Origin of the sequence: Domibacillus mangrovi (assembly GCF_001906925.1) — a bacterium.
GTDB lineage: Bacteria > Bacillota > Bacilli > Bacillales > Domibacillaceae > Domibacillus > Domibacillus mangrovi.
The window spans coordinates 173,014-229,895 of sequence record NZ_MRWQ01000001.1 but is presented as its reverse complement, the minus strand read 5'-3'; the positions used below and the strand labels follow the sequence as shown (position 1 = coordinate 229,895).

Annotated in this window: 61 protein-coding genes and 1 riboswitch (2 of these 62 only partly in view); of the genes, 53 read left to right on the top strand and 8 right to left on the bottom strand. The window is 42.9% G+C overall.

Annotated elements, in window-relative coordinates; translation table 11 throughout:
• From meaB to BLL40_RS01110, 3 genes are all read left to right on the top strand, one after another.
• A protein-coding gene (gene meaB, locus BLL40_RS01120; RefSeq protein WP_073710067.1) for a methylmalonyl Co-A mutase-associated GTPase MeaB crosses the window boundary here: on the top strand, positions 1–1,039 show its 3' portion. The gene continues 47 nt to the left of window position 1, outside the view; the window shows 1,039 of its 1,086 coding nt (coding positions 48–1,086); its start codon lies beyond the left edge, outside the window; its stop codon occupies positions 1,037–1,039.
• A 283-nt stretch (positions 1,040–1,322) separates the two neighbouring features.
• The gene (locus BLL40_RS01115; RefSeq protein ID WP_073710066.1) at positions 1,323–1,760 is read left to right on the top strand and encodes a BrxA/BrxB family bacilliredoxin; all 438 of its coding nucleotides are present in this window, start codon (positions 1,323–1,325) and stop codon (positions 1,758–1,760) included.
• Between the two features lie 54 nt (positions 1,761–1,814).
• Positions 1,815–2,804: an aromatic acid exporter family protein gene (locus tag BLL40_RS01110; RefSeq protein WP_073710065.1), complete on the top strand. Its 990-nt coding sequence runs from the start codon at positions 1,815–1,817 to the stop codon at positions 2,802–2,804.
• On the opposite strand, the gene prli42 is transcribed toward BLL40_RS01110, so the two are convergent.
• A complete protein-coding gene (gene prli42, locus BLL40_RS17280; RefSeq protein ID WP_159434169.1) occupies positions 2,797–2,892 on the bottom strand; it encodes a stressosome-associated protein Prli42 in 96 nt (31 codons plus the stop codon). The two genes, BLL40_RS01110 and prli42, sit on opposite strands and share 8 nt — an antisense overlap.
• A 277-nt stretch (positions 2,893–3,169) precedes the next feature.
• Between prli42 and tnpA the strand changes: the two genes are divergently transcribed.
• From tnpA to BLL40_RS01075, 7 genes are all read left to right on the top strand, one after another.
• Entirely contained in the window at positions 3,170–3,568 is a 399-nt protein-coding gene (gene tnpA / locus BLL40_RS01105; protein WP_073710064.1) for an IS200/IS605 family transposase, read from the top strand.
• Between the two features lie 15 nt (positions 3,569–3,583).
• A complete protein-coding gene (locus tag BLL40_RS01100; RefSeq protein ID WP_073710063.1) occupies positions 3,584–4,699 on the top strand; it encodes an RNA-guided endonuclease InsQ/TnpB family protein in 1,116 nt (371 codons plus the stop codon).
• A gap of 188 nt (positions 4,700–4,887) precedes the next feature.
• Complete coding sequence (gene mce / locus BLL40_RS01095) at positions 4,888–5,301, top strand: methylmalonyl-CoA epimerase (RefSeq protein WP_073710062.1); 414 nt, start codon at positions 4,888–4,890, stop codon at positions 5,299–5,301.
• Entirely contained in the window at positions 5,301–6,854 is a 1,554-nt protein-coding gene (locus tag BLL40_RS01090; RefSeq protein WP_073710061.1) for an acyl-CoA carboxylase subunit beta, read from the top strand. The genes mce and BLL40_RS01090 overlap by 1 nt, the downstream gene beginning before the upstream one ends.
• A gap of 91 nt (positions 6,855–6,945) precedes the next feature.
• Positions 6,946–8,064: a M20/M25/M40 family metallo-hydrolase gene (locus tag BLL40_RS01085; protein ID WP_073710060.1), complete on the top strand. Its 1,119-nt coding sequence runs from the start codon at positions 6,946–6,948 to the stop codon at positions 8,062–8,064.
• A gap of 32 nt (positions 8,065–8,096) precedes the next feature.
• Entirely contained in the window at positions 8,097–9,506 is a 1,410-nt protein-coding gene (gene gndA, locus BLL40_RS01080; protein ID WP_073710059.1) for an NADP-dependent phosphogluconate dehydrogenase, read from the top strand.
• Positions 9,507–10,271: 765 nt separating this feature from the next.
• Positions 10,272–11,747, top strand: a complete 1,476-nt coding sequence (locus BLL40_RS01075) for a protein adenylyltransferase SelO (RefSeq protein ID WP_073710058.1) — start codon at positions 10,272–10,274, stop codon at positions 11,745–11,747.
• Positions 11,748–12,130: 383 nt separating this feature from the next.
• Here the strand turns inward: BLL40_RS01075 and zwf are convergent, their stop codons facing one another.
• The gene (gene zwf / locus BLL40_RS01070; RefSeq protein ID WP_095532807.1) at positions 12,131–13,630 is read right to left on the bottom strand and encodes a glucose-6-phosphate dehydrogenase; all 1,500 of its coding nucleotides are present in this window, start codon (positions 13,628–13,630) and stop codon (positions 12,131–12,133) included.
• Between the two features lie 136 nt (positions 13,631–13,766).
• Here zwf and rnz point away from each other — a divergent pair, with 136 nt between their 5' ends.
• Positions 13,767–14,684 (top strand): ribonuclease Z, encoded by a 918-nt coding sequence (rnz, locus tag BLL40_RS01065; protein ID WP_073710056.1) that lies wholly within the window; start codon positions 13,767–13,769, stop codon positions 14,682–14,684.
• On the opposite strand, the gene proC is transcribed toward rnz, so the two are convergent.
• The gene (gene proC / locus BLL40_RS01060) at positions 14,681–15,502 is read right to left on the bottom strand and encodes a pyrroline-5-carboxylate reductase (RefSeq protein WP_073710055.1); all 822 of its coding nucleotides are present in this window, start codon (positions 15,500–15,502) and stop codon (positions 14,681–14,683) included. The two genes, rnz and proC, sit on opposite strands and share 4 nt — an antisense overlap.
• Before the next feature lie 157 nt (positions 15,503–15,659).
• On the opposite strand from proC, the gene BLL40_RS01055 reads away from it, so the two are divergent.
• Both BLL40_RS01055 and BLL40_RS01050 read left to right on the top strand, forming a co-directional pair.
• Entirely contained in the window at positions 15,660–16,622 is a 963-nt protein-coding gene (locus BLL40_RS01055) for an MBL fold metallo-hydrolase (RefSeq protein ID WP_073710054.1), read from the top strand.
• 5 nt (positions 16,623–16,627) lie between these two features.
• Positions 16,628–17,392 carry an SDR family NAD(P)-dependent oxidoreductase gene (locus tag BLL40_RS01050; RefSeq protein ID WP_073710053.1) on the top strand — a complete coding sequence of 255 codons (765 nt, stop codon included), beginning with the start codon at positions 16,628–16,630 and terminating at the stop codon, positions 17,390–17,392.
• A 31-nt stretch (positions 17,393–17,423) separates the two neighbouring features.
• On the opposite strand, the gene BLL40_RS01045 is transcribed toward BLL40_RS01050, so the two are convergent.
• Positions 17,424–18,392: an alpha/beta hydrolase gene (locus BLL40_RS01045; protein ID WP_245797869.1), complete on the bottom strand. Its 969-nt coding sequence runs from the start codon at positions 18,390–18,392 to the stop codon at positions 17,424–17,426.
• On the bottom strand, positions 18,341–19,264 hold the full coding sequence (locus BLL40_RS01040) for an aldo/keto reductase (RefSeq protein WP_073710052.1): 924 nt from the start codon (positions 19,262–19,264) through the stop codon (positions 18,341–18,343). Before BLL40_RS01040 ends, BLL40_RS01045 begins: the two co-directional genes overlap by 52 nt.
• Positions 19,265–19,328: 64 nt before the next feature.
• On the opposite strand from BLL40_RS01040, the gene BLL40_RS01035 reads away from it, so the two are divergent.
• The 15 genes from BLL40_RS01035 (at position 19,329) to BLL40_RS00965 (ending at position 31,632) form a co-directional block, all read left to right on the top strand.
• Entirely contained in the window at positions 19,329–19,874 is a 546-nt protein-coding gene (locus BLL40_RS01035; protein ID WP_073710051.1) for an NUDIX hydrolase, read from the top strand.
• Between the two features lie 51 nt (positions 19,875–19,925).
• Positions 19,926–20,555 (top strand): stage II sporulation protein M, encoded by a 630-nt coding sequence (gene spoIIM / locus BLL40_RS01030; protein WP_073710050.1) that lies wholly within the window; start codon positions 19,926–19,928, stop codon positions 20,553–20,555.
• Between the two features lie 55 nt (positions 20,556–20,610).
• A complete protein-coding gene (gene fur, locus BLL40_RS01025) occupies positions 20,611–21,096 on the top strand; it encodes a ferric iron uptake transcriptional regulator (protein WP_073710049.1) in 486 nt (161 codons plus the stop codon).
• A 48-nt stretch (positions 21,097–21,144) separates the two neighbouring features.
• Positions 21,145–22,035, top strand: a complete 891-nt coding sequence (gene xerD / locus BLL40_RS01020; RefSeq protein WP_073710048.1) for a site-specific tyrosine recombinase XerD — start codon at positions 21,145–21,147, stop codon at positions 22,033–22,035.
• Positions 22,036–22,162: 127 nt separating this feature from the next.
• Entirely contained in the window at positions 22,163–23,356 is a 1,194-nt protein-coding gene (deoB, locus tag BLL40_RS01015; RefSeq protein ID WP_095532806.1) for a phosphopentomutase, read from the top strand.
• Complete coding sequence (locus BLL40_RS01010) at positions 23,353–24,168, top strand: purine-nucleoside phosphorylase (RefSeq protein WP_073710047.1); 816 nt, start codon at positions 23,353–23,355, stop codon at positions 24,166–24,168. Before deoB ends, BLL40_RS01010 begins: the two co-directional genes overlap by 4 nt.
• A gap of 13 nt (positions 24,169–24,181) precedes the next feature.
• Positions 24,182–25,486, top strand: coding sequence for a pyrimidine-nucleoside phosphorylase (locus BLL40_RS01005; protein WP_073710046.1), 1,305 nt, complete (start codon positions 24,182–24,184; stop codon positions 25,484–25,486).
• Between the two features lie 122 nt (positions 25,487–25,608).
• Positions 25,609–25,971 carry an anti-sigma F factor antagonist gene (gene spoIIAA / locus BLL40_RS01000; protein ID WP_073710045.1) on the top strand — a complete coding sequence of 121 codons (363 nt, stop codon included), beginning with the start codon at positions 25,609–25,611 and terminating at the stop codon, positions 25,969–25,971.
• Complete coding sequence (gene spoIIAB / locus BLL40_RS00995; RefSeq protein WP_073710044.1) at positions 25,956–26,396, top strand: anti-sigma F factor; 441 nt, start codon at positions 25,956–25,958, stop codon at positions 26,394–26,396. Before spoIIAA ends, spoIIAB begins: the two co-directional genes overlap by 16 nt.
• Before the next feature lie 15 nt (positions 26,397–26,411).
• Positions 26,412–27,149, top strand: a complete 738-nt coding sequence (gene sigF, locus BLL40_RS00990; protein ID WP_073710043.1) for an RNA polymerase sporulation sigma factor SigF — start codon at positions 26,412–26,414, stop codon at positions 27,147–27,149.
• A 40-nt stretch (positions 27,150–27,189) separates the two neighbouring features.
• Positions 27,190–27,786, top strand: a complete 597-nt coding sequence (locus BLL40_RS17955) for a stage V sporulation protein AA (RefSeq protein ID WP_073710042.1) — start codon at positions 27,190–27,192, stop codon at positions 27,784–27,786.
• A gap of 1 nt (position 27,787) precedes the next feature.
• A complete protein-coding gene (locus tag BLL40_RS00980; RefSeq protein ID WP_073710041.1) occupies positions 27,788–28,204 on the top strand; it encodes a stage V sporulation protein AB in 417 nt (138 codons plus the stop codon).
• A 14-nt stretch (positions 28,205–28,218) separates the two neighbouring features.
• Positions 28,219–29,637, top strand: coding sequence for a spore germination protein (locus BLL40_RS00975; protein ID WP_073710040.1), 1,419 nt, complete (start codon positions 28,219–28,221; stop codon positions 29,635–29,637).
• Positions 29,638–29,747: 110 nt separating this feature from the next.
• Positions 29,748–31,067 (top strand): diaminopimelate decarboxylase, encoded by a 1,320-nt coding sequence (lysA, locus tag BLL40_RS00970; protein WP_073710039.1) that lies wholly within the window; start codon positions 29,748–29,750, stop codon positions 31,065–31,067.
• Between the two features lie 196 nt (positions 31,068–31,263).
• Complete coding sequence (locus BLL40_RS00965; RefSeq protein WP_073710038.1) at positions 31,264–31,632, top strand: GNAT family N-acetyltransferase; 369 nt, start codon at positions 31,264–31,266, stop codon at positions 31,630–31,632.
• Here the strand turns inward: BLL40_RS00965 and BLL40_RS00960 are convergent.
• Entirely contained in the window at positions 31,627–32,142 is a 516-nt protein-coding gene (locus tag BLL40_RS00960; protein WP_073710037.1) for a DUF309 domain-containing protein, read from the bottom strand. The genes BLL40_RS00965 and BLL40_RS00960 overlap by 6 nt on opposite strands.
• Positions 32,143–32,281: 139 nt before the next feature.
• Between BLL40_RS00960 and BLL40_RS00955 the strand changes: the two genes are divergently transcribed.
• From BLL40_RS00955 to BLL40_RS00900, 12 genes are all read left to right on the top strand, one after another.
• A complete protein-coding gene (locus tag BLL40_RS00955; RefSeq protein WP_073710036.1) occupies positions 32,282–33,016 on the top strand; it encodes a segregation/condensation protein A in 735 nt (244 codons plus the stop codon).
• On the top strand, positions 33,006–33,590 hold the full coding sequence (scpB, locus tag BLL40_RS00950; RefSeq protein WP_073710035.1) for an SMC-Scp complex subunit ScpB: 585 nt from the start codon (positions 33,006–33,008) through the stop codon (positions 33,588–33,590). Before BLL40_RS00955 ends, scpB begins: the two co-directional genes overlap by 11 nt.
• Positions 33,591–33,644: 54 nt before the next feature.
• Complete coding sequence (locus BLL40_RS00945; RefSeq protein ID WP_073710034.1) at positions 33,645–34,703, top strand: D-alanyl-D-alanine carboxypeptidase family protein; 1,059 nt, start codon at positions 33,645–33,647, stop codon at positions 34,701–34,703.
• Entirely contained in the window at positions 34,703–35,284 is a 582-nt protein-coding gene (locus tag BLL40_RS00940) for a nucleoside recognition domain-containing protein (RefSeq protein WP_073710033.1), read from the top strand. The genes BLL40_RS00945 and BLL40_RS00940 overlap by 1 nt, the downstream gene beginning before the upstream one ends.
• Complete coding sequence (locus BLL40_RS00935; protein WP_073710032.1) at positions 35,284–35,793, top strand: spore maturation protein; 510 nt, start codon at positions 35,284–35,286, stop codon at positions 35,791–35,793. Before BLL40_RS00940 ends, BLL40_RS00935 begins: the two co-directional genes overlap by 1 nt.
• 91 nt (positions 35,794–35,884) lie before the next feature.
• The gene (locus BLL40_RS00930) at positions 35,885–36,616 is read left to right on the top strand and encodes a pseudouridine synthase (RefSeq protein ID WP_073710031.1); all 732 of its coding nucleotides are present in this window, start codon (positions 35,885–35,887) and stop codon (positions 36,614–36,616) included.
• Positions 36,617–36,739: 123 nt separating this feature from the next.
• Positions 36,740–37,270 (top strand): thiol-disulfide oxidoreductase ResA, encoded by a 531-nt coding sequence (resA, locus tag BLL40_RS00925; protein ID WP_073710030.1) that lies wholly within the window; start codon positions 36,740–36,742, stop codon positions 37,268–37,270.
• Positions 37,271–37,289: 19 nt separating this feature from the next.
• Positions 37,290–38,906 (top strand): cytochrome c biogenesis protein ResB, encoded by a 1,617-nt coding sequence (gene resB, locus BLL40_RS00920; RefSeq protein WP_073710029.1) that lies wholly within the window; start codon positions 37,290–37,292, stop codon positions 38,904–38,906.
• Positions 38,907–38,923: 17 nt separating this feature from the next.
• On the top strand, positions 38,924–40,114 hold the full coding sequence (gene ccsB / locus BLL40_RS00915) for a c-type cytochrome biogenesis protein CcsB (protein WP_073710028.1): 1,191 nt from the start codon (positions 38,924–38,926) through the stop codon (positions 40,112–40,114).
• Between the two features lie 79 nt (positions 40,115–40,193).
• Positions 40,194–40,910, top strand: a complete 717-nt coding sequence (locus BLL40_RS00910) for a response regulator transcription factor (protein WP_073710027.1) — start codon at positions 40,194–40,196, stop codon at positions 40,908–40,910.
• Positions 40,907–42,685, top strand: coding sequence for an ATP-binding protein (locus BLL40_RS00905; RefSeq protein WP_073710026.1), 1,779 nt, complete (start codon positions 40,907–40,909; stop codon positions 42,683–42,685). Before BLL40_RS00910 ends, BLL40_RS00905 begins: the two co-directional genes overlap by 4 nt.
• A 44-nt stretch (positions 42,686–42,729) precedes the next feature.
• Positions 42,730–42,865: riboswitch (FMN riboswitch) on the top strand.
• Positions 42,866–43,009: 144 nt separating this feature from the next.
• Positions 43,010–43,582 (top strand): ECF transporter S component, encoded by a 573-nt coding sequence (locus tag BLL40_RS00900; protein WP_073710025.1) that lies wholly within the window; start codon positions 43,010–43,012, stop codon positions 43,580–43,582.
• 43 nt (positions 43,583–43,625) lie between these two features.
• Here BLL40_RS00900 and BLL40_RS00895 read toward each other — a convergent pair whose 3' ends face one another.
• Positions 43,626–43,874 carry a ferredoxin gene (locus tag BLL40_RS00895; protein WP_073710024.1) on the bottom strand — a complete coding sequence of 83 codons (249 nt, stop codon included), beginning with the start codon at positions 43,872–43,874 and terminating at the stop codon, positions 43,626–43,628.
• A 206-nt stretch (positions 43,875–44,080) separates the two neighbouring features.
• Between BLL40_RS00895 and BLL40_RS00890 the strand changes: the two genes are divergently transcribed.
• The 6 genes from BLL40_RS00890 (at position 44,081) to BLL40_RS00865 (ending at position 49,733) form a co-directional block, all read left to right on the top strand.
• Positions 44,081–45,130, top strand: a complete 1,050-nt coding sequence (locus BLL40_RS00890) for a YpbB family protein (RefSeq protein ID WP_159434168.1) — start codon at positions 44,081–44,083, stop codon at positions 45,128–45,130.
• Entirely contained in the window at positions 45,127–46,572 is a 1,446-nt protein-coding gene (locus BLL40_RS00885) for a RecQ family ATP-dependent DNA helicase (RefSeq protein ID WP_073710022.1), read from the top strand. The genes BLL40_RS00890 and BLL40_RS00885 overlap by 4 nt, the downstream gene beginning before the upstream one ends.
• Before the next feature lie 80 nt (positions 46,573–46,652).
• Positions 46,653–46,934: a hypothetical protein gene (locus BLL40_RS00880; RefSeq protein WP_073710021.1), complete on the top strand. Its 282-nt coding sequence runs from the start codon at positions 46,653–46,655 to the stop codon at positions 46,932–46,934.
• A gap of 31 nt (positions 46,935–46,965) precedes the next feature.
• Positions 46,966–47,730, top strand: coding sequence for a metallophosphoesterase (locus tag BLL40_RS00875; RefSeq protein WP_159434167.1), 765 nt, complete (start codon positions 46,966–46,968; stop codon positions 47,728–47,730).
• Positions 47,731–47,781: 51 nt separating this feature from the next.
• Entirely contained in the window at positions 47,782–48,681 is a 900-nt protein-coding gene (locus BLL40_RS00870; protein WP_073710020.1) for a MerR family transcriptional regulator, read from the top strand.
• A 74-nt stretch (positions 48,682–48,755) separates the two neighbouring features.
• A complete protein-coding gene (locus BLL40_RS00865) occupies positions 48,756–49,733 on the top strand; it encodes a YpdA family putative bacillithiol disulfide reductase (RefSeq protein ID WP_073710019.1) in 978 nt (325 codons plus the stop codon).
• A 13-nt stretch (positions 49,734–49,746) separates the two neighbouring features.
• Here the strand turns inward: BLL40_RS00865 and BLL40_RS00860 are convergent, their stop codons facing one another.
• Positions 49,747–50,700: an asparaginase gene (locus tag BLL40_RS00860; protein ID WP_073710018.1), complete on the bottom strand. Its 954-nt coding sequence runs from the start codon at positions 50,698–50,700 to the stop codon at positions 49,747–49,749.
• A 75-nt stretch (positions 50,701–50,775) separates the two neighbouring features.
• On the opposite strand from BLL40_RS00860, the gene prsW reads away from it, so the two are divergent.
• The 7 genes from prsW to rpsA form a co-directional block, all read left to right on the top strand.
• Entirely contained in the window at positions 50,776–51,444 is a 669-nt protein-coding gene (prsW, locus tag BLL40_RS00855) for a glutamic-type intramembrane protease PrsW (protein WP_073710017.1), read from the top strand.
• Between the two features lie 102 nt (positions 51,445–51,546).
• Positions 51,547–52,296 (top strand): spore cortex-lytic enzyme, encoded by a 750-nt coding sequence (gene sleB / locus BLL40_RS00850; RefSeq protein WP_095532804.1) that lies wholly within the window; start codon positions 51,547–51,549, stop codon positions 52,294–52,296.
• An 11-nt stretch (positions 52,297–52,307) separates the two neighbouring features.
• Entirely contained in the window at positions 52,308–53,639 is a 1,332-nt protein-coding gene (gene ypeB / locus BLL40_RS00845) for a germination protein YpeB (RefSeq protein WP_073710016.1), read from the top strand.
• A gap of 99 nt (positions 53,640–53,738) precedes the next feature.
• On the top strand, positions 53,739–54,407 hold the full coding sequence (locus tag BLL40_RS00840) for a flagellar brake protein (RefSeq protein WP_245797875.1): 669 nt from the start codon (positions 53,739–53,741) through the stop codon (positions 54,405–54,407).
• 80 nt (positions 54,408–54,487) lie between these two features.
• On the top strand, positions 54,488–55,162 hold the full coding sequence (cmk, locus tag BLL40_RS00835) for a (d)CMP kinase (protein ID WP_073710015.1): 675 nt from the start codon (positions 54,488–54,490) through the stop codon (positions 55,160–55,162).
• Positions 55,159–55,752, top strand: a complete 594-nt coding sequence (locus BLL40_RS00830) for a lysophospholipid acyltransferase family protein (protein WP_073710014.1) — start codon at positions 55,159–55,161, stop codon at positions 55,750–55,752. The genes cmk and BLL40_RS00830 overlap by 4 nt, the downstream gene beginning before the upstream one ends.
• Positions 55,753–55,845: 93 nt before the next feature.
• Positions 55,846–56,882: the 5' portion of a 30S ribosomal protein S1 gene (rpsA, locus tag BLL40_RS00825; protein ID WP_073710013.1), read on the top strand. The gene runs 103 nt beyond the window's last position; 1,037 of the gene's 1,140 nt are visible here — the first part of the coding sequence; its start codon is at positions 55,846–55,848; its stop codon lies off the right edge, out of view.

Sequence of the window (56,882 nt, the reverse complement as noted above, 5' to 3'; positions counted from 1 at the left end):
TGATGGTATGGCAGCGCCACAGCGGAAAACGTTCCGGAAAAAAAAATCAGTATTGCCGGATTTAAATGTGATGGTAGATGGTATCGTGAATGGTTCAGTAAAAGAATTGGCGAAAGCGATTACGTTTATTGAAAGCAATGCAGCCGATCATTATAAGTATGGGCAAGATCTGTTGCAAAAGCTATTGTCTCATACGGGAAATGCAATTCGGATCGGGATCACGGGTGTACCCGGTGCCGGGAAGAGTACATTCATCGAATCATTTGGGATGATGCTATGCGATGCGGGTTACCGCGTCGCTGTGCTCACCATTGACCCTAGTTCATCTCTTTCAGGTGGCTCTATTTTAGGAGATAAAACGAGAATGGAGCAGCTTGCCAAACACCCGAATGCCTTTATACGGCCGTCTCCATCTGGCGGCACATTGGGAGGTGTCCACCGTAAAACGAGAGAAACGCTTGCTTTATGTGAAGCGGCCGGATATGATGTGGTTTTAATTGAAACGGTCGGCGTCGGGCAAAGTGAATTCATCGTCCGCAGCATGGTCGACTTTTTTATGCTCCTTGCACTGACCGGAGCAGGAGATGAGCTTCAAGGGATGAAAAAAGGCATTATGGAGCTAGTGGATGCTGTCGTTGTTAATAAAGCAGATGGTGCAAATAAGTCCCTTGCTGAGAAAACGAAGCGGGAATACAATCAAATCTTGCATGTTCTGCAGCCGGCAACGAAAGGCTGGGAATCAAAAGCGTATACGTGCTCGGCATTGAAAAATGAAGGAATCGATATGATCTGGACGATGATCAAAGAATTTAGACAGGTGACGGAGAAGAGCGGTGTTTTGATTGAGCGCCGCCGCTTTCAGACGAAAGAATGGCTCCATACACTCATTATGGAAAAACTCAAAAATCAATTTTACCGGCATCCATACGTGAAAGAACAGATTGGCCAGTTAGAGCAGGATGCAATGAACGGCGATATTCCACCGTCGCAGGCTGCGGAACAACTATTTAAACAAGTGTATGGAACAGAGACAATCTAATAATTTTAGATGGTAGCCAAAAGTGAAATGCTCTGTTGCCGAGCTTTGAAGCAGCCAGGACAGGCACGATGAATTAAAAAAGACCACCCGGATAAATCCGGATGGTCAAATACAGGGAGTTTAAGGGTATGGATTTAGTTGCCTTACTATTTTACCCTGAGAATGAATAAGTTAAACATTTATTTTTTATGAATATATCAAGGAATACTCGGTCCATTTCATTGTAATAAACGATACTTTCACTTATGATATATCTACTAACTAAATAAAGGAGAGAATAAAGATGGGAATGGATTTTAATTTTTTTATGAACGATGTCGTCCGTCAGGCACGCGATGAAATTAAAGCGGCTGGCTATACAGAATTAACAACACCTGAAGAAGTAGATGCAACACTGAACGAAAAAGGGACGACACTTGTAATGGTCAACTCTGTATGTGGTTGTGCAGGTGGTATTGCACGTCCGGCAGCGGCACACGCCATTCATTACGATAAGCGCCCAGATCGTCTTGTGACGGTTTTTGCCGGACAGGACAAAGAGGCCACAGCACAAGCGCGTAGTTTCTTTACGGGTTATCCACCGTCTTCACCATCTTTTGCGATCGTAAAGGACGGCGAAGTGAAAGCAATGGTTGAACGTCATGAAATTGAAGGACACCATCCGATGTCAGTCGTTGAGAACCTTCAAAAACTGTTTGATCAGTATTGTGAAGAAGTATAATTATAAGATAAAGCCTTGCCGCATGTGGCAAGGCTTTATTAAGCAGGAGTGGGAATGATGATTAAAATCGGCTACCGCACTGCCAAAACGGCTATAGGAATTGTTGTATCTATTCTTTTAGCTGAATGGATAGGACTTGATAACGCGGTTTCTGCAGGCATCATTACAATACTATGTATTCAAAATACGAAGCAGCGGTCGCTCCAGGCAGCATGGACACGGCTCGTCGCTTGTTTAGTGGCATTATTTTATTCAGTTTTGTTTTTTGAGGTTTTTTCGCATCAGGCCATTGTGATTGGAATCATTATGATCTTATTTATCCCAACGACAGTCGCTCTCAAATCACAGGAAGGCATCGTGTCAAGCACAGTCGTTATATTACATTTGTATGCAGCCGATCAGCTGACAGTGGGACTCCTTATAAATGAAATCGGTCTTATTTTAATTGGCATTGGGGTAGCACTGTTATTAAACTCTTATATGCCGAGTGTCGAGCGTAAATTAGTTCAGATGCAGGAAGAAACAGAGCGGTTATTCGGACGGATATTTGAAGAAATTATCCTCTATTTGCGGACGAATGATCATTCGTGGGATGGGAAAGAATTAACTGAAACAGCTGAACTGCTCAAACAAGCAAAAACGCTTGCTTTTAAAGATGTTCAAAACCATATTTCGAGATATGACAGCCTGTTTTATCAATATTTCACGATGCGTGAAAAGCAGTTTGATATTATAGAGCGTATTTTATCGATTGTTGTGACGATTTTGCATCGGCCGGAACAGGCAGGAATGATTGCGGATTTTATGGAAGAGTTAAAAATACATATTCATCCAGGCAACACAGCTTATTTGCATCTGACCCGGCTTGATGAAATGAAACAGCTATTTGAAGAGATGCCGCTTCCAGTGACACGTGAAGAATTTGAAGCACGTGCAGCTCTTTACCAGTTTGTGCGGGAGATGGAGCAGTATTTGCTTATTAAAGCCCGCTTTCGCGGCATGAAAAAAGAGCGGCTGAAAAAGCACACCCCACAATCTACATAAACATCGTTAAGCCGAACATCACGGTTGATGCCAGCATCGCAAATAACATTAAATACACAATAATCTTTCGAACCGTTTTGTTGCGCATGTAATTCTTTCTCCTTTACATCCGTTAGTATCTACTATTGTACTTGTAAACGAATAGACATGCAACCGGAGAAAACGGTCGAAAAAGAGGATATTGATCGACATTTATCGAATTAAATTTAGCATACTCTCCGAAAGAAACCTCCCACTTCTAAGCGTTATGGGCGTAGCCCAGTGAAAGTGGGAGATGAATTTCGGCTGGCGTTAGCCAGAGGTTCTTGTCTTTTTCTTTCTCTTTGATATAATCAGTCTTATAAGAAAGAAAGGCTGATGTATCAATGAAGTTAGATAGCAATAATCATTCAGTATTCCTGATGCACTATCATTTGATCTTATCCGTAAAGTACAGAAGAAAAGTCATCCATGATGATATTTCTGACTATGCGAAAGAAATATTCATACGTATTGGAGAGAATTACAATATTACATTGATGGAATGGAATCATGACAATGACCACATCCATGTTTTGTTCAAAGCTCATCCGAATACGGAGTTATCAAAATTCATCAATGCTTACAAAAGCGCAAGTTCTCGGTTAATTAAAAGAGATTTTCCGCAAGTCAGAGAAAGATTGTGGAAAGAAATGTTTTGGTCAAAAAGCTTCTGTCTATTGACAACTGGCGGCGCTCCCATAGAAATCATTAAAAAATACATCGAAAGCCAAGGTCAGAAATAATTGGAGGTGACGGCAATGCTGCTCAATCACAAATACGAAATTTTTCCAACAAAAGAACAGAAAGACATGCTAGATCGCTGGCTGCACTATTGTCGTCAACTCTATAATTCTGCCCTCTTGGATAAACAGCGCAAATACAAACAAAAGAAAGAAAACTATGACATGTACGATATGCGAAAACAGCTAAAAATGGATCAAGAGACATATCCTTTTCTAAAGGGAGTTCCTTCTCAATCTGTGCAGGATGTCTTTTTGCGATTGAAAAAAGCATTCGATAATTTCTTTCGCAAAGATACAAAATATCCAAAAATGAAAAAGTCCAAAGAATATAAAAGTATAACTTTTCCTCAATTTGGCCTGAACAGTAAAGGGTACAGATTCGCTATGTCTTTTTCAGGTACTGGACAACTATACAATACAAAATTAGGTGAGATAGATATTCTTTTACATCGTCCACTGGAAGGAAAGATTAAGCAACTTATTGTCAAACGTCAAGGCCACAGATGGTACGCTATTTTTTGTGTCGAAAGACAAGCGCTGCCTTCATCTATTGATACAGACAATGCGGTTGGTATTGACGTTGGGATTAATAAGTACGCGGTTCTTTCTAATGGGACGGCGTATGAAAATCCAAGATTTCTCCGCAAGAAAGAGAAACAGCTAAAAAAAGCACAACGCGCACTTTCTAAGAAGAAAAAAGGCTCTGCAAACTATATCAAGCAAGTACAGCCTGTTCGGCAGCTTCATGGAAAAGTGGCGAACCAGCGCCGTGATTTCCTCCATAAACTAAGCTATAACTTGTCAAAAGACTATTCAGTGATTGCGGTGGAAAATCTGAATATCCGTAATATGGTGAAGAACAAAAAACTGTCTAAATCCATTTCTGACGCTGGATGGGGCATGTTCAGGAACATGTTGGCCTATAAGTGTGAAAACCAGGGCGGCGTGCTTGTCAAGGTGGAACCTAAGTACACCTCACAAGACTGTTCTTCCTGTGGCGAACGAGTGAAAAAATCACTTTCTGTCCGTACACATATCTGCACTTCATGCGGAACTGTACTGGATCGTGACCATAATGCCAGCCTGAACATCCTCAAAAAAGGGGTGGAACAATTGTCCGTGGCGAAGTGAGTGATCAGAACTGTAGGGCAGGGTCATGTCCAAACAGTATAATCTACGCCTGTGGAGATCGTGTAAGACGTATCAGGATAACTACTATGCGGTGATCTGTAAAACAGGAAGCTCCCACTTCAAACTGCTCGCAAAAGCGTTAAGTGGTGAGTTGTTCACGCTGTTTGAGCATGTATTTCAAAGGGGTAATGAATATGAAAAAAGTGGATCATATCGGGATTGCGGTCGCATCACTCGATGAATCGATTTCATTATATACAGAGCAGCTGGGCATGACATATGTGAAAACAGAATTAGTAAAATCGCAAGGGGTCAATGTCGCTTTTATTGATGCGGGCAACATAAAGATTGAACTGCTCGAACCGACAAGCCCTGACAGCCCGATTGCGAAATTTATTGCAAGCCGAGGCCAGGGAATTCATCATATTGCTTATAGTGTGGAACATATTGAAGCCCGCATTGCTGATATAAAAAAACGGGGAATCCAAATGATTAACGAAATACCGAAACCGGGTGCAGGCGGGGCACAAGTCGCCTTTATGCACCCAAAATCAACAGGTGGTGTATTAATGGAGCTTTGTGAAAAAGGAGAGGAATCGTAATGTCGGATATATTTGACAGCATTCACGAATTGCAGGATCGGCGTCGTGAAGTCGAGCTTGGCGGCGGTGATGAACGAATCGATAAACAGCATGAAAAAGGCAAATTAACTGCGCGTGAACGAATTGAATTATTGGTGGATGAAGGCTCATTTATAGAGTTGAACCCATTTATCGAACATCGTAATACAGACTTTGGTTTAGATGGGATAAAAGGGCCTGGTGATGGCGTTGTAACAGGATACGGAAAAGTGAACGGTCGTCCCATTTACTTGTTTTCGCAGGATTTTACTGTTTTTGGCGGCGCACTTGGTGAAATGCATGCACAAAAAATAGCCAATGTCATGGATTTGGCAGCTAAAAATGGAACCCCCTTTATCGGGTTGAATGATTCCGGAGGTGCGCGTATTCAAGAAGGAGTTTTATCACTTGATGGTTATGGACATATTTTTTACCGGAATGCCATCTATTCTGGAGTCATTCCGCAAATATCGGTTATTTTAGGACCGTGTGCAGGTGGAGCCGTTTATTCACCGGCGATAACCGATTTTGTGTTTATGGTTGACCAAACGAGTCAAATGTTTATTACCGGACCGAAAGTAATTGAAACAGTTACAGGAGAAAAAATTACGTCCGAAGATTTGGGTGGATCGAAAGTACATAATGCAGTAAGCGGCAACGCTCATTTCCGTGCGGGCACGGAAGAAGAAGTTTTGGAAATGGTGCGTGCGCTATTATCCTATTTACCGCAAAATAATGAAGAGAAGGCACCGGTTGTGAATGCAATGTCTCGTGAAAGTGATTACCGTGAGGATCTAACAGAAGTTGTGCCATTTAACGGGCTTCGTCCATATGATGTACGTAAAGTACTTGAGCATGTTGTTGATCAAGAATCATTTATGGAAGTACAAAAAGAATTTGCGAAAAATATGGTGATCGGCTTTGCTCGTGTCAAAGGGGAAACAATTGGTCTCGTCTGCAACCAGCCAAAATATATGGCAGGTGGATTAGATATAGATTCATCAGATAAAGCGGCGCGATTCATCCGTTTTTGTGATTCATTTAATATCCCGATTGTTACATTTGAAGATGTGTCGGGTTTTTTCCCAGGCGTGAAGCAAGAACATGGCGGTATTATTCGTCATGGGGCAAAAATTTTATATGCGTATTCCGAAGCAACAGTGCCGAAAATTACGGTTATTTTGCGAAAAGCATACGGTGGCGCTTATGTAGCCCTTAACTCAAAATCAATTGGTGCAGATCTTGTATTCTCATGGCCAAATGCAGAAATTGCGGTTATGGGGCCGGAAGGAGCAGCGAACATTATATTTGCTCGTGAAATAGCAGCGAGTGATCATCCAGAAGCAACGAAGACAGCAAAAATTGATGAATACCGTGAAAAATTTGCCAATCCGTATGTCGCAGCGGCACGGGGTATGGTTGATGATGTCATTGATCCGCGTGAAACACGTATTAAAATTATACAGGCATTAGACATGATGCGGACAAAAAAAGAAGAACGACCGAAGAAAAAACATGGAAATATTCCTTTATAATCGTGAATCAGCCAGAAGAACAGTTTCTTCAGGCTGATTTTTTTTAAAAAAACGTTTATAATTAAATTGGCAGAAAATTTGGAGGTGCAGCGTGGTTAATGAAGAACGTTTATTGAATGAATTTCTGGAACTCGTTCAAATCGATTCGGAAACGAAACATGAGCAACGGATAGCCGAATCGTTAAAAGCGAAATTTACTGTACTCGGCGTCGATGTATATGAAGATGATACGATGTCAAAAACAGGCCATGGAGCAGGTAATCTAATTTGTACATTGCCAGCTGTGAAAGAAGGAATCGATCCGATTTACTTCACGTCTCATATGGACACTGTTGTGCCTGGTAAAAGTGTAAAACCAATTGTAGAGGACGGCTATGTAAAAACAGATGGTACGACCATTCTTGGTGCAGATGATAAAGCGGGTTTAGCTGCAATATTCGAAATGGTTCGTCTATTGAAAGAACGAAATATTGCACACGGGATGATTCAATTTATTATTACGGTCGGTGAAGAGTCTGGTCTCGTTGGTGCAAAAGCGCTTGATCCTACGCTTATAAAAGCAAAATACGGCTTTGCACTTGACAGTGATGGTGATGTGGGCAATATTATTGTAGCAGCACCAACACAAGCGAAAGTGACGGCACGAATTTACGGAAAAACAGCACATGCTGGAGTTGCACCGGAAAAGGGTGTGTCCGCGATTACGATGGCGGCTAAATCTATTTCGCGTATGCCGCTTGGCCGCATTGACGAAGAAACGACAGCGAACATTGGCCGTTTTGAAGGTGGACAAGCGACGAATATTGTCTGCGATTATGTGCAGATTTTAGCGGAAGCCCGTTCACTTGAACCAGCAAAAATGGACGCACAGACGTTTAAAATGAAAAAGGCATTTGAAGAAGTAGCTGCTGAAATGGGTGGCCGTGCCGAAGTGGATGTGGCCGTGATGTATCCAGGCTTTAAGTTTGATGCGAACGACCATGTAGTCAAGATCGCACAAAAGGCGGCAGCAAAAATTAATCGCCCCTCTCAGCTGCTCACGAGCGGGGGCGGGAGCGATGCGAACGTTATCGCCGGATTCGGCATTCCGACTGTGAACCTAGCTGTCGGATATGAAGATATTCATACGGTCGATGAAAAAATGCCGGTGAAAGAACTCGTCAAGCTCGCTGAAATGGCAACGGCTATCGTTGAAATTGTAGCAGAATAAAAAAATTATGAGAGAAAGAAGGATTTATTTTTATGACGAAGCAGCAAATTGGTGTAATTGGACTTGCCGTAATGGGCAAAAACTTAGCATGGAACATTGAAAGCCGTGGTTATACAGTGTCTGTGTTCAATCGTTCATCTGAAAAAACAGATGAAATGCTGAAAGAAAGCGAAGGCAAAAATATTGTACCAGCTTATTCAATCGAAGAATTTGTTGCATCGCTTGAAGTACCGCGTAAAATTTTACTTATGGTAAAAGCCGGTGAAGCAACAGATAAAACAATTGATCAATTGAAGCCTCATCTTGAAAAAGGCGATATTATTATCGATGGCGGCAATACGTTCTATAAAGACACGCAGCGCCGTAATACAGAGCTTGCAGAACTTGGATTCCACTTTATTGGTACAGGCGTATCAGGCGGTGAAGAAGGTGCATTAACAGGCCCATCCATCATGCCAGGTGGTCAAAAAGAAGCATATGAGCTTGTTGCACCGATTTTGAAAGATATTTCAGCAAAAGTTGACGGCGAAGCGTGCTGTACATATATTGGGGGCGACGGAGCGGGTCACTATGTAAAAATGGTTCATAACGGTATCGAGTATGGCGACATGCAGCTGATCGCAGAAGCGTACTCATTATTGAAAGATGTACTTGGGCTATCTGCAGAAGAGCTTCACACTGTATTCTCTGAATGGAATAAAGGGGAACTTGACAGCTACTTAATCGAAATTACAGCTGATATTTTCACGAAAAAAGACGATGACACGGGTAAACCGCTTGTTGACCTTATTTTAGATGAAGCAGCACAAAAAGGAACAGGGAAATGGACGAGTCAAAGTGCCCTTGATCTTGGCGTACCGCTTCCGCTTGTTACAGAATCAGTATTTGCCCGCTTTATTTCTGCACTTAAAGAAGAACGTGTAAGAGCTTCCGACGTCTTAAATGGGCCGGAGCGTACATTTGACGGCGACCGTTCCGCATTTATTGAATCTGTCCGCCGTGCACTTTATATGGGTAAAATATGCTCGTACGCACAAGGATTTGCGCAAATGAAAGCAGCTTCTGAAGAGTACGGATGGGATTTGAAATACGGTGACATCGCAATGATTTTCCGCGGCGGCTGTATCATCCGTGCACAATTTTTGCAAAAAATTAAAGAAGCATACGATCGTGATGCTGCACTTGATAACTTGCTTCTTGATCCACATTTCAGTGCGATCACGAATGAATATCATTCGGCACTTCGTGAAACGATCTCACATGCCGTATTGAATGGCGTCCCTGTACCGACATTGTCATCGGCAATGGCCTATTATGATAGTTACCGCAGCGCTATCTTGCCGGCTAACCTTATTCAAGCGCAGCGTGACTACTTCGGTGCTCACACATATCGTCGACTGGATAAAGAAGGCACGTTCCATACGGAATGGATGGAGAAGTAATAAAGACTTATCTCTAGACCCAGATTAGAGGGGTACACCTTAACTAACGGTGAAATTTTTAGTATTGTAATTAAAAGTAAAATTGACAATTGAATAATATAAAACAGAAATAGTGGGTAATAATGCGTTTGCAAAAAGCTGAGGAATTGTGTTCCTCAGCTTTTTTAAATTTGGAAAAATGGTTATTACAGTCATTGAACGTGTAAGACCTATTAGCCAAACAAATGTTGAACTAGCAACAGAGGTTCAAGTTCGAAAGACAGCATCATCCTCACTTTTTGTGCCTAACTTATTGACTCAAATCCAACCAATCTACATTAGATGGAGAGTCGCTTTCATCATTTTAGCCCTAACATTTCTTATTTCAGTACATACCTAAAAAATATTTAAAGGGCATCATCTTTGTGTGGAAAGGTTATAATAAATTGGCAGAAGTAGACATTGAAAAGAGGCTGCCTTGTGTTGATATAGAAAGTAAATAACTAAAAATAGCATAGAATGCCTGTGATCTGTTTTATCCCGCATTAACGGGCAGTAAGACCTCCGCTTCAAGACTTCGAAAGGGGAGGATCCACTGCTGATAAAAGCCCGATTGGTCCGGGCTGGCCGAAGCCGGTCACTCAAGTATTGCCGCAGGACGCGGCGCTCTTTACCTGAGTTCCTGTTTATTCAGTGGGGGATGAGGAAAACCCTACTGAATGAAGTTTCATTTTATGCGAAAGAAGAAACTAGGATACAAAAAGACAAAAGAAAAAAGGTGATACCATGACAAATAGAAAAGAAATAATAGAAACAGGATGGAATTTGGACAACAGTTATGCCCGTCTGCCGAAATCATTTTTTACCAACCTCAATCCAATCTCTGTACGCTCACCGGGGTTGATCATTCTCAACGATTCCTTGGCAACATCTCTCGGGTTAAACGTCCAGGCGCTGCAAAGCAAAGGTGGCGTAGAGATGCTTGTTGGCAACCGGATTCCTCAAGGCTCTTTGCCGCTTGCTCAAGCTTATGCGGGGCATCAATTTGGACACTTTACGATGTTAGGGGACGGCCGGGCTATGCTAATTGGCGAACAGATTACCCCTTTAGGTGAACGGTTTGATATTCAGCTCAAAGGCTCAGGTAAAACGCCATATTCCCGAGGGGGCGATGGCCGAGCAGCACTTGGGCCGATGCTGCGCGAATATATTATCAGCGAAGCCATGCATGCGCTTGATATTCCTACCACCCGTAGTCTAGCAGTGGCGACAACCGGTGAGTCAGTAATTCGTGAAACAGACCAGCCTGGTGCAATTCTGACTCGTGTGGCCGCCAGTCATCTGCGCTTCGGTACCTTTCAATACGTTGCAAAATGGGGCACTGCCCAGGAACTGAGGGTTCTGGCTGATTATGCATTAAAGCGCCATTACCCAGACGTTGACGCTGATGAGGATCGATATCTTATCTTGCTTCAGGAAGTGATTAAACGTCAGGCTATTCTGATTGCCAAATGGCAGCTGGTTGGCTTCATCCATGGAGTTATGAATACTGACAACATGACCATTAGCGGAGAAACCATCGATTATGGTCCTTGCGCCTTCATGGATGCTTATGACCCGGCAACGGTATTCAGTTCCATTGACCTTCAAGGACGCTATGCCTACGGCAACCAGCCGCATATTGCTGGATGGAATCTCGCACGATTTGCTGAAACCCTATTGCCGCTGTTGCATGACGATCAGGTCAAGGCTGTCGAAATGGCTCAGGATGCGATTTCAGGTTTTACTGAGTTGTATCACTGGAATTGGCTTGTGGGAATGAGAGCTAAACTGGGAATATTTAACGAAGAGGCACAGGATGAATCCCTTATTGAAGACCTCCTCAGTATGATGCAGAAGCATCATGCAGACTATACAAACACCTTCCGCGCATTAACGTTTGATACGCAGGAGAATACGGCCCTGTTTGGAACTGCAGAATTTGCTCAGTGGCATGAGCTATGGCAGGCAAGACTAGGCAGGCAGCAAAAATCGAAAGCCTCTTCGCATCAGTTGATGCTGAACAGCAATCCTGCGGTAATCCCTAGGAACCATCGGGTAGAAGCCGCACTAGAAGCTGCCGTGAAACAAGGAGACTATAGCGTGATGGAGCGGCTACTTGATGTTCTTTCAAGCCCTTACGCGCATTCTCCCGAACAGGCTGATTACTCCATGCTGCCTGCGCAATCAACCCGTCCTTACCGAACCTTTTGTGGTACCTGATATAGAAACATTAGGGGTGATGTTTGTTGCTTTTCTCAATTAATTTGCCGCCTTGTCATGGTTTATATTAGCACAAGATAATGTTGCTTTATAGCTGATAGGTGTGTGTGGTGAACGCAACCATTTTACTACGTTGAAAGAAAAGTTAGAATCAAATATGAGTATTTTGCAGGTAATTCTATCAATCTGAATGGATGGAGTAGTAATAAAGTAATTGATTTGTGATCAATATTATTTTTATAAAAATATAAAAAAGCACCGTGCAAAACGGTGCTTTTTCTATATAAAACGAGTATGATACTGCTCAATTTGGCTATAAATGAATTATTATATCATAAAAAAAGACTTCAAAAAGCAGGTGCCGAATGAGCACCTGCTAAAAATTAATTACAGACATCTACGTCAAGCATATCTAATGGCCACCAGAAGAAGCCGTCTTGCTCAAGCAGTTCATCTGCAGCTTTCGGTCCTGTCGTGCTGGCCGGATAATTTGGATAAGGAGCTTTTTCATTTCTCCAAGCTTCGGCAATAACATCAACAAAGCTCCATGAAAGGGCAACTTCATCCCAATGTGTAAAGTTTGTAGAATCGCCGCGCATAGCATCGTGAATCAATTTTTCATATGCTTCAGGCGTATTCATAATATCTGTACCGCTATTTGCATAGCTAAGTTTTACAGGATTCGTTTGCAATTGATGACCGGCACGTTTCGCATTTAGATGTAGCGTGATCCCTTCCTCCGGTTGAATATGAATGACAAGTAAATTAGGTTCCAATTCCTGCTCATTTGAACGATAATATAAATTCATTGGAATGTTTTTAAATTGAACGACAATTTTTGTTGATTTGAGCGGCATTCTTTTACCGGTACGAATGTAAAAAGGGACGCCTGCCCATCGGAAATTGTCAAACATGACTTTACCGGCAACGTACGTTTCCGTATTGGATTCCGGATTGACATTTAATTCTTCACGGTAACCAAGCATGTTACCGTTTTCGCTTGGTCCGTATTGTCCGCGGACGAAGTATTCATTGACAGTTTCGAGTGTTAACGGACGCATAGATCGAAATGCGCGCACTTTTTCGCTGCGAATATCGTCATCTTGAAGACTGATTGGCGGTTCCATCGCAAGAAGAGAAACCATTTGGAGCATATGGTTTTGAACCATATCTTTCAACGCACCACTTGTTTCATAATAGCCTCCGCGTTCTTCTACGCCGAGTGTCTCGCTTGATGTAATTTGAATATTGGAAATATACCGGTTATTCCACAGCGGTTCAAACAAAGCGTTAGCGAAGCGGATTGATTCAATGTTTTGTACCATTTCTTTTCCAAGATAATGGTCGATCCGGTAAATATCTTTTTCGTCGAAAGAACGGCGAATTTGTGCATTTAATTCTTGTGCGGACGGCAAATCATGGCCAAATGGCTTTTCAATTACAAGACGGCCGAAGCCTTCTGTATCTGTTAAATTGTCATATTTTAAGTGGTCGGCAATCGTGCCAAAAAATTCGGGTGCCATCGCCAGGTAAAATAGGCGGTTGCCTCCGAGTGAATACTGGTGGTCAAGCTCATTGGCAAGCGTACGCAATTCGATATATGAATTGGAATCAGATACGTCATGCGGTAAATAATAAAAATGTGAAATGAATTCATCTATTTGGTCCTGATCTGTTGTCAATTCTATAACCGATTTTTTTACGTGCTCACGGAAAATGTCGTTATCCCATTCACGGCGAGCTGTTCCGATAACAGCAAATCCGGAAGCTAAGTGTCCTTTACGATACAAACGATAAAGAGATGGATATAACTTACGTTTTGCCAGGTCTCCTGTTGCACCGAACAGAATCGTCAGAGCAGCTGGCGTTTCAGATTTATTCACGTTAATACCCCCGCTTTTGAAAATCATATTTTATATTAGTACTATTGCATTTTTTCACAAAATAATGAAAGTGACAAGTATTTTTGTTTATTATAAGAATAAAGACAATATAAGATACATATAAGGAGTGATGACCATGGAAGTATTATTTCTTGGAACGGGTGCTGGTGTGCCCGGCAAAATACGCAATGTTACGTCCATTGCACTGAAAATGTTAAATGAACGCGGTGCTGTCTGGCTCATTGATTGCGGCGAAGCAACGCAGCACCAGATTTTGCATACAACGATAAAACCGCGCCGCATTGAAAAAATATTTATTACTCATTTACATGGTGATCATATTTTTGGGCTACCAGGCTTGCTTGGGAGCCGTTCATTTCAAGGCGGAACAGAACCGCTTACGGTATATGGTCCGACTGGTATACGCGCGTTTATTGAAACCGCGCTTCATGTCAGCAAAACGCATCTGCAATATCCTCTTTTCATTGAAGAAATTGAGGAGGGAATCGTTTTTGAAGATGGTGGAATGACTGTCACGGCAGGGAAACTGGATCATGGTATTTATTCACTCGGTTACCGGTTTGCTGAGAAAGAAAAAGCGGGCGAGCTTCTCGTGGACCGTCTGCGAGAAGACAAGATCCCACCAGGTCCTATTTATAAACAAATAAAAGAAGGACACTCCGTCACCTTGCCGGACGGGCGAATAATTGACCCTGAGCGTTACACAAATGAACCACAACAGGGGAAAATCGTTACCATTCTCGGAGATACACGGCAAAGTGATGAAGCAGTAAGGTTGGCAAAGAATGCTGATTTGCTTGTTCATGAAGCTACATTTAATGCGGAAAATGAACGGATGGCTCATGACTACTATCACTCCACAACGACACAGGCGGCCGAAACGGCATTGCGCGCAAGAGTGAAAAAATTATGCTTAACCCACATTAGTTCCCGCTACACGATAGAAGATGCGAGACAGCTATTAAACGAAGCAGAAGCTCTCTTTCAACCCGTTGTAATCGCTCAAGACTTAATGGAAGTGAACGTCGATTAACGCTTGTATGCTTCGCCAAGCCGTTTTGACTGAGAAGCTGCCTCCTTCACACCAGCGGCAATCGATTCTTTCACATGATGTTCATCAAATGTCCGGATCGCTGCTTCTGTCGTTCCGCCAGCACTTGTAATTGCTTTTCGAAGAGCGACTGCTTGGCCATCAGACTCCGAAAGCATGTCAGCTGCACCGAGAAGTGTCTGAATTAAGAGCGATTTCGCTGTGTCATGGTCAAGACCGAGTTCTTCACCTGCTGCCTGCATTGCTTCAGCAACATAGTAAATGTAGGCAGGGCCGCTGCCAGAAATGGCTGTCACGGCATCCATCTGTGATTCTTCAACGGTAATCGCAAGTCCAATTGCTGAAAAAAGGTCGATTGCTGCTTGATGCTGTTCGGCTGTAACGCGTTTATTTAGTGCCATCGCTGTTGCTGATTTTCCGACAGCAGCGGATGTGTTTGGCATTGAACGAATGACAGCACATCTTTTTCCAATGATTTGTTCCATGAAATTAATGCCAACACCGGCAAGTAAACTAATCACGACTGAATCTTCATTTATGTAAGGCCGAATAGCTTCAAGACCTGATGCGGCATCTTTCGGCTTCATAGCCAGGACAATAACATCAGCATCTTTCAAAGCTGTTTCAACGTCGTATCCTGCTTGAATACCATATTGAGTCGTTAATTCTTTTAAACGTGCAAGATTGTCCTGGTTCGTCACATACGTGTTTTCTGCTTGAAGGGCCCCGCTTTTCAATGCACCGGCAATAATGGCCTCAGCCATAGACCCAGCCCCGATAAAAACTGCTTTCAACGTCATTCCTCCTGTTGCCTAAACAAATTAAGTATTCAAAGCGATTATCTCGGAAAAGAAGTATTTTTGTCAAGAGAGAAGTGGGGGATGAATGACAATTCATCCTAGAACGAGTACACTAAATAATTGAAATGTTATTTTACAAAAATGGCAGGTGAGCATAATGGGAATTAAAAAATATGACAAGATTATTAAAATAACTGTACCTACTCCTTTTCCGATTGGTGATGTCAACACATATTTAGTGAAAGGAGACCGGCTTACGTTAATTGATGCAGGTATAAATACACCGGAAGCAAGAGCTGCTTTTCAATTGGGAGTAGCTGAAGCAGGCTATAAAGTATCTGATATTGAGCAGGTCATTCTAACGCACCATCACCCTGATCATATCGGACTGCTTGATGATTTTGATGTGGACATTTACGGCCATTCCTACTGTGGAAACTGGATTTCATACAATGAATCTTTTTTGAATTGGCGCCGTGAATTTTTTATCGATCTCTTTCGTGCATTAGGCGTGCCGCAAGAGATGATTCAATTGGCGAATAACCTTGATAACACACTAAAGTTTGGTTGTGAAAAAAGTGTGCTAACAGGAGAACTAAAAGAAGGAGACGAGCTGCCGGCATTGCCAGGGTGGCACGTGTTAGAAACACCAGGTCATGCGCAAAGCCATCTCGTCTTTTACCGGGAAAAAGATGGGTGTCTGTTAGCAGGTGATCACGTATTAAAAAGTGTATCGTCTAATCCGCTTCTAGAACCGCCTTCTGTACGTGGAGCGGAGCGATCGAAGCCGTTGCTGCAGTACAACAATTCGCTGCGTAAAATCATGTATATGGACATTCAGCAGGCATTAACAGGTCATGGAAACGACATAAAATCTATCCATTCGTTAATTGAACGCCGATTTGCGCGACAGCACGACCGAGCGATGTTTATTTTGTCGATGTTAAAAGAAAAGCCAATGACTATTTTTGAGGTATGTACAAAGCTATTTCCAGAGATATATATAAAAGAAACGGGTTTAACATTATCGGAAACGACAGGACAGTTTGACTATTTACTCGAACGTGGAGATATTCAAGTTGAAACGATTGAAAATGGTGTTATTTATTACAGGGGGTAACGAACGTGAAACAAATAGTTGTCATTACGGGTGCGTCTTCCGGCTTAGGGACAGAGCTTGCAAAAGAAGCTGTTTCTTCCGGTTACTCCGTTGTATTAATTGCCCGGCGGATGGAACGACTGCAACAACTAAAACAAGAACTTGAAACATCGTCAAATACCGTACGTGTTTATCAAGCAGATGTGACAGACCGAACGGCTTTATGTGCTCTATTTACTGAAATCGGACATGTTGATGTGTTAATTAACAATGCAGGTGTCGGTTATTTTGCATGGGCTCATGAAATGAAACAAGAAGAAACAGAACAAATGATGAATGTGAATGTTACAGGTTTAATTAACTGTTCAGAGCTTGTTATGCCGCAAATGATCAAACGCAAGAGCGGTCATATTATCAATATTTCCTCACAGGCAGGAAAGCTGGCGACGCCAAAATCGGCTGTGTACGCTGCGACAAAACATGCGGTTTTAGGTTATACGAACAGCATTCGCATGGAACTAGGCCGGTCGAATGTAAGGGTAACAGCCATCAATCCGGGGCCGATTGCAACCCCGTTTTTTGACAAAGCAGATCCAGAAGGCACATATTTGAAAAATGCAAAGAAGTTTATGCTAGATCCCGCTGATGTGTCGAAAAAAACAATAGCGGTTATTGGCCGACCGGTACGGGAAGTGAATATGCCGAAATGGATGGGTATGGGCAGTTTTATTTACTCTTTATTTCCTGGAACCGTCGAGCGGATGGGCCGAAAAGCATTTTTCCAAAAATAACAAAGAGGAGCTGACACTATTGCTCCTCTTTCTACCGTTTAGGGGACAATTTATATTTCATTAAAAAATGATCGATTGCTTCTTCATATTGCTCCGCATTTTCATTGTAAGACTGTGCATGAGCACCGCTGGGCGCCATGTACAATTCTTTCGGTCCATTCTTTGCTTCAAACAGTGCTTCAGTCATTTCGGGCAAAATAAAATCATCATCCAGGCTGTGAATAAACAACACGGGCTTTTCAATATTCTTGACAGCTTCAAGGGGCGACAATTCAGATAGTTTATAGCGGGCACGCAGCCAGACTGTCCATTCGGCAATTGTCATTAAGAAACGTGGCGCCTGGCCAATTTCTCTGTTCATCTGATGCTGTATTTGCTTTTGAAATTCAGAAAATGGACAGTCTGCTACATAAAAGTCAGCACGGTCTTCTACCGTGCCGGCATACAAAAGGAGCGTAGCAGCCCCCATTGATTCTCCGTGAATGCCAAAGCGGACAAGATCTCCTTCACGACGAATTAATTCGTCCACAACTGCTTTTAAATCTTTTTTTTCAAAGTGACCGTAACTCGTAAATGTGCCTTCTGATTCCCCATGCCGGCGGTGATCATATAAAATAGCGTTAAATCCATGTTTTAAAAATAAATTCATATATTTAATTGAATTTATTTTATGTTCGGTGACACCGTGGCAAAAAATCACAAACGGGTTTCCAGGGTTTGGCGTGATAAATACGCTTTTTAATCGAATGCCGTCTGCCGTTGTGATCCACACATCTTCTTTCGGTAGCTGATCATATGTATGTCGATTGAAACGGCCGGCTTTCGTTTCTCGTTCAACGATTGAAGCATCCGCTTTTTTCGTCATATATAAAATACGGTTAGATATATAGATGCCTGCACTAGCTGCTAATAATATAGCTGCGGAACCGCTGGAAATGACTGCTTTTTTTATAGACGATGTGCGTCGTAATCGGCTATTTTTACTATATCTTGAATCCATTTGTACTCTTCCTCCGTCAGCGCGGTTTCACGTACCGCACGGGCATTTTCTTTTAGCTGTTCGATGGAACTGGCACCGGCGACGACTGCAGCAGTTGCTGTATGGTGCAGCACGTAGCGAAAAGCAAGACCATTTAACGTGCGTTCAGATGGGCGATCACGTTCAAATGTTGTTAAAATAGACGTTAACTCTGCCTCGTTATACCACTTCAATCCTTTTTTTGCTGCTTTTGAAAGCTTCTCCCGCCAATTTGCGCTTAGCAGACCGAAAGCAATCGGACCGCGGGCGAGGACACTGACGCTATTCTCTGCTAAAATAGGAAGCACCTGAATCTCAGGACGTCGGTCTAAGATGCTGTATTGCATCATGACACTTGAAATGGAAGACCGTTCTACATATTGATTAATAACTGTCGGACGGATCGATGAAATGCCGTATGCACGGATGAATCCTTCTTCTTTTAGTTCTTCAAAGGCTTCAATTGTCTCATCAATCGGATCATCGAGTGTGCCGCCATGCAACTGATATAAGTCAATATAGTCAGTACCAAGCCGTTTCAAGCTTTGTTTCGCTGCTTCTTTAATGTGTGCTTTAGAAGGGTCCCATGTCCAGCTGTCTTTTGAATGGGTCCAGCGGTTTCCTGCTTTTGAAGCGATAACTACTTGATCACGGACGGATTGAAGTGTTTTTCCTACAAGTTGCTCGTTTACGCCGAAATCGTACAAGTCAGCTGTATCAAAATAGGTAATCCCTTCATCAAGAGCGGCATTTAAAATGGCTTCAGCATAGGGCTCTTCTATGCCGATTGACATGCAGCCGAGTCCAAGTTCACTAACAAAAATACCCGTGTTGCCGAGTTCACGTGTGTTCATTTCAATCACCTTCCTTTTTTTGTAGTGTATCATAAGGGTGAAGAAAAAAGAAAAGAGGATACTTATGCATAAATTTGAAGAAAAAACGATTAAAACGAAACCCCTATACAAAGGAAAAGTGATTAGCCTGCAAGTCGATGATGTATTGTTACCGGACGGAAAAGAAGCGAAGCGGGAAATCATTAAACATCCGGGTGCTGTCTGTGTGATCGCCTTGACAGAGGACAAAAAAATTATTCTCGTTGAGCAGTATCGCAAAGCACTTGAACGCCCGCTTGTTGAAGTGCCGGCAGGGAAATTGGAGGCGGGTGAGGTTCCTGAATTGTCAGCAAAACGAGAGCTCGAAGAAGAAACGGGCTATCGTCCCGGCCGTATGACACATGTGCAGTCATTTTACACATCGCCAGGATTTGCAGACGAAATTGTTCATGTGTTTCTCGCAGAAGACCTTGTAAAAGTAGATGATGGACTCACTGTAGACGATGATGAATTTGTTGAATTAATGGAAGTGACGATAGAAGAAGCAGAACAGCTGTTAAAAGAAGAACGTATTTATGATGCGAAAACGATGTGGGCTCTGCAATATGTACGATTAAACGATCTGGTATAATTGGTTCCCTCCCCTCATATAGTGGGCAAAAGAGAGGGGAGGCCTTTATTTATGTGGACTGCCATCAATCATCACATTCAAAAACGGGCAGCACTTTATCTGTTTACGGCGGTACTGCTCATGACAGGAACTGTATTTGGCGCCCTGATGGTGAACAGCATGATGCCGCTTCAAAAATCAGAGCTTTATTCATACGTAAAAGAATTCTTTACACAAGCATCTTCCGGCAGTGTTGCCAATCCTGTTGATTTATTTTGGGAAAGTGTCATTCATAATATAAAATTCACAGGTGCAATGTGGGTCGCAGGCATATCGGTGATTGGTTTGCCTCTTATTTTTATATTACTATTTTTAAAAGGAGCTGTGACTGGTTTTTCCGTCGGTTTTCTTATTCAGCAAATGAAATGGGACGGGCTCTGGCTTGCACTTTGCACCATTTTCCCGCAAAATATGATACTCATTCCCGCTTTTTTATTTACCGCCGTCATGTCGGCATCTTGCTCGATCCGTCTTCTGCAAAAATTAACGGTGCGCCAAACTGTTCCGCTACCTGTAGCGAAAAGTGTGATGACGTATCTCGGGTATGCAGGTGCCGTTATGGTGGCGATTCTTGGTGCAGCATTTATTGAAGCGTTTGTGTCCAGCCAATTGATGAATGTTCTTATAAATAAATTCTTTTAATTAATAGCATCGTTTTGTTATAATGAAAGTTATATAGGCGAGGGAGGGGACAACAATGGAAAGCCGAATTGATCGTATTAAAAAACAGCTGCATGCAGCAAGCTACAAATTGACACCGCAGCGCGAAGCTACTGTGCGTGTTCTTCTTGAACATGAAGAGGACCATTTAAGCGCTGAAGACGTGTACCTCCTCGTTAAAGAAAAAGCACCTGAAATTGGGTTGGCTACAGTCTACAGAACGCTTGAACTATTAAACGAACTTAAAGTAGTGGATAAAATAAACTTTGGAGATGGTGTCTCCCGCTATGATCTCAGACAAGAAGGCGCAGCACATTTCCATCATCATCTCGTTTGCATTGAATGCGGTGCAGTGGATGAAATTCAAGAAGACTTACTTGACGATGTGGAAGAAATTGTTGAGAGCAGATGGAATTTTAAAATTAAAGATCATCGCTTGACATTTCATGGAATTTGTAGCAGGTGCCAAACAAAACAAAAAGAAGATGAAAGAGAAGATCTTGAAAAACAGCATGTTGAATAAAACCTTTCGATTGAATTCGAAAGGTTTTTTATCATTAGGGGTGATGGTATGAAAGAGCATATGAATGATTTTCTGCATTTTTTAATTGTCGAGAAAGGATTGGCCGACAATACAATTGCCGCGTACCGGCGCGATCTTGTTCACTACACGGACTATTTGGAAAAAGTTGAACAGCTAACGATAAACAAGGTGAAGCGGGTACATATTTTGCACTTCCTAGAGCAGTTAAAGGAGCAGGGGAAATCGCCAAAAACGATTGCTCGTCACATATCTACTATCCGTTCATGGCATCATTTTTTAATACAAGATCGCGTCACTGATCACGACCCGACCCATCATATTGAAACGCCCAAATCAGGCCGCTCGCTTCCGAAAGTGCTGAGCATGGATGAAACAGAAGCACTTCTTTCGGCAGCAGACGTATCGACACCGCTCGGCATGCGTGATAAAGCGATGATGGAACTCATGTATGCATCCGGTTTACGTGTCAGCGAATTAACATCATTAAATAAAGAAGATGTACATTTGATGATGGGATTTGTCCGCTGTACGGGAAAAGGAGATAAAGAGCGGATCGTTCCGGCAGGACGCCAGGCGCTTCTGGCAATCGAGCGATATTTGCAACATGGGCGGCCAGCGCTTGTGTCGAAAAAACATAGTGATGATGCACTGTTTTTAAATCATTATGGCAAACGGCTGACGCGGCAAGGGTTCTGGAAGATTATTAAAGCCTTGGCTAAAAAAGCGACGATTGAAAAAGAGATGACACCGCATACACTTAGACATTCATTTGCGACCCATCTTTTGGAGAATGGAGCAGATTTACGCGCCGTGCAGGAAATGCTAGGCCACGCAGACATTTCAACAACTCAAATTTACACACATGTGACAAAAACAAGGTTAAAAGATGTTTATTCACAGTTTCACCCGCGCGCCTGAAATTTTTCAGGTGCTTTTTGTAATTCTAAAACAGATCGATTATAATAAAAAGAAGAAGTCAGACTTCTGACGATGAGGAGTTTAATCCATGGAGGTTAACAAATAAAAATAACTAGAAGGAAGGAGTATGATGAAAATGAAGAATGATCGATTTAACCGAATTCACTTAATTGTGCTTGATTCAGTAGGGATTGGAGAAGCACCAGATGCAGCACAGTTCGGTGATGAAGGTGCTGACACACTTGGCCATATTGCAGAGCGAATGGGCGGATTGAACATGCCGAATATAGGATCACTGGGGCTGTCAAATATAAGAGAAATTAAAGGAATTGCGAAAGCTTTACCACCGCGTGCTTTTTACACAAAAATGCAGGAAGCGTCAACAGGTAAAGATACGATGACAGGTCATTGGGAAATAATGGGCTTGAATATTCAGGCACCTTTTCAAGTATTTCCAGATGGTTTTCCAAAATCATTAATTAGAGAGCTTGAACAAAGGACAGGCCGGAAAGTGATCGGCAACAAGCCGGCGAGTGGAACAGAAATCCTTGATGAACTTGGCAAAGAACATGTAGAAACGGGTGCACTTATTGTGTATACGTCAGCGGACTCCGTGTTGCAAATTGCTGCCCATGAAGAGATCGTGCCGATTGATGAATTGTATCGAATTTGCAAAACGGCCCGTGAGATGACAAAAACAGGTGATTATATGGTTGGCCGTGTGATTGCCCGTCCGTTTATTGGTGAACCGGGAAAATTTGAACGGACCGCCAATCGCCATGACTATGCGTTAAAGCCATTTGGCCGTACCGTCATGAACGAGTTAAAAGACGCGAATTTTGATGTCATTGCCGTTGGGAAAATTGCTGATATTTATGATGGAGAAGGCGTAACAGAAGCGATTCGGACAAAATCAAATATGGACGGAATGGATACGTTTATCGACGTCGCAAAAAAAGATTTTAACGGTTTATCGTTTATAAATCTAGTTGATTTTGATGCGCTTTATGGCCACCGGCGTGATCCGGAAGGTTATGGCAAGGCACTCGAAGAATTTGATGCACGTCTGCCAGAATTGATGGATGTATTACAAGAAGACGATTTACTTATTATAACCGCAGATCATGGAAATGATCCTGTACACACCGGCACAGATCATACACGCGAATACGTGCCTTTGCTCGTTTATTCAAAGAAATTTTCAAAGGGGAACGAGTTGGCGTTGCGTACAACATTTGCAGATATTGGGGCGTCTATTGCTGATAACTTTAATGTGGAAATGCCTGAATACGGAAAAAGTTTTATGGAGGAATTACGATGAACTATATAGCTATTGAGGAAGCGGTGCAATATTTAACGAAGAAACTGGATAACAAACCGGAAATCGGTTTGATTTTAGGTTCTGGTCTTGGTGTACTGGCAGATGAAGTGGAACACGCTATGTCGATTCCATATGAAGAGATTCCTCATTTTCCAGTATCGACGGTGGAAGGACATACAGGCGAGCTTGTCATTGGAACATTGTCTGGTAAAACGGTAGCCGCAATGAAAGGACGCTTTCATTATTATGAAGGCTATTCATTTGAGCAGGTCACATTTCCGGTACGTGTTATGAAAGAACTTGGTATTGAAACGATCATTGTCACAAATGCAGCGGGTGGTGTCAATGAATCATTTAAGCCGGGCGATTTAATGCTTATTGCGGATCATTTAAATTTAATGGGCGGCAATCCATTGATCGGTAAAAACGATCAGCGTCTTGGTTCGCGTTTTCCAGATATGTCTGAAGCATACAGTCGTGAACTGCGCAACCTCGCCAAAGAAGCAGCAGCAAAAATAGGCATATCTGTTTGGGAAGGTGTGTACGCAGGAAATACAGGACCGGCGTATGAAACACCAGCGGAAGTACGCATGGCACGTGTTCTTGGTGCAGATGCGGTTGGTATGTCAACGGTACCTGAAGTGATCGCTGCTCGTCATGGCGAAATGAATGTTCTTGGTATTTCATGCATTTCTAATATGGCATCCGGCATTCTGAATCAACCGCTTACACATGACGAAGTAATCGAAACGACGGAAAAAGTGCGTGTTGACTTTTTAGAGTATGTAAAAGAAATCGTCAAATCTTTATAAAGGTGTGAGTCCAATGAGAATGGTCGATATTATTTATAAAAAAAGAAACGGCAACGAATTAACAGAGGCAGAAATTCAATTTTTCATTGAAGGCTACACAAAAGGAGCTATTCCAGATTATCAAGTATCTGCGCTTATGATGGCGATTTATTTTCAAGGAATGCTCCCGCATGAAACAGCTCTATTAACGAAAGCAATGGTGGACTCGGGTGAATCAATTGATTTGTCAGCGATTGAAGGCTATAAAGTCGATAAGCATTCAACGGGCGGTGTAGGAGACAAAGTAACATTAATTGTCGGGCCGCTCGTCGCATCAGCCGGTGTACCGGTCGCAAAAATGTCAGGACGTGGACTCGGTCATACAGGCGGCACGCTTGACAAATTAGAGTCAATTGACGGCTTTAACATTGAAATGACGGAAGAACAGTTTATCGACAATGTGAATAAGCATAAATTAGCCGTTACCGGACAGACAGGCAACCTAGCGCCTGCTGATAAAAAACTGTATGCACTACGCGATGTGACAGCGACAGTCGAATCAATTCCGCTTATTGCCGGTTCGATTATGAGTAAAAAACTCGCGTCAGGTGCAGACAGTATTGTGCTAGATGTAAAAACAGGTTCCGGGGCATTTATGAAAACGCTTGAAGATTCAGAAGCATTGGCGAAAGAAATGGTCAATATTGGTAAAAATTTAGGCAAAAAAACGGTTGCGATTATTAGTGACATGAACCAGCCGCTTGGGTTTGAAGTTGGCAACGCGAATGAGATTAAAGAAGCAATCGCCATTTTACAGGGAGCAAAAGTAGAGGATTTACGTCTCTTGTCACTTGAGATTGCAACGCATATGACCGTTCTCGCGGGAGCATACAGCGATTATGACGAAGCATATGCAGCACTGGAACGAAATTTGGAAAACGGCAAAGCATTTGAAGTGTTCCGTCAGTTCGTAATCGCACAGGGCGGCAATATTGATATGATTGACGACCTGAATAAGCTTCCACAGGCTGCTCATCATATTCAGGTTACATCGGACAAAGAAGGCTACGTAACTAAAATTGACGCTGAATCAATTGGGATCGCAGCCATGTATTTAGGAGCAGGGCGTGCGACAAAAGATGACAGTATTAATCATGCAGTCGGTATTACACTAAACAAAAAAATCGGTGATATTGTGAAAAAAGGGGATGTTCTCGTCACGCTGCATGCTGATACAGCGAAACCGGATGATTCGGTTCGAAAAGTTAAAGAAGCATACTGTTTTAAGGAAGGAAGTGTAGAACGGCCAACATTAATATACAAAGTGATTCGGGACTGACATTCGTCAGTCTCTTTTATATGTCGAAAATTAAGGTGTTTTTCCTACTTTTGTAAAGAAGAAGGAGATAAGGAAAGGGAAATCGAAATGCAACATATCAGCATGAAAAGGAGGAATGCAACATGATAACGATGACAGCAGAAGTAACGGGGAAAGTTTTATGTGTCCGGCTTGGAGGAGAATTGGACCATTATTATGCGGAGCAAGTAAAAGAATTTGTTGTGTCGGAAATGGAGAAGCACCAAACACAGCATTTAATCTGGAATTTAGCTGGACTTCATTTTATGGATAGCTCTGGGCTCGGTGTCATTCTAGGCCGTTATCGTCAGGTTAACGAAATGGGCGGCAATGTGACAGTATGTGGATTGTCCACACAAGTAAAGCGGCTTTTTCAGTTGTCAGGCTTGTTTAAAATTATGTATGTAGAGCCAACCGAGCAAGATGCATTGCGCAGATTGGGGGAAGAACCATGCAAAACGTTATGAATTTGTCCTTTAACGCACTCGGTGAAAATGAAGGATTTGCCCGTGTAGCCGTTGCGGCATTTGCGACAAAATTAAATCCGACAATGGACGATCTTGCAGAATTAAAAACGGCCGTGTCAGAGGCGGTAACGAACGCAATTATTCATGGTTATGACAGCAATCCTGGGGGGATCGTCTACATTACTGCTACGATTGATGATGGTGAAATTGATGTTATAGTCCGTGATGAAGGGCGTGGCATTCATAACATAGAAGAAGCGAAAGAACCATTATTTACAACAAAACCGGAAATGGAACGAGCAGGTATGGGCTTTACGATTATGGAGCATTTTACTGACATGCTTGATGTGGAATCAAGCATGTCGACAGGTACAATTGTCCGGTTTAAAAAACGGCTTGCTGGAAAGCGTGTCCGTTGTGTATAACGGAGCGTCCGTCATATGAAACAAGCTGTTCAGCTGTCTGATAATGAAGTGAAGTCACTCATTGCAAAAAGTCAGTCTGGGGACACGCAAGCGAGAAACAAGCTCGTTGAATGGAATACAAGACTTGTTTGGTCCGTCGTACAGCGCTTTTTAAACAGGGGGTATGAAGCGGACGACTTGTTTCAAATTGGTTGCATCGGTTTGTTAAAGTGCATTGATAAATTTGACCTCTCATACAATGTAAAGTTTTCCACTTACGCGGTGCCGATGATCATTGGAGAAATTCAGCGTTTTCTACGCGATGATGGGGAAGTAAAAGTAAGCAGACGGTTAAAAGAAACGGCGGGGAAAATAAGGCGTGAACGTGAAGAGTTTACCGCTCAATTTGGGCGCCCGCCAACCATCTCAGAGCTGGCAGAACGGCTTGATATTTCAGTAGAAGAAGCGTTAATGGCACAGGAATCGGCTCGAAAGCCGGCGTCGATTCACGAAACAGTGTATGAAAATGAAGGAGAACCAATTACACTGCTCGATCAGCTGGCTGCACCGGATGTACAATGGTTTGATACGCTCGTTTTAAAAGAAGCAGTGGAAAAATTAAATGAGCGGGAGCGGCTTATTATTTATTTGCGCTATTATAAAGACTGTACACAGGCAGAAACAGCCGCACGCATAGGCATTTCGCAAGTGCAAGTTTCGAGGCTGGAAAAGCAGATTATTCGCAGTATGCGCAATGACATGAATAAAAAGTAAGCAGCACGGGGAAACTCCGTATAAAGCGGAGGTGCTAAGTGTGGAGGAAACGATATATATTAGCTTAAAACGCCACATTCGTCTCGACCAGCGATGCATTTCTTTTTTTGATGTCGCAGACGTGCAGGCGAGCGAATATATGCTCCCTGTGCTTGAAAAGATTGTTGTGAAAAAGGTGCCTCCTATAGCAGGAAACATTGTTGTTGTGACGATCCTAGAAGTCATTGATGCGATGAAAGAAGTGTTGCCAGACGCCCAAGCGGTTATTGCGGGTGATACAGAAGCGATTGTCAGTCTACAAAGTGCCGAGGTGCCATCTCCACTTTGGAAAGTGATATTCGTTTGGATTTTGTTATTTACGGGTGCAGCACTTACGATCATGAATTTTCATGAAGATGTGTCGATGCAAAAAGTGCATATTATGCTGTATGAAATCATTACCGGAGAGAAAGTTGAAAAACCATTAATGTTGCAAATACCTTATTCAATTGGTCTTGGCCTCGGTATGATCCTCTTTTTTAACCGGCTTTGGCAAAAACGGTTGAATGAGGAACCGGGGCCTCTTGACCTGGAAATGTTTAAATACGAAGAAGATATTAATGGGTATCTGGCAGCGAATGAAAAGGAACAGAAGTAAAATGGAAATAGCTTTTCTTCTTTTTTTAGGGCTGGCAGGAGGACTTGCAACTGGTGCTGGTTATGTCGCGTTCATTACAGTACTTGGCGTTATTCCACGTCTTATGTCGGCAACGAAAACGAAACTATTTATTCATGTATATGAATTGGCACTCGTTGTTGGTGTTCTTGCAGGAACATGTTTGCATATTTTTTCTGTACAGTTATCGTTCCCTGCTTTTACAACTGCGTTTATTGGTTTATTTAGCGGTTTATTCATTGGAATGGCTGCTGCTGCTTTAACAGAAGTATTAAATGTATTTCCGATACTAGCCCGCAGAATTGGTGTATTTGCGAAAGTCAATCACTTAATGATGGCTGTGGCGATTGGGAAAACAGTCGGTTCGCTTATTCAGTGGATCTTTTTTTCACCGCTTTGAAAGGAGGCCAGATGATGGCCATTCATCCGAATGAGATCGATACATATTTAGAAAAAGAAGCAGGGCTTGGCAAAAGTTTTGATGTGGGTGTAAGAAAACTGATCATTGCCGATGAGCCGCTCCATCTTTATTTTATTAATGGATTATGTGAAACACAATTTATTGTTGAACTGATGGAGACTCTTCTTACGATTGAGAAAAAACGAAAAGAAACAACAGCAGAACTGGTAAAAAATCATCTTGCTCATCAATCGGTTGAGGAAGTGAATGACCAAACGAAACTGCCGCTTTTTTTATTGTCTGGCCTCATTGTTATTGCAGTGCCAAATAGGTTATTTGCGGTAGATGTGCGCAGTTATCCAGGACGTCAGCCGGAAGAGCCGGATACAGAAAAAGTAGTGCGAGGCTCGCGGGACGGCTATGTGGAAAACATTATTGTGAACACGGCACTCACGAGACGGAGAATTCGAAACGGGCAGCTGCGCTTTGAAATGATGAAAGCAGGTACTGTGTCTCAAATAGATGTGGCCGTTGGCTATATGGAAGGAATTGCAAATGCAGATCTTGTGGAAAAAATAAAAACAGAAATTGGGAAAATTGATATTGACGGTGTTCCAATGGCGGACAAAACGATTGAAGAATTTCTCGTCAAGCAGCGTTATAATCCATTTCCGCTCGTTCGTTATACAGAGCGGGCCGATATAGGTGCGGCTCATTTACTCGAAGGACATGTGCTCCTGTTCACTGATACATCGCCTGCTGTTATGATTATGCCCGCCACTTATTTGCAGCATTTACAGCATGCAGAAGAGTATCGGGAGCTGCCGGCGGCTGGTACTTTTATTCGGATGCTTCGTTTTGTCGGTCTTTGGATGTCACTTTTTTTATTGCCGCTCTGGTTCTTATTTGCGGAGCACCCGGAAATGCTACCGAAGTCACTCTCGTTTATCGGGCCAAATGAAGAAACGAATATTCCGCTTGCCGTACAAATTATAATCGCTGATGTAGGAATCGAATGGCTTCGTATTGCGGCGATCCACACGCCGCAGCCGCTTTCGACCGCGATGGGACTTGTCGCTGCCGTCATGATTGGCCAAATCGCAATTGATACTGGTCTTTTCGTCCCGGAAGTCATTTTGTATACAGCGCTTGCTGCTATTGGTACATTTTCAACGCCAAGTTATGAACTCGGGATTGCGAATAAAATGGCTCGACTCATTTTAATTCTCGCAGTTGCTTTTTTCGGACCGGCTGGATTTGTGATTGTCACCACCCTTATATTTTTGTTTCTCGTCCGTTTGAAGCCGTTCGGTGCGCCTTATTTATGGCCGCTTATCCCGTTCGACGCCAAGTCATTAGGAACGATATTGATTCGTAAACAAGCACCGGAACAATCAGGAATACCGGAAATTAACCGGACACCTTCTGATTGACCGGTGATTTTCTTCGTGTATTGAGTAGGCAGCCAATGTGTGATATAGTACTTTTATTCTGATGCTGAGTCTTGCTTAGCATGATGTTAAAAGATCGGGGCGATATAATTATGCATACATATGGAACGGCAGCCGTCAATACGCGCGGCCATTTAGAAATTGGGGGCGTCGATGTTGTTGAACTGGCGGCAAAATACGGAACACCGCTTTATTTATACGATGTGGCGCTCATTCGTGAACGAGCAAGAGGATTTAAGCAAACATTTGATAAAATGGGTATTACAGCGCAAGTAGCATATGCAAGTAAAGCATTTGCTTCTGTTGCGATGATGCAGCTGGCTGAGCAGGAAGGGCTGTCACTTGATGTCGTATCCGGTGGGGAACTGTATACTGCTCAAAAAGCTGGATTTCCGGTAGAACGAATTCACTTTCACGGAAATAATAAAAGCCGCGAAGAATTGGAAATGGCGTTCGACGCTAATATCGGTTGTATTGTCGCCGATAACTTTCACGAACTGGCATTAATTGATGAAATTAGTCAGTCGCGCAGACAAAAAATGAGCATTTTGCTGCGTATTACACCGGGTATTGAAGCGCATACACATGACTATATTCTAACTGGACAGGAAGATTCCAAGTTTGGTTTTGATCTAAACAATGGGCAGGCAGAAGAAGCACTTGTGACGGCCATAGAGAAACCGTTTATCAACGTGCTCGGCTTACATTGTCACATCGGTTCACAAATTTTTGAAACGACAGGATTTACGATGGCAGCAGAAAAAATTATCGGGAAATTGGCAGATTGGAAAGAACGTCTCGCATTTGAATCGACGGTTTTAAATCTTGGCGGCGGCTTTGGCATTCGATACACGGCCGAGGATGATCCGTTGGAGCCTGCTGCTTATGTGGAAGAAATTATTCGTAAAGTGCAGGAAGAAACGGAGCGGTTTGACATGAACATGCCGGAAATCTGGATTGAACCGGGTCGTTCACTTGTTGGAGATGCAGGTGTTACCATTTATGAAACAGGTTCGGTAAAAGATGTGCCGAATGTACGCAAATATGTAGCGATAGACGGTGGCATGAGCGACAATATTCGTCCGGCTTTATATGAGGCAAAATATGAAGCGGTCCTTGCTAACCGAGTAAATGATCCAGTTGAGGAAGTTGTATCTATTGCAGGGAAATGCTGCGAATCCGGTGATATGCTTATTTGGGACTTGCCGCTACCAAAAGCAGCAACAGGTGACTTATTAGCTATGTTCTGTACAGGTGCATACGGCTATTCAATGGCGAATAACTATAACCGTATCCCCCGTCCGCCTGTTGTGTTTGTTGAAAATGGTGAAGCGAAAGTCGTTATTCGCCGTGAAACATATGAGGATTTGATTAAACTGGACTTGCCGCTTCAATTGCCACAGATGAATTGAAAGGTCGGTATAGTGATGAAAAGTAATGTGATTTTGCTTATATTGCTAATGTTGGTGGCGCTTGGTTGGGGCGTATATTACTGGGTTTTTATTGTGAAATAAAGGAACTATCTTGCGGACGTAAGACCGTTTTAGTAATATAGTAGGGGTAACGAAATCATGCAGGTAAATCCTGCTAATTGAAGAGGGATTTTATATGCTGATTCGATATAAAAAATCGTTTAAGAAGATTGCGATGGGCCTGCTTTCGTATATGCCCCAGGAAAAAGAATTGAAAACGCTGAAGGAAACAATGGAGTGTTACGAATCAAACGATGACTGGCAGTTGTATTTATGGAAAGTGGATGAAGACATTGTAGGCGTTGTAGGCGTCGTAATTGAGCAAAAGAAAGTAGAGATTTTACACATTGCGGTCAATCCGTCTTACCGTGATGAGGGAATTGGAACAAAAATGATCGCTGAAGTTAAAAAAACGCATCCGGATTTAAACGTAGTGCCGGGCGAAGCGATAAGCCGTTTTTACGAAAAGTGTACAAAAGAAGCCGGTAAAGGCAGCCGTTTATAACGGCGCCTTCCCGGCTTTTTTTAATTGGATTGCAAGATTGCGTGCCCTGATGACATCAGATCGATCGCGAAGCTTATGTTTTTCAAATAAAAACTGTTCATTTAGCTCTGGCTCAAACGTTTGGGTGAATTGGGCAAGATCATCAACTAGCATCTCATCTGTAATCGGGATCAGCAGAGGTGAAAAAGGAACCCCTTCTTGAAGATGATCAAGCGATTTTTGAATGACTGCTGTAAAGCGATCGGCATCAATGCCGAGCTGGATAAGTTCTTGCTGTCTTTTTGAAAAACAGTCTATCGCTTTTTCCGCCATTCGTTTGGCTCCATTTATGTTACCACGACGGTAATGGTAAAGGTAGACGGCTGATTGAATTAAACCTACCCAGACAGAATCACGTGCGCCGTCTGTTTCTTTCCAATGTTCTTCGAGCAGTTCATGACATTCAAAGTAATCACGATCAATATGAAAATGTGCCAAAAAAGCAAGGTACGGCACAGGGTATGTGTACATTATTTTCCCCCAGTCAATTAGTTGGATTTAGTTTAGCAAGGTTCATTCACATACTCAACTAGAAAATGTCGAAAGTGAATGTGAAATATACTATACTTTAATTTATGCAAAAAAGGCAATGGGAAACAGGAGAAAGAAAATGGAATATAAAGTAAAGATTGATTCTTTTGAAGGGCCGCTTGATCTGCTTCTTCATTTAATCAACAAATTAGAAATTGATATATACGATATCCCAGCTGCAGAAATTACAAATCAATATTTATTGTATGTCAACACGATGCAGGAGCTCGAACTTGATATAGCGAGTGAGTATCTTGTCATGGCAGCGACGCTTATTGCAATGAAAAGCCGTTCGCTTTTGCCGGACCATGCTTCAACAGACGATGAATATGACGAAGAGGAAGATACGGGTGAAGAATTGATGCGCCGTCTGATTGAATACAAAAAGTATAAAGAAGCGGCCGTTAAACTGCAGGAATTGGAAAAAGAACGGACAAAATTATTTTCTCGTTCGCCGGCGGATGGACTGTTTGCTCCAGTTAAAGAAGGTCCGCTTAATGTGACGATTTACGATATGCTCGGTGCTTTTCAAAAAATGACGCGCCGCAAAAAACTGTCTGTACCGAGACAAGCGACCGTCAGACGGCAAGAAATGTCTGTGGAGACCCGAATGAAGATGCTAATGAAAACACTGCATGATGCAAAGGTGCCGGTTCTTTTTGAAGACTTGTTCCAGTCACATGAGCGGGAGGAACTTGTTGTCAGTTTTTTAGCCATTCTTGAGTTAATGAAACAAAATGAAATTACTGTTATGCAGAAAGGGAGTTTTGCTCAATTGTATGTGGTGTCTGGAGGTACAACGAATGACAAATGAAAGTATTATTGAGAGCCTTTTGTTCGCTGCAGGAGATGAAGGATTGTCAGCAGCACAAATGGCTGATGTACTAGAGGTGGATGTGCAAACGGTTCAGCATGTGATCGAGCGGATGGCTGAGGCGTTCTTACACGACGATATGCGGGGTGTAACGATCACAACGTACGGCGAGGATTACAGGTTAATGACGAAAAAGGAAAATGCTCCGTTTATTCAGGCGCTAGCTGAAAAACCGTCGCCGAAAACATTGTCGCAGGCTGCACTCGAAACACTGGCGATTATTGCGTACAATCAGCCAGTGACACGAATTGAAGTGGAAGATATACGCGGAGTGAAAACGGATCGGCCGATTGCAACGCTCGCTGCCCGAGGGTTAATTGAAGAAGCGGGACGTGCTGAAGGAGCAGGCAGGCCCATTCTATATAAGACAACGACTGAATTTCTTGATGCCTTTCAATTAAAAAGCCTTGATGAGCTCCCGTCATTGTCAGAAGGAGAAGTCCAGGTTCAACAGGAAGCTGATTTATTTTTTGACCGATTTGAAGAGGCAATGGGCGAAACGATAGAAGAATAATCATGAACACGTCTCTTTTTTCATACAGTAGTGAAAAAAGGGAGGAGCGGACAAATGAAAAAAAAACTGTTGGTGATCGTCGTATCCATTCTTTTCTGCATCGCGGCTGTCCCATCCAGAGCCGATGCAGAACCGTCTGTCTCAGCGAGGAACGCTGTATTGATGGATATGGACAGCGGTCGTGTGCTGGCGTCGAAGTCGGCGCATGAACGGCGGGCCATTGCAAGTATCACGAAAATCATGACCGCGCTTCTCGCAATCGAGTCCGGCCGTATGAACGAAAAAGTAAAATTCAGTGAACGGGCACTGCAAGTGGAAGGATCGAGTCTGTATTTGGAAAAAGGTCAGTCGCTTACGCTTGAAGAACTCGTATACGGTTTAATGCTGCGCTCTGGAAATGATGCTGCACTTGTGATCAGTGAATTTGTCGGTGGCAGTACGCCTAAGTTTGTTGCGATGATGAATAAAAAAGCACAACAGATCGGTATGAAAAATACCGTTTTCATGAACCCACACGGTCTTGATGATCCGAGTCATCAGTCTACTGCCTATGATATGGCATTGCTGACGGCAAAAGCGATGGAAAATCCTGAATACCGTAAAATTGCTGGAACCGCTTTATATAAAACGAAAAGCAGCCCGGTACGCGTTTGGGAAAATAAACATCGACTTGTCAGGACAGGCGGCATGGTCACAGGCGGTAAAACAGGCTATACGAAAAAGACCGGCCGTACACTTGTTACAACCGCGAAGAAAAATGGCCTTCAACTTGTTGCTGTAACACTTGATGCACCAGATGACTGGCGTGATCATCAAGCACTTTTTGAGGACGGTTTTACAGAGTATAAACCAATCACTGTCGTGGAAAAAGAACGATTTACTGTGCCGGGAGAACATAACTTTTTTTATGCGAAAAAAACAGTGCGTTTTCCGTTAACAGATAAAGAGAAAAAGAGCTCTTATGTGCGTATTGTGCTGGAACAGAAAAAGAAAGGCGGCAGGGCAGAACTTTGGATTGGCGAAACAAAACAGCTTGAAGTCCCCATTTACCGGTCTGAAAACCCTAACCAGGACGCATCAATATGGACAAAAATGAAGGAGGCGATCCGCTAATGGTTAGTGCAGCCTTTGCTTTTTTACTATTATCTGGCTTTGTTTTTGCAGCAGTTAATGGCACGATGGCGGATGTAAATACAGCGCTTTTTCAATCGATGGAGCTATCAATTCAACTCGCTCTATCGCTTGCTGGCGTCATTTTATTTTGGACAGGCGTCATGAAAACAGCTGAAGCGGCAGGGCTTGTTCGTTCTCTTGCTGCTATTGTCCAGCCCATCCTTCGCCGTCTGTTTCCCGACATTCCGCACAGTCATCCTGTGTTTGGTTTGATCGCCTCTAATATGGCGGCGAATTTTTTTGGGTTAGGCAACGCGGCGACACCGATTGGGCTTAGAGCGATGCGGGAACTGCGCCAATTAAACGGAGATAAAGACTCAGCCAGCCGTTCTATGATCACGTTTCTCGCATTAAATACAGCTGGTGTTACGCTCATTCCGACGACGGTCATTGCGATAGGCTTAAAGCATGGAGCAACGAATCCGGCTGATATTATTTTGCCAGCCTTCCTAGCGACTGTTCTATCGGCTTGCTTTGCGATTGTGATTGACCGTCATTATGCCCGTAAGAGGAGCGGATAATGGCCGTCTGGCTCATTCCGGTAATCATTGCTTTTGTTATTGCGGCAGGGGTGTATCGGAAAGTGAACATTTATGAGACATTAACGGATGGAGCAAAAGAGGGATTGCATACATGGATTGCGATTGTTCCGCACTTAGTGATTATGATGGCAGCAGTCGCTGTGTTTCGCGCGTCAGGTGCCGCCGCATGGCTAGCTAGTCTCTTTGCGCCGGTCACATCACTATTTGGCATCCCGTCAGAAGTCGTACCTCTTGCTATTATTCGGCCGATTTCCGGATCCGCTACACTGGCTATGCTTGATCAGATTATGCGTGAATTCGGTGCGGATTCATATATTGCAAAACTTGCGGCTGTTATGCAGGGAAGTACCGATACAACGCTGTACGTGCTGGCTATTTACTTTGGTGCAGCCGGTATCAAAAAAACGGGCGATGCGCTGAAAATCGGGCTGCTCGCAGATGCTGCTGCGTTTATATCAGCTGTTTTTGCTGTCACCTGGCTTTTATAGCCAGGTCTTTTTTAATCTGTTTTCTTTCTCTTTTTCTCTATTTGTGCCATAATGCTTTAGGGTATTGAAGACACAAATAGAGGTGAAATAAATGGAACGATTGCAAAAAGTGATTGCACAGGCAGGCATTGCGTCGCGAAGAAAAGCGGAGCAGCTTATTGAAGAAGGAAAAGTGAGCGTCAATGGGAAAAAAATTACAGAACTCGGCACAAAAGTTGGATTGAATGATGAAGTAAAAGTAGAAGGTGTGCCAATTGAGCGTGAGCGAAAAGTCTATTATTTATTTTATAAACCGCGCGGGATTATTTCAGCAGTGACAGACGATAAAAACAGGAAAACGGTCGTTGATTATTTCCCGCATGTGGAAGAGCGTATTTTCCCAGTTGGCCGTCTTGATTATGATACATCGGGTTTACTTCTCATGACGAATGACGGTGAATTCGCCAACTTAATGACGCACCCGCGCTATCAAATGGATAAAACGTACATTGTGAAAACAGAGGGCATTGTAGAGCGGCATTTGCTGAAGCGAATTATGTCAGGGCTGCAACTCGAAGACGGAAAAACGGCACCAGCAAAAGTGAAAGAACTAGCTATTGACCGTAAGAAGAACCGTTCGCTTCTTGAAGTGACCATTCATGAAGGACGAAATCGTCAAGTGCGCCGCATGTTTGAAACAATAGGTCATCCCGTTCAGAAGCTTCGGCGTGAGCGATTTGCACATTTAACGCTGCACGGACTGAATGCAGGAGAATACCGTGAGTTAACGGCTCATGAAGTAAAACAACTGCGTACGCTCGCTGAAACAGGCAGCCTGCGCTAGTTCATAAAACGTTCACATAACAGAGCGGTGCTATTTTCTGCAAATACAACAAGTAATGATATAATGTACGTAGTTTTCAAACATGCCGGCATTGTGAAAGAAATAAGTGGAGGTTGGCAGTCAATGGATAAAAAGAAAAAACGGCTGTACATACGAACGGCCATTCTCGGTGTGCTTGCGGGACTCGTCATTTATACGCTTTACACAAATTTGACGAAAGAATCGCGCGGTACGCTTGAAGTGGGAGAGAAAGCACCTGATTTTGTATTGACCGACATGAATGGCAAGCAGCACCGCTTATCGGATTATGAAGGAAAGGGCGTCTTTTTAAACTTCTGGGGTACATGGTGTGAACCGTGTAAAAAAGAAATGCCGCACATGGAAAAAATGGCGCAGGAGTATGCGGGCGAAGTGGAAATTCTAGCTGTCAATGTGGGAGAGTCCAATTTTCAAGTGCAAAACTTTGCGGACCAGTACGGGTTAACATTCCCGATTGCCATCGACAAAAGTAAAGAAGTGATGAACACATATGGGGTTAATCCGCTTCCGACAACGTTTATGATTACGCCTGACGGGACGATCGACCAAATTGTTATCGGCGGCTTAATTGCAGAAGATCAGGTGCGGGCGTTATTCGAACAGGTGAAACCATAATCATAAAGGGAGTTTTAGTATGGGGAAAGTAAAGTGCGAATGCGGGCATGTGAATCCGCACGGCACGATTTTATGTGAATCGTGCGGCCGGTCGCTGACAGACGAAGCAAAAAAAGAGAATCTCGTCGATATGCGCTATGAAGGGAGTGCCCGCCGCTCACAAACATATAACAAGACGATTATTGATAAAGTGTGGAACTTTTTTTCCTCTGTCAAAGTCGGCATATGGATCATTGTATTGATCCTTGTCGCCGCCTCATTCGGGACCATTTTGCCGCAGGAATTTTACATTCCGTCAAATGTGGGACCGGAAGTCTATTATGAAGATGTATACGGCTGGTTCGGGAAGATATATTATATGATCGGGTTTCATGATTTATATAATTCAATCTGGTTCTCAGCACTCATTGCGGCGCTTGGCGTGTCACTCGTTATTTGTAGTCTTGACCGGGTCATTCCGCTGTACCGCGCTTTGAAAACGCAACGTGTCGACCGGCACGAGTCATTCATGAAGAAGCAGCGTCTTTTTGCGGAGCAACCCGGTTCGCTGCAAGAAGCAGACATGGAAAAAGTTCGTGCTGAACTGAAAAAGAAACATTATAAAATCCGAGAAAAAAACGGCTCTCTTTTGGCAGAGAAAAATCGATTCTCAAGATGGGGGCCTTATGTCAATCACATCGGGCTCATTCTTTTTTTATTTGGTGCAATGCTGCGCTCCGTACAAGGGATGTACGTTGATGAATTGCTTTGGATTCGCGAAGGTGAAACGATGCAAATTCCGGGTACGGACGGAGAATATTACGTGAAAAATGACCAATTCACGCTTGAAAATTATGAAGAAGGTGAAGATTCGGAAGTTTTCAATGAAGCGATTAATCGCGTAGGCACAGTGGCAAAAAATTATCAGACAGATGCCATTCTTTATCGCGATGAAAACAATGGTCTGCCGGGTGCAAAACCTGAACTTTCAGAAGTAAAGCATGATGATATACGAGTGAATGAGCCGATGAAATTTGACAATTTTGCTGTGTATCAGACAAGTTTCCGCCAAGATGAAATGAAGGCGATGCATTTTGCGCTGACGAATAAAGAAACAGGCAGAGAATTTGGTGAAGTCGTCGTTGATTTGTTTGATCAGCAGGCAATGTATGATCTCGGTAACGGTTATAAAGTAGAGTTGCTTGGCTATTACCCTGATTTTGACGGGTTTACGGAAGAAGGAGAGCCGATTTCAAAATCTCCTTTGCCAAACAAACCAGCTTTTCTCTTTAACATGATTTCACCTGAAAAGCCGGACGGTGAAGTAAGTTTTGTTGAAATTCAAAATACGATGGAACCGCTCGGTGAAACGACGTATAAAATGGCGTTTAAAAACCTGGAAACGCGTGATGTATCCGCATTGACCATCCGTAAAGATTTAACCCTGCCTATACTTAGCATTGGCGGTATCATCTTCATGATCGGTGTTATTCAAGGCGCATACTGGAATCACCGCCGAATCTGGATTCGTGAAAAAGATGGATCTATTTATATGGCCGGTCATACGAATAAAAACTGGCACGGATTGAAAAGAGAAATTCATACAATTTTAGAGGGGACAGCGCTTCCAGAGCCGGAAGATAGACAAACGGATTAAAGGGGGACAAAAGCTCAATGTCAGATTTAGCAGGAGTAAGCAGCACGTTGCTGTATGCAGCATTTCTTTTATATTTAGTCGCGACCATTCTTTTTGGCGGATCAATCCGCCAAAAAGGCCTTCGTGAAGGCAAGGGATTAAATCGGTGGGGAAAGCTGGCCATTACGGTTACGGTCATTGGATTTGTAGCACAGTTAGGGTATTTTTTCACACGCTGGGCAGCGGCAGGGCATGCACCGGTTAGTAACTTATTTGAGTTTACAACATTTTTTGGCATGATGATCGTCGGGGCGTTCATTTTAATGTTCTTTATTTATAAAACGGCTGTGCTCGGTTTGTTTGCTTTGCCTGTCGCGATTATCATTATTGCGTATGCAAGCATGTTTCCTCGTGAAATCAGCCCGTTAATTCCCGCGCTTCAAAGTCAATGGCTACATATCCATGTGACAACAGCCGCATTGGGACAAGCGATATTAGCGATTAGTTTCATTGCCGGTATCATCTATCTTGTGAAAAATATCGATCAATCTATTAGCACGAAAAAAACAAAGTGGCTTGAGACGGTGATGTTCTTTATCGTAACGGTTGTCGGCTTTATCATCGTAACAACTGGTTTTGCGCTTGCAGATTACAGTGCAACCTTTGACTATGTTAATAAAGAAGAAGCAGCAGCCGTAATGGAATATAACGTTCCCGCACTTGTTGGGCCGAATGAAGGGGTACTTGTAACAGATGGGAAAATGAGTCCATTTGTTGATATGCCGGCATTAATTAATGCAAAAAAATTAAATACGGTACTTTGGTCTCTTGGTGCTGGTATTATTCTTTATCTTGCCATTCGACTAATTACACGTAAACGAGTTGCAGCCCTTTTGCAGCCGCTTGTCCGCAATGTCAGCTCTGATTTGCTCGATGAAATTAGTTACCGATCTGTCCTAATAGGCTTTCCTGTTTTTACACTGGGGGCGCTTATTTTCGCGATGATCTGGGCGCAAATTGCCTGGACACGTTTTTGGGGCTGGGACCCGAAAGAAGTGTGGGCGCTTATTACGTTTTTATTTTACGCTGCATTTCTTCACCTCCGTCTATCAAAAGGATGGCATGGTGAAAAATCGGCCTGGCTTGCTGTGATAGGTTTCGGGATTATCATGTTTAACCTTGTCGCGGTTAACCTTGTTATTGCCGGCTTACATTCATATGCAGGATAAGAAAAATGCCTCTGCTTTGGCGGAGGCATTTTTTTGTACTATAATGGGGATATCGTGTGTACTTGGGAGGGGAATATCATTGGAAAAAGAAATGAGAATTTTAGTGGTAGATGACGAGGATCGCATTCGCCGTTTGCTTCGTATGTATTTAGAGCGAGAAAATTATGTGATTGATGAAGCGGCGAATGGGGAAGAGGCGTTGGAAAAAGCGACAGCTAGTGATTACGATTGTATCTTGCTTGATTTAATGATGCCAGGCAAAGATGGTATTGAAGTATGCCGTGAGCTTCGAGAGACAAAAACGACGCCAGTCATTATATTGACGGCTAAAGGAGAAGAAGCAAACCGTGTGCAAGGCTTTGAAGTAGGCACAGATGATTATATTGTGAAGCCGTTCAGCCCGCGTGAAGTCGTTTTGCGAGTAAAAGCGCTTTTACGCCGGTCATCCCCGACAACATACTTGCAGGCTGATACGAAAACGAAAGATTTAATCGTCTATAAACATTTAACGATTGATAACGATGCTCATCGCGTAACGGCCGATGGGGAAGAAGTGAATTTAACACCGAAAGAATATGAACTTCTTTATTTTCTCGCTAAAGCACCGGATAAAGTGTTTGACCGTGAGCATTTATTAAAAGAGGTGTGGCATTATGAATTTTTCGGGGATTTACGAACAGTGGATACGCATGTAAAGCGGCTTCGTGAAAAGCTGAATAAAGTATCAGAACAGGCAGCTAAAATGATTATTACTGTCTGGGGCGTTGGCTACAAATTTGAGGTCGGAAATGAATGAAAATATGGCGAAGTGTTGTCGGGAAGCTATGGGCTACAATCCTGCTTCTCGTTTCATTTGTTCTAGCCTTTTTAACGATTTTACTGCTTGAGTTTTTCGAAAACTATCACATTACTCAAGTTGAGCAGCAGCTGGAAAATACAGCAGAAAAAATTGCAACGGTCATTGCTGATCATGAAAATAAAGCGACCGGTTTAGAAGTTGCGTGGGAGCTTGTAGATGATCCGGCTCACGTCATGATCGCTGAAAATGAAGATGTCTATCATTATTCGCCTGTTGAAATAGATGAAGCGAAATTAAGCAAAGAAACCATTACCGGTGACCCGACGTTGTCAGCCGTTTTTGAGGACCAGCAAAAAGTGCAGGCAGAAGTGCCAATTGACGAAGGATCGAGTTTAGACAGCCGCTATGAAAATTCATTTATTGTCGGTGTGCCTTTTCAAATGAATAAGGGGGAAAATGGAGCTGTCTTTATTTATCAGTCGCTGCAAGTAATGAAAGAAACGACCCAACAGACGACAAAACTTATTTTAGCGGCAGCGGGTATCGCCATCATTTTAACCACCTTTTTTGCTTTCTTTCTATCCACACGTGTCACAGCACCGCTTCGGAAAATGCGGGAAGCAGCAACAGAATTGACGCAAGGGAATTTTGATATGAAAGTACCCATTTTAACGAATGATGAAATAGGGGCACTGGCAACGTCCTTTAATAAAATGGGGTATCAGTTGAAAGGAAACATTCATGCGCTTAATCAAGAAAAGGAACAGCTATCGAGTATTTTAAGTTCAATGGCAGATGGGGTTATTACACTCGATCAAAACGCAAACGTGCTGATTACGAACCCGCCAGCGCATCAGTTTTTACATAACTGGCAATTTGAAAACAAAGGGAGTGGCAATGAAGACGAAGTGCCGACACTGTTAACTGCTTTATTTAAAGAAGCGGTTAAAACAGAAACAGAGCAGGAAGGTGAATTGACGATGCAGGGCCGTTCTTATGTCATCATCGTCAGCCCGCTTTATAATGATGAATCCGTACGCGGTGCCGTGACGGTCGTTCGGGATATGACGGAAGAAAGGCGTCTTGATAAATTGCGTGAAGACTTTATTGCCAACGTATCCCATGAATTACGTACGCCGATTTCCATGATGCAAGGCTATAGTGAAGCCATCGTCGATGATATTGCGTCTACAGAAGAAGAAAAGCGAGAAATCGCACAAATTATTCATGAAGAGTCATTGCGGATGGGGCGTCTTGTTAATGAACTGTTGGATCTTGCCCGTATGCAGGCCGGCCATATGACGCTTAATAAAGAAGAGACAGACATTGAGCCATTTTTGATCCGTGTGACCAATAAATTTCAGGGTGTTGCAAAGGAAAAAAACATACACTTGTCAGCGAAAACGAGTTATTCTCATGCGCCAGTATCGATTGATGAAGACCGGATTGAACAGGTGCTTACAAATTTAATCGACAATGCGCTGCGTCATACGCCGGAGAAGGGAAACGTGACAGTCGTGCATGAAGTAAAAGAACTGTATCATGTCATTCGCGTCGAAGATTCCGGTTCTGGTATTCCGGAAGAGGATTTACCCTTTGTTTTTGAACGTTTTTATAAAGCAGATAAAGCGCGGACGCGCGGACGTTCAGGAACCGGGCTTGGTTTATCGATTGCAAAAAACATCGTTCATGCGCACGGTGGTACGATTAAAGTACAAAGTCATCTTGGACAAGGTACTGTTTTTTTCTTTACCATACCAAGACAAGCTTGACAAAATAATTCCAAATCTGAGATAATAAATTTCAAATTTAATCAATTCATCTTCGGGGCGTGGTGAAATTCCCGACCGGCGGTAATTGGAGATCAGTCTCCTTAAGCCCGCGAGCCGATAAGGCAGGATCCGGTGCGATTCCGAGAGCCGACAGTATAGTCTGGATGGGAGAAGATGAAGGTATGCCGGCGTTCAAAATGATGCATGATGGACGTTTATTTGAGCATGACTTTTCTCCCCTTAGGCCTCCTGCTTAAGGGGATGTTTGCTTTTCGGTATACCTTCCTTCTGAAGAGATGGATCACAAGAAGGGGAGAATTAAATATGAAGAAGAACAAAGTACGTGTATTAACGATGCTGGGACTGCTTTCAACAATATCGTATTTGTTGATGCTGATCAATTTTCCAATCCCGCCATTTCCACCCTTTTTAATGATTGACTTCAGCGATATTCCCGCACTGATTGCCGCTGTTGTCTTCGGCCCAATTGCGGGCATTACAGTCGAATTTTTGAAAAATGTATTGAATTTTATTATGATAGGAAGTCCAACTGGCGTTCCAGTAGGCCATCTTGCCAACTTTGTGGCAGGAGTTACCTTTATATTACCTGTTTATTACGTATATAAACGATTTGAGTCTAAAAAAGCGATGCCATTTGCGATTTTAACGGGTGTTATCTTCATGTCTGTGATGATGAGTGTGCTGAACTACTATGTTATTTTACCGGCGTATACACTGTTCCTAGGCTCACCGGCTATGAGTGGTCCGGAAATGCGTCAAATGATTGTCACGAGTATTTTGCCATTTAACATTGTAAAAGGAATGATCGTTGGTATTGTATATTACATGATTTTTGTTCGCTTGAATAGCTGGACGAAAAAACAGCTGGCGGCTTAACAAAAAAGAAGCCCTGCTCCTTAAAGAAGCAGGGCTACTTTTTCTATTCGAATTTAAGGGGATCGCCGTCAAATGCTTCATCAGCAATTTTGATTGAGTCTGTCGGGCAACCTTCAAATGCGTCCTGCATGTCTTCTTCCAGAATATCAGGAACGGCAGCAGTACCTTCGTTATCATCTAAAATAACGAATGCAAGGCCCTCGTCGTCATAATCATAAATATCGGGTGCTGCAGCGCCACAAGCACCACAAGCGATACATGTGTCTTTATCGACAATCGTATACTTTGCCATGATGGACCTCCTATAAAATTTGTCAGTAAGCGTCGATTAAACACTTCTACTCCTCATTTTAAGTCTGATTAAATTACTTTTCAATACAAAATTCTTTGAAATTTAATGAAAACGCATACATTTTGAGGGGATAAAAAGACAAGAACGCACGTTTTGTGGTACAATAAAGTGAAATTACAAAATGAAGTAAAAAAGAGGTGATGTATGTGAGGTGTCTAGAGGCGGTTATTGTAAATGCTATAAAGGCTGTAGAAGGAGAACGCACATCATCATCTGTTTATCATTTACTAAAAGGAAAAAAATCCGCACAGACGATTCAAGATGCACATTTATACCGATTAACGAAATGGTTTCATACTGCTCCATTCTTAACACTCTCCTCATTTGAAACCATGATGAACGGCCTTATAAAAAAAGCATACATAACGGGTGATTTGCAGCGTCCTTTCGTTACACAAGAAGGAGTAGAAAAGATGAATCGCCTTTTTCAGCAGACAGGTTCGTTTAACGAATTATCGGGATGGCATTTCTCTGGGGCAGCCTCTGTGTTTTTTAGTCGAATGCAACTGCTTGTTCAGGTAGCTTCTCATCTTGCTTACAGTGATTCGTCTTACTATCCGGTAACGCGTGATGACCGAATCCTTGAATGGGTGAAGAGATATTTAACCTATATGCCATGTTCAAAAAAAGAACTCTCACCCCGTCTTTATGGTGAACTCGATTGTCTCTTTCAACAACTGCAAGAACGGCCTGAGTGTATTGTTATCCGTTTTTCAGGTCATAAACAGACCGGTAAAACGATTGCACAAGCAGCGGAACGGCTTGAAATGGAAGAAACAGAATACTGGTTCCGATTTCTTCATGCTCTCCATTCGATGATCAAACATATAACAGAATCAGGTCCGAGAACCCCATTGCTGCAGGCGGTGTTGATGGACATACATGATCCGCTGACATTGACAATATCGGCACGCCAGACAGCGGATTACTTAAAAAAAACGATGACAATAGACCAAATTGCTGCAAGCAGGCGGCTAAAAAAAGCAACGATTGAAGACCATATTGTTGAGCTGGCGTTGAATGATCCATCATTTTCGATACGCCCGTTTATTGAAGAAGAAAAAGAGGCAGCGGTCATTGAAGCAGCAAGGCGTGTTTCAAACCGTCAATTAAAGCCATTAAAAGAAAAACTGCCGGATCATTCTTATTTTCAAATCCGACTCGTACTGGCGAAAGAAAGTGGGAAATCGGTATGAACGTAGAAAATGTGCTTTATGAGCGATTTGGTTTTGCAGCATTTCGCCCTGGACAGCGTGAGACGATCGAGTCCGTTTTATCTGGACAGCATACATTAAGCATGCTGCCAACCGGAACAGGAAAATCGCTCTGTTATCAGTTACCCGCTTGTTTACTTCCGGGGACGGTCTTAATCGTATCGCCGCTTCTATCGCTTATGCAGGATCAGGTGGAACAATTAAAGATGCGAGGGGAAAAACGGGTTATTGCGTTAAATTCATTTTTACAATATGAAGAAAAAACAGCGGCACTTGCCAATTTGAGCCGGTACAAATTTATTTTTTTATCACCAGAAATGCTTCAATTGCCGCACGTAATTGGGGCGCTATGTCCGTTAACTGTTTCGTTATTTGTTGTGGATGAAGCGCACTGTATTTCACAGTGGGGATATGATTTTCGTCCGGATTATCGTCTGCTGGGCGACGTTCGTCATGAACTTGGCAGCCCGCTGACGCTTGCGTTAACCGCAACAGCCACAGAAAAAGTACGACAGGATATTATAGAGGGCCTTCATCTAACGGAAGTGAAAAAATGGGTATTTTCTGTAAATCGGCCGAATATTGCTTTACAGGTAGAGATGCTTCAAAATCAAGTTGACAAGCACCGCCGGCTTATTGAACTTGTTACTTTTTTTAAAAAGCCTGGAATCGTCTATTTTTCAGGAAGGAAAGCAACAGAAGAAGCAGTCATTCAATTAAAACAGGCGGGTATTATAAGGGCCGCCTATTATCATGGCGGGATGGAGGCAGATGATCGCTTACTTATTCAACATCAATTTTTAAAGGGGGAACTAGATGTTGTATGCGCAACGAGTGCATTTGGGATGGGCATTAATAAAGAAAATGTCCGATTTGTTATTCATTATCATATGCCCCCGCAAATAGAGTCTTATTTACAAGAAATTGGGCGGGCAGGACGTGATGGGAATCCATCAATTGCTGTTCTTTTATATGCCTATGGGGATGAGTCGCGTCATGAATTTATTGCAGAGATGGAGTTTCCAGATGACGGACAGGTTAGGCAGTTGGCGGAGTATTCGGTGAGTCCGCGCGATATACAGCCGTCGCTATCTGAGACGCAAGAGCGTTTTGCTGTTCATTATAAACGAGAAGCAAATAAAAAAAGCTTGAATGCGGCTGTATATATGAAAGAAAAACGAGATCATTTACTGGCACGAAAAGCGGAAAAACGCAATGAAATGGTTACATGGATTTTGTCCACAAACTGCCGCCGGGCGAACTATATGCACTTATTTAACGAAAAGCCAATTAAACAGCCGCACTGCTGTGACTGCTGCCGCAGTATTGATTTGTCCATATATAAAAGTGAATCAGTAAGCAGACGCAGTGAAGAACAGCTGAACTGGCGCAATATGCTAGCTCAGTTACTACCGGGAAAATGACCTATTAACCAACGCGTTCTTGTCAAGTATAATAAGAATAGTTAATTGCTTTTTACGATTTAGCCTGGGGAGGAACCGTTATGAAGAAAGACCCATATCGTGAAATGGCCGAACAACATAAACAGCCGCTTGAAAAAGTAAAGAACAAACATCAGGAAGAGGCAGGGGCACCGCAGCGGCCGTTGAAAGAAAAAGGCGAAAAAAAGAGGCATTACCCTCTTTTAACAGCTCTTCTTATTTGTTTTATCGTATTGCCTTTTCTGGCGGTGTATGTATATAAAGAAGACAAACCGCCTGTAGAACAAGTCTTTACGGAGCAGAATGATGCAGTGGATAAAGAAACAGCACATGATGCAAAATAAAATAGTTTATAGAATTGAAGGGAAGCTCATCATGCTGAAACAACTTATGTTCGCGGCAGTCCCTTTTGCTGCAGCCGGTCTTTATATGTGGAAAGAAGCATTTTACAATGAAGTAAAAGAAACTGTGATAGCCGACAAACGATTTCCGGAAAAGGCGCCGATCGCGCTTTTTTTTATTTCAGATATTCATCGCAGACTGATTCATTCGTCTATTATTAAACGTGTAAGAGGACACGTGCAGGCCGTTATTATTGGCGGAGATTTATGTGAGGGTGGGGTTAGGGAAAAGAGGATCCGGGAAAATATAAAGCGGCTGTCTTCGATCGCACCGCTTTATTTTGTGCCAGGCAATAATGATTATGAAATAGAGTGGGACCGTCTTGTAACTATTTTTTCTGAATGGAATGTGACAGTGTTGAAAAACGGGTCTGCCCGGCTTACGCCGGATGTGTATTTACTCGGTGCAGACGACTTGAGCAAAGGAAAGAGCGACAAACAGGCTCTTTTTCAAAATGTGCCCCCCCATTCGTACAAAGTAGTGGTGAGTCACAACCCAGCGTTTATCCGGACGATTCAACAAAAAGACCGTGTAGCCATCTTGTTAAGTGGTCACACGCATGGTGGACAAATTAGATTCGGGCCATGGGGGCTATACGAAAAAGGACAATGGAAAAAAGTAAACGGGATCCATGCGCTTGTGTCAAACGGATATGGTACGACAGGCATTCCATTTCGTCTAGGCGCCCGAGCAGAAACACATCTTATTACCATTTCCCGGTCAGAGGAGAAGGCCTAAATTTGACGTACCATATAATGACTGTATGACTACCGGGAAAGGACGAATATCATGAATGAAGGAAAATACAACATTAAAGCTGTTTCCAAGGTAACAGGTATTCAGCCGGGTACCCTGAGAGCATGGGAACGCCGTTATCACATTTTAGAACCGGTGCGCAACGATGCAGGTCACCGGTTGTATACGGATGAGCATATTCGTAAGTTAAAATGGCTCTCTGAAAAAGTACAGCAAGGTTTGACGATCAGTCAGGCAGCAGCTATCCTTGATCAGCACGAAACAGAACCCGGATCTTATCCTTATGTTGAAGCGACAGAAATGAGTCAGCAAGAAGCGCTGTTTGAAGAGCTTTTACAAGCGCTTCTTCGCTTTGATGAAGTGAAGGCACAGGAACTCATTAACAAAGGATTTGCACTGTATACGATTGACTATATGACCATTCAAATTCTCGCATCTCTCCTTATTCGGATCGGAGAGCTATGGGAAGAAGGCGAAATTACAACGGCACATGAGCATTTTGCCACTTCGATTCTTCGCTCACGTATCGGCATGGTTATGCATTCATTCCCGCATAACGGTATTTTACCAAAGGTAGTGGCTGTATGCGGCCCGGGTGAGTGGTATGAACTTGGACTGCTTATTTTTACATTGTTCGTCAGACGGCTTGGCTATGAAGTTGTCTATCTTGGCGCGAGCTTAAGAGAAAAAGAAGACGATATTTTTACCGTAGTCGATACAGTGAAGCCGAAATTTTTATTTTTATCTTGTAAAATGCTTGACAACATAGCACCGACAATCCAATTAGCGAATAAATTAAAAGCAGCTTATTCAAATATCGAAATTGGTATAGGTGGTTCGGCAATGAACGGACTTTTGCCGGATGGAGCAGCACCTTATGCTGTCGGTGAGACACCGCAAGAGTGGAATCAGTGGATGAGCAGCCGGCTGTAAGAGTGTCTAATTGAATTATCTCTCTATTTTTTCTACAATGTAGAGTAGGGAAGCACAGGATAGGAGCGATTGTGATGAAAAAAGAAGACTGTATTATTGTTGGAGGTGGCCCATGCGGGTTAGCAGCGGCAATTGCGTTAAAGCAAATCGGAAAAAACCCGCTCGTGATTGAAAAAGGAAACGTCGTGAATGCTATTTATGAATATCCAACCCATCAGACGTTTTTTAGTTCCAGTGAAAAACTGGCGATTGGTGATGTGCCGTTCATTATTGAAGAGCGGAAACCACATCGCAATCAGGCCCTCGTTTATTACCGTGAAGTCGTAAAATTGAAAGAACTGAGCATTCACCGATTTGAGCAAGTAACTAGTGTTGAGAAGCAGGAAAATGGGTTATTTCATGTACATACGACAAAAGACAAATATGAAACATCATATGTCATTATTGCAACAGGCTACTACGATCATCCAAACTATATGAAGATTCCAGGTGAAGAACTTGGCCATGTTTTTCATTATTTTAAAGAAGCCCATCCGTTTTTTGATACAGACATCGTTGTCATCGGCGGGAAAAACTCAGCGGTGGATGCAGCATTGGAGCTGCACAAAGCAGGTGCAAGGGTAACGGTCATTTACCGCGGCAGTGAGTATTCACCGAGCGTGAAGCCATGGATTTTACCGGAGTTTGCCGCACTTGTAAGAGACGGAGAAATCGCCATGATTTTTAATGCAGAAGCGAAAAAAATTACAATAGATTCAATTACATATGAACAGAACGGTGAACTGTTCTCAATCAAAAGTGATTTCGTTTTTGCAATGACGGGCTATCATCCTGATCATTCATTTTTAATGAGAATGGGCGTGGAGATTGATAAAGAGACAGGACGGCCGAATTACAATGAAGAAACGAAAGAAACGAACGTAGACGGTATTTTTATTGCTGGCGTAATTGCAGCGGGCAATGATGCAAATGAAATATTTATTGAAAATGGCCGCTATCACGGGGGGGAAATTGCGGCAGCGATTGAAGAAAGAGAAAAAGGTGAGGCTTAATGCCCACCTTTTTTTATGCGAAAATGTATGGTAATTCTTCTTTGCGGCCGGAGGATAAGGCAGTGAGTAATTTTAACCGTGCTTTTTGGCCGTTTAACCCGTCTGCAAAAAGTGCACCTGCTTCCTTTAAAGTAAGGCCCCCGCCTTCATAGGAATAGACAGGTTGGACAATGCCGCTTACACACCTAGAAGCGATGACGACGGGTACGCCGGATTCAATTAATCGGATTGCGGATTGTGCAGCGGCAGGCGGCAAATTACCTTGCCCAAGTGCTTCAATGACGACGCCGTCACAATGGCTGAGCTGATTGAGAAGAACATCGTCCATGCCCGCATATGATTTTAATAATGGAATGGTGAAATCCATTGATCCGATAACGAACGTTTCTGAAGCAGATGGTGTACTAAAAAAATGGGCACCTGTTTTCGTTATAACACCGACAGGCCCAGCGTCAAAACTTTGAAATGCGTTAAGATCACTCGAATGTGCTTTTGTTACATACTGGGCGCTATGAATCGTTTCATTCATTACGACAAGTACGCCTTTATCTGCAGATTGATCGCTGACAGCTGTTTTAACTGCTGCGATCAAGTTGGAAAGTCCATCTGCACCGATTTCATTGCTTGAGCGCATTGCGCCGGTGATGACGACTGGAATGTCAATTGAAAGGGTTAAGTCCAAAAAATAAGCTGTTTCCTCCATCGTATCAGTCCCATGTGTCACAACGACTCCATCTGCCTCGGTCTGCTCGATGAGTTTTTTTAAGGCCATCATTTCGTTCACAGTCATGTGAGGAGACGGGATTTGAAACGGCTCTTTTACTGTGTAGACCGCATCGACGCCTGGGATCTCAATGACGTTTGCGATGGGATTACCGTCATCCGGTTCTACGCCGCCCGTTTCCTCACGTTTTTTCATCGAAATCGTCCCGCCTGTATGAATGAATAAAATGTGTTTTTTCGACATAACATGCACTCCTTATTTTCAATCTCCATGTCTCATGATACGATGGGGGAAACAGAAAGAAAAGAGGAAAAGCGTATGCTCCCGATTCTTTCAGCGGGGATTGCACCAGGTCTTGCGCTTCTCTGTTATTTTTATTTGCGGGACCGTTATGAATCAGAGCCGATAGCGACGGTAGCTAAAGCATTTTTATATGGCGCCGTTATTACGTTCCCTGTCATGTTTTTACAATATGTACTGGAAGAAGAACAGGTTTTGTCCGGTGGGTTTTTGCAGGCATTTCTATCTGTAGCTATGCTAGAAGAGTTCATGAAATGGTTTATTTTATATTATTTGATTTATAGTCATACACATTTTGATGAACCATATGACGGCATCGTATATGCAACGAGCGTGTCTCTTGGTTTTGCTACAGCGGAAAATGTGCTTTATTTAGCCGTACATGGTGTAGAACACGCATTTTTGAGAGCGCTTTTGCCGGTATCGAGTCATGCGTTATTCGGTGTTATTATGGGCTATTATTTTGGGAAGGCGAAATTTGGAAAAAGTCATTTAGAAAAGAACATGCTCTTTTTAGCCTTTTTGCTTTCGTTCTTGCTGCACGGATTATTTGATTATATTTTATTTATTGAAACGACATGGGTGTATTATATCATTCCATTCATGCTGTTTTTATGGTGGTTTGCGCTGCGAAAAGTAAAAAAAGCACATCTATTAACGGAAATATATCATCGGACGAAAGCGTAAAGACGCGGTGAAAGAGAATCTCTCTCACCGCGTCTTTTTTGTGCATAAAACAGTGAATCTCGTGTCACACTACTAGCATATTGAAACAGGAAGGTGACATATATGAAAAAGGGGAAAAAAGCGGCTGTAGTTTGTGTGACATTGATTCTTCTTTTAACAGCTCATCATGCAGGCGCGTTTTCCAATCAGATCATTCAGCGCGGAGCAGAAGGAGACGATGTTATTGAATTGCAGGCACGGCTTCAGTATACGGGCTATTATCGTGATTCGATAGATGGCGTATTCGGTTGGTCGACCTATTGGGCGCTGCGAAATTTCCAAGAATCATTTGGCTTGCCAGTTGATGGCTTAGCCGGGGCCGCAACGAAAAAAAAGCTAGAGAAGGCTTCGAAATATGATGAAGCACACGTGAAAAGCCAAATCCATAAAGGGCGGTCGTTTACCTACTATGGTGGTGCTGACACGACATCGCAGTCTGTTAATTCACCGCCTGGTTTTTCACAAAATGATATTCAGTTGATGGCGAATGCTGTGTACGGAGAATCACGCGGGGAGCCATATGAAGGGCAAGTAGCTGTGGCAGCTGTTATTTTAAATCGAGTAGCCAGTGAAAGCTTTCCAAACACAGCATCGGGGGTTATTTTTGAACCGGGTGCATTTACGGCTGTAGCGGACGGTCAAATATGGCTGACGCCAAATGAAACGGCCAAAAAAGCCGTGCTCGATGCGATAAACGGATGGGACCCGACTGGTGAAGCGCTTTATTATTTTAATCCAGATACGGCAACGAGCGCATGGATCTGGTCGAGGCCGCAAATTAAAAAAATCGGACGACATATTTACTGTGAATAGGAGTGAAAACGATGCGTTCATTTACAATAGCTGGTCTTACTTTGCTACTTGCCGTCACAGCCATATGGGGTTTTTCGCAGTACCGGCAAAAAGAAGCCATGTACATTGAAGCGGAAAATGGCTATCAACAGGCGTTTCATGAACTTGTCTATCAAATAGATGTTATTCATGACCGGACGGGTGAAGCATTGGCTATGAATTCAAAAGGAAATTTAACACCGGCGTTAACAGACGTGTGGAGGCTCACGTCTGAAGCGCATAATGCAATTAGCCGGCTGCCGCTCGGATTTATGCCATTTTCTAAAACAGAAGAGTTTCTTGGGTCAAGTGGCGATTTTACGTATAAAACAGCTGTTCGTGATTTGGATAACGAACCTTTAACCGATAAAGAATATAATCAATTGGAAACATTATATAGTCAGGCGGCTGATCTTCAAAAAGAATTACGGTCCGTACAAATGTCTGTACTGGATAAAAATTTGCGTTGGACCGATATTGCGCATGCGACAGCGAAAGGGGATGAACCGGCTGATAATACTGTTATAGATGGGTTTAATACGATTGAGAACAAAGCATCCGAGTTTTCCGAAGCTGACGTATTTCAAGCAGGTCAGGTGGAACAATCCGTTTCAGATGATGGATTAAAGCGGTTAAAAGGGAATAAAGTGACGAAAGCAGAAGCAGCATCCATAGCAAAAGACTATTTTAATATTGATGCGGAAGTGACAACTGTGGAGAAAAATTTGAAAGGGGCAGCTATTCCGTTTTATAATGTGGCCGTTATCGGCAAAAATGGAGAAGAAGCCAGTATGGATGTGACGGAAAAAGGCGGTTATCCACTTACTTTCAATGTGAATAAAACGAGTGGAAAAGGAAAAATCAGCCTTCATGACGCATCTAAAAAAGCGGCCACTTTTTTAGAAAAGCACGGATTTGACAACATGGTTATGACAAATAGTGCCCAATACGATCATACGGCCGTTTTTACGTTTACGACGAAGCAAGATGACATATTGATTTATCCAGAGTCTGTGACGATCAAAACGGCACTTGACAATGGTGTTGTCTCAGGTCTAGAGGCACAAAACTATTGGAAAAATAGGCGTGAAAGAGATATTGAATCACCTACACTAACGTCGGATGAAGCGAAAAAAGAACTTCATCCAAAGCTGACTGTCATGGAAGTGCAAAAGGCGGTCGTAACAAATGACGTGGGTGAAGATGTACTATGCTATGAATTTTTAGCTGAAAATGGAACGGCCTCTTATCGAATTTTTATTAATGCAAAAGACGGAAAAGAAGAGCGGATTGAAAAGCTTGCCGAAGCGGAAGCAGGGTATTAAATAAGAATGTCCATTGCACCTCAAAGTCATTTCGATTATAATTTTCCTCGGATAACGATTTAGGTCAAAAGGCATATTTTCTGGGGGAAGTGAGTGAAAATGGAAATGATTGAAGCTGGTTTGACAATGACTCTTGAACCGTATGAAAGTGAAAATGATAAAGAAGAATATCGATGCAGAGTTGTAGATATTGAAGATGGGAAAATCTTCATTGATTATCCGGTAAATATTGAAACAAATCGGACGGTCATTTTGCTTGATGGTATGCAGTTGGCCGCCAGTTTCATTGACCCGGCATCTGCGTCGGCTTTATATATGTTTCGTACGGGAGTAATCGGCAGAGTCAAAAAGGAAATTCCGATGCTCATCTTGCACGACCCAGGCACGAGTGATTATCTACGCGTCCAAAGAAGAAAATTCGTTCGTGTTCAAACCGCGATCGATGTTGCTGTACAGTTTGAAGGATATCCCTCTTTTAAAGCGGTAACAGAAGATATGAGCGCAGGGGGGGCAGCAATTGTATTGCCACATTCAATTATGATGGAAAAGGAGAAAACGGCACGTTTATATGCTGTGATTCCATCAAATAATAAAGAAAATCATTATCTTGAACTGGATGCTTCTCTCGTACGGATTCAATCGGATGAAAAGAAAGGGCGCAGCATCGCGTCCTTTCAATTTCAAAATATTAGTCACATGGAACAACAGGTATTAATGCGTTTTTGTTTTGAGCGGCAGCTTCAATTGAGAAAAAAAGGTTTAGAATAAGAACCCAGGAGCGGGTTCTTTTTTGTATCTATACATAACTATGTTAAAATAAAAAAGAACTTTTTGATAGAGGTGACAAAATGGAGAGAAAGATTCAAATTGCGATTGACGGGCCGGCCGCTGCTGGAAAAAGTACAACGGCAAAACTTGTGGCATCACGGCTTTCATATATTTACATCGATACAGGTGCAATGTATCGATCCATTACGTATAAAGCGTTACAAAACGGCATAAATTTGGAGGACGGAAAAGAACTTGGCGAGCTTCTTGCTAGGACGGAAATTACATTAAAACAAGGAGTAAACGGTCAAAGTGTGTTTCTCGATAGTGTGGATGTAACCGATGCGATCCGAACAGATGCTGTGACGAATAACGTGTCCAAAGTGGCTCGCCACAGCGAAGTCCGCCGTGATATGACGATCCGTCAGCAGCATCTGGCTGCAAACGGCGGTGTCGTTATGGATGGCCGAGACATTGGGACGAGTGTTCTTCCCGACGCAGAATTAAAAATATTTTTACTAGCCGGCGTGGAGGAACGGGCAAAAAGACGTCATGCAGAAAATCTTAAAAAAGGATTTTCGTCAGATTTGGAGAATTTAAAAAGAGAGATTGCTGAGCGCGATCGCATGGATACGGAACGTGTAGAGTCACCGCTTAAAAAAGCGGATGATGCGATTGAAATCGACACGACATTTATGACAATTGAGCAAGTAGTGGAAGCGATCATGGCGAATGTGACTGAGAGGAACGGATGACGGTGGTAACACTTTATACAGTAGCAAAAACAGTGGTTAAACTAGTATTAACGCCGGTCTACCGCATTCAAGTATTAGGAGTGGAGCATTTTCCGAAAGAAGGCGGCGTTCTTTTGTGTGCTAATCATATCGACAATCTTGATCCGCCTGTTGTCGGCATAACATCGAAACGTCCAGTTCATTTTATGGCGAAGGAAGAGCTGTTTAAGACAAAATGGACAGGCAAACTAATGCGTGGATTAAATGCTTTTCCTGTCAAACGGGGAATGAGCGATCGTGAAGCGCTTCGAGGCGGGTTGAAAATGTTAAAAGAAGGGCAAGTACTCGGTCTGTTTCCTGAAGGCACGCGTTCCAAAAATGGACAGCTCGGAAAAGGGCTTTCCGGTGCAGGTTTTTTTGCATTGCGCACAGAGGCAGCAGTTGTGCCGTGTGCAGTCATTGGTCCTTATAAAGTAGGCCGCAAGTTAAAAGTTGTATATGGTCCGCCTATTGATATGAGTGAACTCCGTGTGAAAAAAGCCTCCGCTGAAGAAGCAACAGAAACTATTATGAATGCAATTGGCCGGTTGATTCAGGAACATTCTGTGTGAGCTTTCAACTTGACAAATCCGCTCGTTTGTAAGAAGTTAGAAGAAAGAATTTTTAAAAAAATTGTAGCAGTTTTGTATTGAGGAGGATTACATATGACAGAGGATATGAACCAGGTAGAAGTGAACAACTACTCCGTTGGTGATAAAGTGAGCGCCACGGTCGTGAAAGTCGAAGAAAAGCAAGTCCAGGTGGAAATCGCGGACAGCAAGAAAGACGGCATTATTCCGATCAGTGAACTGTCAAGCCTTCACGTAGAAAAAGCATCGGACGTTGTCAAAGAAGGCGACGAGCTAAAGCTGCTTGTTACAAAAGAAGAAGATGATCTTTACGTTTTATCAAAACGGAAAGCAGACGCGGAAACAGCATGGGAAGATATGCAACGCCGTTTTGAAGACGGTGAGATTTTTGAAGCGGAAATTAGAGAAGTCGTTAAAGGCGGCCTCGTTGTCGATCTTGGCATACGTGGATTTATACCTGCTTCACTTGTTGAAGATCACTTCGTGGAAGATTTTGAAGATTATAAAGGTAGAGTGATCAAGCTTAAAATTGTCGAACTTGAGCAGGATAAAAACCGATTGATCTTGTCACATCGTGCTGTTCTTGATATCGAAAAAGCAGAAAATAAACAAAAAGTGCTTGAAGACATTCAAGCGGGCGATGTGCTTGAAGGGAAAGTACAGCGTTTAACAGATTTTGGCGCATTTGTTGATATTGGCGGCGTCGATGGACTGGTCCACATCTCACAACTGTCTCATGAGCATGTTGAAAAACCATCTGATGTGTTGGCAGAAGGTCAAGAAGTAAAAGTGAAAGTGCTTTCGATTGACCGTGACAGCGAGCGTATTTCATTGTCGATTAAAGAAACGCTTCCTGGACCGTGGGAGAATATTGCGGACCGTGCACCGATCGGATCAGAGCTTGAAGGGACAGTGAAACGTCTCGTCTCGTATGGTGCTTTTGTAGAAGTGTTCCCTGGTGTGGAAGGACTTGTGCATATTTCACAAATCTCTAACCGTCATATCGGTACACCACATGAAGTGCTTGAAGAAGGACAGAATGTAAAAGTAAAAGTGCTGGATGCTAATGAAGAGGAGCATCGTCTTTCTCTTAGCATGAAGCCGTTTGAAGA

Excerpts from the sequence above, each read along its gene's own strand:
- sigF (WP_073710043.1), top strand. The coding sequence starts at position 26,412 with ATGAAACAAGCTGTTCAGCTGTCTGATAATGAAGTGAAGTCACTCATT.
- BLL40_RS01010 (WP_073710047.1), top strand. The coding sequence starts at position 23,353 with ATGAACTATATAGCTATTGAGGAAGCGGTGCAATATTTAACGAAGAAA.
- sleB (WP_095532804.1), top strand. The coding sequence starts at position 51,547 with ATGAAAAAGGGGAAAAAAGCGGCTGTAGTTTGTGTGACATTGATTCTT.
- resB (WP_073710029.1), top strand. The coding sequence starts at position 37,290 with ATGGGGAAAGTAAAGTGCGAATGCGGGCATGTGAATCCGCACGGCACG.
- BLL40_RS01045 (WP_245797869.1), bottom strand. The coding sequence starts at position 18,392 with ATGGATTCAAGATATAGTAAAAATAGCCGATTACGACGCACATCGTCT.
- prsW (WP_073710017.1), top strand. The coding sequence starts at position 50,776 with ATGCTCCCGATTCTTTCAGCGGGGATTGCACCAGGTCTTGCGCTTCTC.
- rnz (WP_073710056.1), top strand. The coding sequence starts at position 13,767 with ATGGAAGTATTATTTCTTGGAACGGGTGCTGGTGTGCCCGGCAAAATA.
- BLL40_RS01035 (WP_073710051.1), top strand. The coding sequence starts at position 19,329 with ATGCATAAATTTGAAGAAAAAACGATTAAAACGAAACCCCTATACAAA.
- BLL40_RS00935 (WP_073710032.1), top strand. The coding sequence starts at position 35,284 with ATGGCCGTCTGGCTCATTCCGGTAATCATTGCTTTTGTTATTGCGGCA.
- gndA (WP_073710059.1), top strand. The coding sequence starts at position 8,097 with ATGACGAAGCAGCAAATTGGTGTAATTGGACTTGCCGTAATGGGCAAA.
- BLL40_RS00930 (WP_073710031.1), top strand. The coding sequence starts at position 35,885 with ATGGAACGATTGCAAAAAGTGATTGCACAGGCAGGCATTGCGTCGCGA.
- BLL40_RS00975 (WP_073710040.1), top strand. The coding sequence starts at position 28,219 with ATGGCCATTCATCCGAATGAGATCGATACATATTTAGAAAAAGAAGCA.
- BLL40_RS00955 (WP_073710036.1), top strand. The coding sequence starts at position 32,282 with ATGGAATATAAAGTAAAGATTGATTCTTTTGAAGGGCCGCTTGATCTG.
- BLL40_RS00875 (WP_159434167.1), top strand. The coding sequence starts at position 46,966 with ATGCTGAAACAACTTATGTTCGCGGCAGTCCCTTTTGCTGCAGCCGGT.
- BLL40_RS00900 (WP_073710025.1), top strand. The coding sequence starts at position 43,010 with ATGAAGAAGAACAAAGTACGTGTATTAACGATGCTGGGACTGCTTTCA.
- BLL40_RS00960 (WP_073710037.1), bottom strand. The coding sequence starts at position 32,142 with ATGTACACATACCCTGTGCCGTACCTTGCTTTTTTGGCACATTTTCAT.
- BLL40_RS00880 (WP_073710021.1), top strand. The coding sequence starts at position 46,653 with ATGAAGAAAGACCCATATCGTGAAATGGCCGAACAACATAAACAGCCG.
- ypeB (WP_073710016.1), top strand. The coding sequence starts at position 52,308 with ATGCGTTCATTTACAATAGCTGGTCTTACTTTGCTACTTGCCGTCACA.
- BLL40_RS00865 (WP_073710019.1), top strand. The coding sequence starts at position 48,756 with ATGAAAAAAGAAGACTGTATTATTGTTGGAGGTGGCCCATGCGGGTTA.
- BLL40_RS00860 (WP_073710018.1), bottom strand. The coding sequence starts at position 50,700 with ATGTCGAAAAAACACATTTTATTCATTCATACAGGCGGGACGATTTCG.
- BLL40_RS01075 (WP_073710058.1), top strand. The coding sequence starts at position 10,272 with ATGACAAATAGAAAAGAAATAATAGAAACAGGATGGAATTTGGACAAC.
- BLL40_RS00905 (WP_073710026.1), top strand. The coding sequence starts at position 40,907 with ATGAAAATATGGCGAAGTGTTGTCGGGAAGCTATGGGCTACAATCCTG.
- BLL40_RS00965 (WP_073710038.1), top strand. The coding sequence starts at position 31,264 with ATGCTGATTCGATATAAAAAATCGTTTAAGAAGATTGCGATGGGCCTG.
- BLL40_RS01115 (WP_073710066.1), top strand. The coding sequence starts at position 1,323 with ATGGGAATGGATTTTAATTTTTTTATGAACGATGTCGTCCGTCAGGCA.
- deoB (WP_095532806.1), top strand. The coding sequence starts at position 22,163 with ATGATGAAAATGAAGAATGATCGATTTAACCGAATTCACTTAATTGTG.
- lysA (WP_073710039.1), top strand. The coding sequence starts at position 29,748 with ATGCATACATATGGAACGGCAGCCGTCAATACGCGCGGCCATTTAGAA.
- BLL40_RS00940 (WP_073710033.1), top strand. The coding sequence starts at position 34,703 with ATGGTTAGTGCAGCCTTTGCTTTTTTACTATTATCTGGCTTTGTTTTT.
- spoIIAB (WP_073710044.1), top strand. The coding sequence starts at position 25,956 with ATGCAAAACGTTATGAATTTGTCCTTTAACGCACTCGGTGAAAATGAA.
- BLL40_RS00840 (WP_245797875.1), top strand. The coding sequence starts at position 53,739 with ATGGAAATGATTGAAGCTGGTTTGACAATGACTCTTGAACCGTATGAA.
- ccsB (WP_073710028.1), top strand. The coding sequence starts at position 38,924 with ATGTCAGATTTAGCAGGAGTAAGCAGCACGTTGCTGTATGCAGCATTT.
- BLL40_RS00980 (WP_073710041.1), top strand. The coding sequence starts at position 27,788 with ATGGAAATAGCTTTTCTTCTTTTTTTAGGGCTGGCAGGAGGACTTGCA.
- spoIIAA (WP_073710045.1), top strand. The coding sequence starts at position 25,609 with ATGATAACGATGACAGCAGAAGTAACGGGGAAAGTTTTATGTGTCCGG.
- scpB (WP_073710035.1), top strand. The coding sequence starts at position 33,006 with ATGACAAATGAAAGTATTATTGAGAGCCTTTTGTTCGCTGCAGGAGAT.
- BLL40_RS01055 (WP_073710054.1), top strand. The coding sequence starts at position 15,660 with ATGGGAATTAAAAAATATGACAAGATTATTAAAATAACTGTACCTACT.
- BLL40_RS00830 (WP_073710014.1), top strand. The coding sequence starts at position 55,159 with ATGACGGTGGTAACACTTTATACAGTAGCAAAAACAGTGGTTAAACTA.
- resA (WP_073710030.1), top strand. The coding sequence starts at position 36,740 with ATGGATAAAAAGAAAAAACGGCTGTACATACGAACGGCCATTCTCGGT.
- BLL40_RS01110 (WP_073710065.1), top strand. The coding sequence starts at position 1,815 with ATGATGATTAAAATCGGCTACCGCACTGCCAAAACGGCTATAGGAATT.
- BLL40_RS01090 (WP_073710061.1), top strand. The coding sequence starts at position 5,301 with ATGTCGGATATATTTGACAGCATTCACGAATTGCAGGATCGGCGTCGT.
- mce (WP_073710062.1), top strand. The coding sequence starts at position 4,888 with ATGAATATGAAAAAAGTGGATCATATCGGGATTGCGGTCGCATCACTC.
- BLL40_RS00870 (WP_073710020.1), top strand. The coding sequence starts at position 47,782 with ATGAATGAAGGAAAATACAACATTAAAGCTGTTTCCAAGGTAACAGGT.
- fur (WP_073710049.1), top strand. The coding sequence starts at position 20,611 with ATGGAAAGCCGAATTGATCGTATTAAAAAACAGCTGCATGCAGCAAGC.
- BLL40_RS01040 (WP_073710052.1), bottom strand. The coding sequence starts at position 19,264 with ATGAACACACGTGAACTCGGCAACACGGGTATTTTTGTTAGTGAACTT.
- prli42 (WP_159434169.1), bottom strand. The coding sequence starts at position 2,892 with ATGCGCAACAAAACGGTTCGAAAGATTATTGTGTATTTAATGTTATTT.
- proC (WP_073710055.1), bottom strand. The coding sequence starts at position 15,502 with ATGACGTTGAAAGCAGTTTTTATCGGGGCTGGGTCTATGGCTGAGGCC.
- BLL40_RS00945 (WP_073710034.1), top strand. The coding sequence starts at position 33,645 with ATGAAAAAAAAACTGTTGGTGATCGTCGTATCCATTCTTTTCTGCATC.
- BLL40_RS00885 (WP_073710022.1), top strand. The coding sequence starts at position 45,127 with ATGAACGTAGAAAATGTGCTTTATGAGCGATTTGGTTTTGCAGCATTT.
- spoIIM (WP_073710050.1), top strand. The coding sequence starts at position 19,926 with ATGTGGACTGCCATCAATCATCACATTCAAAAACGGGCAGCACTTTAT.
- BLL40_RS01100 (WP_073710063.1), top strand. The coding sequence starts at position 3,584 with ATGCTGCTCAATCACAAATACGAAATTTTTCCAACAAAAGAACAGAAA.
- BLL40_RS00895 (WP_073710024.1), bottom strand. The coding sequence starts at position 43,874 with ATGGCAAAGTATACGATTGTCGATAAAGACACATGTATCGCTTGTGGT.
- tnpA (WP_073710064.1), top strand. The coding sequence starts at position 3,170 with ATGAAGTTAGATAGCAATAATCATTCAGTATTCCTGATGCACTATCAT.
- BLL40_RS01005 (WP_073710046.1), top strand. The coding sequence starts at position 24,182 with ATGAGAATGGTCGATATTATTTATAAAAAAAGAAACGGCAACGAATTA.
- xerD (WP_073710048.1), top strand. The coding sequence starts at position 21,145 with ATGAAAGAGCATATGAATGATTTTCTGCATTTTTTAATTGTCGAGAAA.
- cmk (WP_073710015.1), top strand. The coding sequence starts at position 54,488 with ATGGAGAGAAAGATTCAAATTGCGATTGACGGGCCGGCCGCTGCTGGA.